The 57,671-nt window shown below is 38.3% G+C and carries 55 protein-coding genes, 5 tRNA genes and 2 pseudogenes (1 of these 62 running past the window's edge); 26 read left to right on the forward strand and 36 right to left on the reverse strand.

Annotation, left to right across the window (positions count from 1 at the left end):
* A pseudogene (locus BFP77_RS13225) lies at nucleotides 1-732 on the reverse strand (hypothetical protein); the annotation flags it as partial.
* 316 nt (nucleotides 733-1,048) lie between these two features.
* On the opposite strand from BFP77_RS13225, the gene BFP77_RS13230 reads away from it, so the two are divergent.
* Complete coding sequence (locus BFP77_RS13230) at nucleotides 1,049-2,638, forward strand: peptide chain release factor 3 (RefSeq protein ID WP_099574505.1); 1,590 nt, start codon at nucleotides 1,049-1,051, stop codon at nucleotides 2,636-2,638.
* A gap of 34 nt (nucleotides 2,639-2,672) precedes the next feature.
* Here the strand turns inward: BFP77_RS13230 and BFP77_RS13235 are convergent, their stop codons facing one another.
* The 25 genes from BFP77_RS13235 to BFP77_RS13360 all read right to left on the reverse strand — a co-directional run bounded on the left by BFP77_RS13235 (nucleotide 2,673) and on the right by BFP77_RS13360 (nucleotide 25,204).
* A complete protein-coding gene (locus BFP77_RS13235; protein WP_099574506.1) occupies nucleotides 2,673-2,981 on the reverse strand; it encodes a DUF3467 domain-containing protein in 309 nt (102 codons plus the stop codon).
* Between the two features lie 46 nt (nucleotides 2,982-3,027).
* Nucleotides 3,028-7,326, reverse strand: coding sequence for a DNA-directed RNA polymerase subunit beta' (rpoC, locus tag BFP77_RS13240; protein WP_099574507.1), 4,299 nt, complete (start codon nucleotides 7,324-7,326; stop codon nucleotides 3,028-3,030).
* 58 nt (nucleotides 7,327-7,384) lie between these two features.
* Nucleotides 7,385-11,194 carry a DNA-directed RNA polymerase subunit beta gene (gene rpoB, locus BFP77_RS13245; RefSeq protein ID WP_099574508.1) on the reverse strand — a complete coding sequence of 1,270 codons (3,810 nt, stop codon included), beginning with the start codon at nucleotides 11,192-11,194 and terminating at the stop codon, nucleotides 7,385-7,387.
* A gap of 131 nt (nucleotides 11,195-11,325) precedes the next feature.
* On the reverse strand, nucleotides 11,326-11,706 hold the full coding sequence (rplL, locus tag BFP77_RS13250; RefSeq protein ID WP_099574509.1) for a 50S ribosomal protein L7/L12: 381 nt from the start codon (nucleotides 11,704-11,706) through the stop codon (nucleotides 11,326-11,328).
* A gap of 50 nt (nucleotides 11,707-11,756) precedes the next feature.
* The gene (rplJ, locus tag BFP77_RS13255; RefSeq protein ID WP_099574510.1) at nucleotides 11,757-12,272 is read right to left on the reverse strand and encodes a 50S ribosomal protein L10; all 516 of its coding nucleotides are present in this window, start codon (nucleotides 12,270-12,272) and stop codon (nucleotides 11,757-11,759) included.
* 25 nt (nucleotides 12,273-12,297) lie between these two features.
* Complete coding sequence (rplA, locus tag BFP77_RS13260; RefSeq protein ID WP_099574511.1) at nucleotides 12,298-12,987, reverse strand: 50S ribosomal protein L1; 690 nt, start codon at nucleotides 12,985-12,987, stop codon at nucleotides 12,298-12,300.
* Between the two features lie 19 nt (nucleotides 12,988-13,006).
* A complete protein-coding gene (gene rplK / locus BFP77_RS13265; RefSeq protein WP_099574512.1) occupies nucleotides 13,007-13,444 on the reverse strand; it encodes a 50S ribosomal protein L11 in 438 nt (145 codons plus the stop codon).
* A 66-nt stretch (nucleotides 13,445-13,510) separates the two neighbouring features.
* Nucleotides 13,511-14,062 carry a transcription termination/antitermination protein NusG gene (gene nusG / locus BFP77_RS13270; RefSeq protein ID WP_099574513.1) on the reverse strand — a complete coding sequence of 184 codons (552 nt, stop codon included), beginning with the start codon at nucleotides 14,060-14,062 and terminating at the stop codon, nucleotides 13,511-13,513.
* Between the two features lie 10 nt (nucleotides 14,063-14,072).
* Nucleotides 14,073-14,261: a preprotein translocase subunit SecE gene (secE, locus tag BFP77_RS13275; protein ID WP_099574514.1), complete on the reverse strand. Its 189-nt coding sequence runs from the start codon at nucleotides 14,259-14,261 to the stop codon at nucleotides 14,073-14,075.
* Nucleotides 14,262-14,391: 130 nt separating this feature from the next.
* Nucleotides 14,392-14,464, reverse strand: a tRNA-Trp gene (locus BFP77_RS13280).
* A gap of 78 nt (nucleotides 14,465-14,542) precedes the next feature.
* The gene (gene tuf / locus BFP77_RS13285) at nucleotides 14,543-15,727 is read right to left on the reverse strand and encodes an elongation factor Tu (RefSeq protein WP_099574515.1); all 1,185 of its coding nucleotides are present in this window, start codon (nucleotides 15,725-15,727) and stop codon (nucleotides 14,543-14,545) included.
* Between the two features lie 55 nt (nucleotides 15,728-15,782).
* A tRNA-Thr gene (locus BFP77_RS13290) sits at nucleotides 15,783-15,854 on the reverse strand.
* A gap of 70 nt (nucleotides 15,855-15,924) precedes the next feature.
* Nucleotides 15,925-15,997, reverse strand: a tRNA-Gly gene (locus BFP77_RS13295).
* A gap of 131 nt (nucleotides 15,998-16,128) precedes the next feature.
* Nucleotides 16,129-16,210: transfer RNA gene (locus tag BFP77_RS13300), tRNA-Tyr, on the reverse strand.
* A 26-nt stretch (nucleotides 16,211-16,236) separates the two neighbouring features.
* A tRNA-Thr gene (locus BFP77_RS13305) sits at nucleotides 16,237-16,310 on the reverse strand.
* 101 nt (nucleotides 16,311-16,411) lie between these two features.
* Nucleotides 16,412-16,714 (reverse strand): ribosome hibernation-promoting factor, HPF/YfiA family, encoded by a 303-nt coding sequence (hpf, locus tag BFP77_RS13310; RefSeq protein WP_099574516.1) that lies wholly within the window; start codon nucleotides 16,712-16,714, stop codon nucleotides 16,412-16,414.
* Nucleotides 16,715-16,764: 50 nt separating this feature from the next.
* On the reverse strand, nucleotides 16,765-17,655 hold the full coding sequence (locus BFP77_RS13315; protein ID WP_099574517.1) for a tyrosine-type recombinase/integrase: 891 nt from the start codon (nucleotides 17,653-17,655) through the stop codon (nucleotides 16,765-16,767).
* Between the two features lie 94 nt (nucleotides 17,656-17,749).
* Nucleotides 17,750-17,944, reverse strand: a complete 195-nt coding sequence (gene rpsU, locus BFP77_RS13320; protein ID WP_047244701.1) for a 30S ribosomal protein S21 — start codon at nucleotides 17,942-17,944, stop codon at nucleotides 17,750-17,752.
* Between the two features lie 579 nt (nucleotides 17,945-18,523).
* Nucleotides 18,524-19,693 carry an acyl-CoA dehydrogenase family protein gene (locus BFP77_RS13330; RefSeq protein ID WP_099574519.1) on the reverse strand — a complete coding sequence of 390 codons (1,170 nt, stop codon included), beginning with the start codon at nucleotides 19,691-19,693 and terminating at the stop codon, nucleotides 18,524-18,526.
* Between the two features lie 4 nt (nucleotides 19,694-19,697).
* Nucleotides 19,698-20,594, reverse strand: coding sequence for a ComEA family DNA-binding protein (locus BFP77_RS13335; RefSeq protein WP_099574520.1), 897 nt, complete (start codon nucleotides 20,592-20,594; stop codon nucleotides 19,698-19,700).
* Nucleotides 20,595-20,606: 12 nt separating this feature from the next.
* Nucleotides 20,607-22,217: an alanine/glycine:cation symporter family protein gene (locus tag BFP77_RS13340; RefSeq protein WP_099574521.1), complete on the reverse strand. Its 1,611-nt coding sequence runs from the start codon at nucleotides 22,215-22,217 to the stop codon at nucleotides 20,607-20,609.
* A 90-nt stretch (nucleotides 22,218-22,307) separates the two neighbouring features.
* Entirely contained in the window at nucleotides 22,308-23,315 is a 1,008-nt protein-coding gene (locus BFP77_RS13345; protein WP_099574522.1) for a potassium channel family protein, read from the reverse strand.
* A gap of 2 nt (nucleotides 23,316-23,317) precedes the next feature.
* On the reverse strand, nucleotides 23,318-23,545 hold the full coding sequence (locus BFP77_RS17390; RefSeq protein WP_099574523.1) for a PspC domain-containing protein: 228 nt from the start codon (nucleotides 23,543-23,545) through the stop codon (nucleotides 23,318-23,320).
* 9 nt (nucleotides 23,546-23,554) lie between these two features.
* A complete protein-coding gene (locus BFP77_RS13355; protein ID WP_099574524.1) occupies nucleotides 23,555-24,835 on the reverse strand; it encodes a DUF2851 family protein in 1,281 nt (426 codons plus the stop codon).
* A gap of 57 nt (nucleotides 24,836-24,892) precedes the next feature.
* Complete coding sequence (locus BFP77_RS13360; protein ID WP_099574525.1) at nucleotides 24,893-25,204, reverse strand: rhodanese-like domain-containing protein; 312 nt, start codon at nucleotides 25,202-25,204, stop codon at nucleotides 24,893-24,895.
* 131 nt (nucleotides 25,205-25,335) lie between these two features.
* On the opposite strand from BFP77_RS13360, the gene BFP77_RS13365 reads away from it, so the two are divergent.
* The 12 genes from BFP77_RS13365 (at nucleotide 25,336) to BFP77_RS13420 (ending at nucleotide 35,115) form a co-directional block, all read left to right on the forward strand.
* Nucleotides 25,336-25,782, forward strand: a complete 447-nt coding sequence (locus BFP77_RS13365) for a MarR family winged helix-turn-helix transcriptional regulator (protein WP_099574526.1) — start codon at nucleotides 25,336-25,338, stop codon at nucleotides 25,780-25,782.
* Between the two features lies 1 nt (nucleotide 25,783).
* Entirely contained in the window at nucleotides 25,784-26,416 is a 633-nt protein-coding gene (locus BFP77_RS13370; protein WP_099574527.1) for an NAD(P)H-dependent oxidoreductase, read from the forward strand.
* 34 nt (nucleotides 26,417-26,450) lie between these two features.
* Nucleotides 26,451-27,038 (forward strand): YceI family protein, encoded by a 588-nt coding sequence (locus BFP77_RS13375; RefSeq protein ID WP_099574528.1) that lies wholly within the window; start codon nucleotides 26,451-26,453, stop codon nucleotides 27,036-27,038.
* A 249-nt stretch (nucleotides 27,039-27,287) separates the two neighbouring features.
* Nucleotides 27,288-28,685 (forward strand): anthranilate synthase component I family protein, encoded by a 1,398-nt coding sequence (locus tag BFP77_RS13380; RefSeq protein WP_099574529.1) that lies wholly within the window; start codon nucleotides 27,288-27,290, stop codon nucleotides 28,683-28,685.
* 187 nt (nucleotides 28,686-28,872) lie between these two features.
* Nucleotides 28,873-29,478 (forward strand): anthranilate synthase component II, encoded by a 606-nt coding sequence (locus tag BFP77_RS13385; RefSeq protein WP_099574573.1) that lies wholly within the window; start codon nucleotides 28,873-28,875, stop codon nucleotides 29,476-29,478.
* A 51-nt stretch (nucleotides 29,479-29,529) separates the two neighbouring features.
* Nucleotides 29,530-30,525: an anthranilate phosphoribosyltransferase gene (trpD, locus tag BFP77_RS13390; protein ID WP_099574530.1), complete on the forward strand. Its 996-nt coding sequence runs from the start codon at nucleotides 29,530-29,532 to the stop codon at nucleotides 30,523-30,525.
* Nucleotides 30,522-31,304: an indole-3-glycerol phosphate synthase TrpC gene (gene trpC, locus BFP77_RS13395; protein ID WP_099574531.1), complete on the forward strand. Its 783-nt coding sequence runs from the start codon at nucleotides 30,522-30,524 to the stop codon at nucleotides 31,302-31,304. Before trpD ends, trpC begins: the two co-directional genes overlap by 4 nt.
* Nucleotides 31,305-31,307: 3 nt before the next feature.
* Entirely contained in the window at nucleotides 31,308-31,988 is a 681-nt protein-coding gene (locus BFP77_RS13400) for a phosphoribosylanthranilate isomerase (protein ID WP_373604838.1), read from the forward strand.
* 104 nt (nucleotides 31,989-32,092) lie between these two features.
* Complete coding sequence (trpB, locus tag BFP77_RS13405; RefSeq protein WP_099574532.1) at nucleotides 32,093-33,274, forward strand: tryptophan synthase subunit beta; 1,182 nt, start codon at nucleotides 32,093-32,095, stop codon at nucleotides 33,272-33,274.
* Nucleotides 33,275-33,332: 58 nt separating this feature from the next.
* Nucleotides 33,333-33,557 carry a GIY-YIG nuclease family protein gene (locus BFP77_RS13410; RefSeq protein WP_099574533.1) on the forward strand — a complete coding sequence of 75 codons (225 nt, stop codon included), beginning with the start codon at nucleotides 33,333-33,335 and terminating at the stop codon, nucleotides 33,555-33,557.
* Nucleotides 33,558-33,697: 140 nt separating this feature from the next.
* Nucleotides 33,698-34,459 carry a tryptophan synthase subunit alpha gene (gene trpA, locus BFP77_RS13415; protein ID WP_099574534.1) on the forward strand — a complete coding sequence of 254 codons (762 nt, stop codon included), beginning with the start codon at nucleotides 33,698-33,700 and terminating at the stop codon, nucleotides 34,457-34,459.
* Nucleotides 34,456-35,115 (forward strand): DUF6563 family protein, encoded by a 660-nt coding sequence (locus tag BFP77_RS13420; protein ID WP_099574535.1) that lies wholly within the window; start codon nucleotides 34,456-34,458, stop codon nucleotides 35,113-35,115. Before trpA ends, BFP77_RS13420 begins: the two co-directional genes overlap by 4 nt.
* Before the next feature lie 182 nt (nucleotides 35,116-35,297).
* Here the strand turns inward: BFP77_RS13420 and BFP77_RS13425 are convergent, their stop codons facing one another.
* Both BFP77_RS13425 and BFP77_RS17395 read right to left on the reverse strand, forming a co-directional pair.
* On the reverse strand, nucleotides 35,298-36,317 hold the full coding sequence (locus BFP77_RS13425) for an IS3 family transposase (RefSeq protein ID WP_257212969.1): 1,020 nt from the start codon (nucleotides 36,315-36,317) through the stop codon (nucleotides 35,298-35,300).
* Nucleotides 36,284-36,436, reverse strand: a pseudogene (locus BFP77_RS17395) (transposase); the annotation flags it as partial. The pseudogene BFP77_RS17395 and the gene BFP77_RS13425, both read right to left, overlap by 34 nt.
* A 242-nt stretch (nucleotides 36,437-36,678) precedes the next feature.
* Between BFP77_RS17395 and BFP77_RS13430 the strand changes: the two are divergent.
* The 4 genes from BFP77_RS13430 to BFP77_RS13445 all read left to right on the forward strand — a co-directional run bounded on the left by BFP77_RS13430 (nucleotide 36,679) and on the right by BFP77_RS13445 (nucleotide 40,951).
* Nucleotides 36,679-37,182, forward strand: coding sequence for a hypothetical protein (locus BFP77_RS13430; RefSeq protein WP_099574536.1), 504 nt, complete (start codon nucleotides 36,679-36,681; stop codon nucleotides 37,180-37,182).
* A gap of 55 nt (nucleotides 37,183-37,237) precedes the next feature.
* Nucleotides 37,238-38,734 (forward strand): M20/M25/M40 family metallo-hydrolase, encoded by a 1,497-nt coding sequence (locus tag BFP77_RS13435; protein WP_099574537.1) that lies wholly within the window; start codon nucleotides 37,238-37,240, stop codon nucleotides 38,732-38,734.
* A gap of 150 nt (nucleotides 38,735-38,884) precedes the next feature.
* Entirely contained in the window at nucleotides 38,885-40,507 is a 1,623-nt protein-coding gene (locus BFP77_RS13440) for a hypothetical protein (protein ID WP_180272361.1), read from the forward strand.
* A 42-nt stretch (nucleotides 40,508-40,549) separates the two neighbouring features.
* Complete coding sequence (locus BFP77_RS13445; protein ID WP_099574538.1) at nucleotides 40,550-40,951, forward strand: hypothetical protein; 402 nt, start codon at nucleotides 40,550-40,552, stop codon at nucleotides 40,949-40,951.
* Nucleotides 40,952-41,036: 85 nt separating this feature from the next.
* On the opposite strand, the gene BFP77_RS13450 is transcribed toward BFP77_RS13445, so the two are convergent.
* The 3 genes from BFP77_RS13450 to BFP77_RS13460 form a co-directional block, all read right to left on the reverse strand.
* Nucleotides 41,037-43,583, reverse strand: a complete 2,547-nt coding sequence (locus tag BFP77_RS13450) for a phosphoenolpyruvate carboxylase (protein ID WP_099574539.1) — start codon at nucleotides 43,581-43,583, stop codon at nucleotides 41,037-41,039.
* A gap of 380 nt (nucleotides 43,584-43,963) precedes the next feature.
* Nucleotides 43,964-44,641 carry a class I SAM-dependent methyltransferase gene (locus BFP77_RS13455; protein ID WP_099574540.1) on the reverse strand — a complete coding sequence of 226 codons (678 nt, stop codon included), beginning with the start codon at nucleotides 44,639-44,641 and terminating at the stop codon, nucleotides 43,964-43,966.
* A 42-nt stretch (nucleotides 44,642-44,683) separates the two neighbouring features.
* A complete protein-coding gene (locus BFP77_RS13460) occupies nucleotides 44,684-45,352 on the reverse strand; it encodes a uracil-DNA glycosylase family protein (RefSeq protein WP_099574541.1) in 669 nt (222 codons plus the stop codon).
* A gap of 132 nt (nucleotides 45,353-45,484) precedes the next feature.
* On the opposite strand from BFP77_RS13460, the gene BFP77_RS13465 reads away from it, so the two are divergent.
* Complete coding sequence (locus tag BFP77_RS13465) at nucleotides 45,485-45,613, forward strand: 30S ribosomal protein THX (RefSeq protein ID WP_099574542.1); 129 nt, start codon at nucleotides 45,485-45,487, stop codon at nucleotides 45,611-45,613.
* Between the two features lies 1 nt (nucleotide 45,614).
* Here the strand turns inward: BFP77_RS13465 and BFP77_RS13470 are convergent, their stop codons facing one another.
* The 4 genes from BFP77_RS13470 to BFP77_RS13485 form a co-directional block, all read right to left on the reverse strand.
* Nucleotides 45,615-45,980, reverse strand: coding sequence for a hypothetical protein (locus BFP77_RS13470; RefSeq protein ID WP_099574543.1), 366 nt, complete (start codon nucleotides 45,978-45,980; stop codon nucleotides 45,615-45,617).
* A gap of 53 nt (nucleotides 45,981-46,033) precedes the next feature.
* Nucleotides 46,034-46,795, reverse strand: coding sequence for a peroxide stress protein YaaA (yaaA, locus tag BFP77_RS13475; protein WP_099574544.1), 762 nt, complete (start codon nucleotides 46,793-46,795; stop codon nucleotides 46,034-46,036).
* Nucleotides 46,796-46,892: 97 nt separating this feature from the next.
* Nucleotides 46,893-47,918: an RluA family pseudouridine synthase gene (locus tag BFP77_RS13480; protein WP_099574545.1), complete on the reverse strand. Its 1,026-nt coding sequence runs from the start codon at nucleotides 47,916-47,918 to the stop codon at nucleotides 46,893-46,895.
* Between the two features lie 2 nt (nucleotides 47,919-47,920).
* Nucleotides 47,921-48,508 carry a PASTA domain-containing protein gene (locus BFP77_RS13485; protein ID WP_099574546.1) on the reverse strand — a complete coding sequence of 196 codons (588 nt, stop codon included), beginning with the start codon at nucleotides 48,506-48,508 and terminating at the stop codon, nucleotides 47,921-47,923.
* 165 nt (nucleotides 48,509-48,673) lie between these two features.
* Here BFP77_RS13485 and BFP77_RS13490 point away from each other — a divergent pair, with 165 nt between their 5' ends.
* From BFP77_RS13490 to BFP77_RS13515, 6 genes are all read left to right on the forward strand, one after another.
* Complete coding sequence (locus tag BFP77_RS13490) at nucleotides 48,674-49,648, forward strand: D-alanine--D-alanine ligase (RefSeq protein WP_099574547.1); 975 nt, start codon at nucleotides 48,674-48,676, stop codon at nucleotides 49,646-49,648.
* Between the two features lie 18 nt (nucleotides 49,649-49,666).
* The gene (coaD, locus tag BFP77_RS13495; protein ID WP_099574548.1) at nucleotides 49,667-50,125 is read left to right on the forward strand and encodes a pantetheine-phosphate adenylyltransferase; all 459 of its coding nucleotides are present in this window, start codon (nucleotides 49,667-49,669) and stop codon (nucleotides 50,123-50,125) included.
* 118 nt (nucleotides 50,126-50,243) lie between these two features.
* Complete coding sequence (locus BFP77_RS13500) at nucleotides 50,244-52,082, forward strand: PAS domain S-box protein (RefSeq protein WP_099574549.1); 1,839 nt, start codon at nucleotides 50,244-50,246, stop codon at nucleotides 52,080-52,082.
* An 88-nt stretch (nucleotides 52,083-52,170) separates the two neighbouring features.
* Complete coding sequence (locus tag BFP77_RS13505; protein WP_099574550.1) at nucleotides 52,171-54,018, forward strand: PAS domain-containing sensor histidine kinase; 1,848 nt, start codon at nucleotides 52,171-52,173, stop codon at nucleotides 54,016-54,018.
* The gene (locus BFP77_RS13510) at nucleotides 54,005-54,409 is read left to right on the forward strand and encodes a response regulator (RefSeq protein ID WP_099574551.1); all 405 of its coding nucleotides are present in this window, start codon (nucleotides 54,005-54,007) and stop codon (nucleotides 54,407-54,409) included. The genes BFP77_RS13505 and BFP77_RS13510 overlap by 14 nt, the downstream gene beginning before the upstream one ends.
* A gap of 74 nt (nucleotides 54,410-54,483) precedes the next feature.
* A complete protein-coding gene (locus BFP77_RS13515) occupies nucleotides 54,484-56,232 on the forward strand; it encodes a M14 family metallopeptidase (protein ID WP_099574552.1) in 1,749 nt (582 codons plus the stop codon).
* A 15-nt stretch (nucleotides 56,233-56,247) separates the two neighbouring features.
* On the opposite strand, the gene BFP77_RS13520 is transcribed toward BFP77_RS13515, so the two are convergent.
* Entirely contained in the window at nucleotides 56,248-56,838 is a 591-nt protein-coding gene (locus tag BFP77_RS13520; protein ID WP_099574575.1) for an NUDIX hydrolase, read from the reverse strand.
* Between the two features lie 7 nt (nucleotides 56,839-56,845).
* Here BFP77_RS13520 and pyrE point away from each other — a divergent pair, with 7 nt between their 5' ends.
* Together pyrE and BFP77_RS13530 are read left to right on the forward strand one after the other, a co-directional pair.
* The gene (gene pyrE, locus BFP77_RS13525) at nucleotides 56,846-57,487 is read left to right on the forward strand and encodes an orotate phosphoribosyltransferase (RefSeq protein WP_099574553.1); all 642 of its coding nucleotides are present in this window, start codon (nucleotides 56,846-56,848) and stop codon (nucleotides 57,485-57,487) included.
* A gap of 4 nt (nucleotides 57,488-57,491) precedes the next feature.
* Nucleotides 57,492-57,671: the start of an orotate phosphoribosyltransferase gene (locus BFP77_RS13530; RefSeq protein WP_099574554.1), read on the forward strand. Its footprint extends 213 nt past the window's final position; only the first 180 of its 393 coding nucleotides appear in the window; the start codon lies at nucleotides 57,492-57,494; its stop codon lies off the right edge, out of view.

A 57,671-nucleotide genomic window follows, 5' to 3' on the forward strand; every position in this document is an offset into this window, starting at 1 on the left:
TCCGTCGAAATTGAAATCGTTACCCTCGTTGTTGTCAGGGACAAGGTCATCGTCGCTATCGTAATCCTGATAATCTGGTTTATTAGGACGTGGGGTACCATCCGTGTTCACCGGTGTAAGACCACCGATGTATGCACTGTTCACCCCATTGTTCGACGCATACGTGGCCGCATCGTCGTCGTTAGGTGCTATATAGCCAAAAGTTGTTTGTGCTTCGACATTATCAGGGATACCGTCATTATCACTGTCTATATCCAAATGGTTCGGATAAATATCAGAATCTCTAGAAAAGGGAATAATACCTTCACCGGCACCTGGATAACTTTCGTAAGAGTCGTCAAGTCCATTCCTATCACTATCAATTCCGGACTTCGGTTTGTACAAATGAAAATTGGGCGCTTCTAAATTATCAAGTATTCCGTCATTATCAGAATCTAAATCTAAAAAATCTGGCACCCCATCACTGTCTGTGTCATTTGGGTTTGTCAAATGGTCATTATCACCATCTAGATTAGCGTCTTCTACAGAATCCAATATGCCATCTCCATCGTCATCAATATCATCTGTATCCAAAATACCGTCTCCGTCCGTATCCTGAAAAGCAAACACATATGAAGGATTATGAGCATCGACCCTATTAACCGATATAATGAAACAAATTAAAAATCCGAACAGAACCTTATCGAGCGAAGAAGTTAAACTTCTACTTATTAAACAGGTACTTTTTTCCATAAATGATAGTTTTTATTGAACTATACACCATTACGTGTAGGAAAATACAGTAGTAAGACGTGGGGCTATCTATAAAATACTATGCAAGATAATTTTAAAATTGCAATACTCAAATTCTTAACTACATATTAAAGCTCGAATGCCTTTAAATTCATGATTAATCGATGAACTGCAATTGTCATGACCGTTATTTTAGCATTTTAGACACAGAAAACAACACCAAGTCATAAAACTATGATAGTTATTTTTAAGTCTAAACAGACTCTAGTTTTAGACTGAGCAAGTTATTTGACTTATTTTTGTTCAAATTTTTAGTATGAATTTTAAAGATGAAATTGAGAGACGAAGAACTTTCGGTATTATTTCTCATCCCGATGCGGGAAAGACAACACTGACAGAGAAATTGCTGTTGTTCGGAGGTGCAATTCAAGAGGCGGGGGCTGTAAAGAACAATAAGATAAAGAAAACCGCAACCAGTGACTTTATGGAGATTGAGCGGCAACGAGGAATTTCAGTAGCTACTTCTGTTTTGGCCTTTATTTATAAGGATAAAAAAATTAATATACTTGATACTCCTGGACATAAAGACTTTGCGGAAGATACTTTTAGAACTTTAACCGCGGTAGATAGTGTCATTGTAGTAATCGACGTTGCCAAGGGTGTGGAAGAGCAGACAGTAAAACTTGTTGAAGTCTGTCGTATGCGAAATATTCCAATGCTGGTTTTTATAAATAAGCTAGATCGCGAGGGTCAGGATGCCTTTGATTTGCTCGATGAACTAGAACAAAAATTAGGACTTTCCGTTACCCCTCTGAGCTTCCCTATTGGTATGGGATACGATTTCAAGGGTATATATAACATTTATGAAAAAAATATAAACCTGTTCAGTGGGGATAGCAAAAAGAATATTGAAGAAACTATTGCCTTTGACAATATAGATAGTCCTGATTTAGAAAAAACAATCGGGTCTAACGCTGCAGAAGAACTACGTGAGAATCTAGAGTTGGTTCAAGGAGTTTATCCGCAATTCGATAAAGAATTATATCTGGAGGGTAAACAACAGCCTGTTTTCTTTGGTTCTGCTCTTAATAATTTTGGAGTAAGGGAATTACTGGATTGCTTCATTGAAATAGCACCGTCGCCTAAATCCAAGAACGCGGAAGAAAGGCTTGTTAAAGCTAATGAGAAAGAGCTCACGGGATTTGTTTTTAAAATTCATGCCAATATGGACCCAAAACACAGGGACCGTTTGGCTTTTATAAAAATAGTCTCGGGCACTTTTGAGCGTAACAAACCCTATTTACATGTACGCCAAGGTAAAAAACTGAAATTTTCCAGTCCAAATGCTTTCTTTGCCGAAAAAAAAGAAATCGTGGATATCTCCTACCCCGGCGATATTGTTGGCCTACATGACACAGGTAATTTTAAAATTGGTGACACACTAACCGAAGGTGAGTCTTTACACTACAAAGGCATACCAAGCTTTTCCCCCGAACATTTTAGGTACATCAACAATGCGGACCCTATGAAGTCCAAGCAATTGTACAAAGGAATAGACCAGTTAATGGATGAAGGTGTAGCACAGCTATTCACGCTAGAATTAAATGGGCGGAAAATCATCGGTACCGTTGGCGCCTTGCAGTTTGAGGTCATTCAATATAGGTTAGAACATGAATATGGGGCTAAATGTAGTTACGAGAATTTCCCTGTTTACAAGGCTTGCTGGATAGGCAACGAAAATAGAAAGACTGATGAATTCAAGGATTTCGTGAGAATCAAGCAAAAATTTCTGGCCAAGGACAAAAAAGGTCAGCTGGTGTTCTTGGCAGATTCTCAGTTTTCGCTACAAATGACACAAGCAAAATATCCTAAAGTAAAGCTTCACTTTGTATCGGAGTTTGAATAAAAAAAGCCCAGCTAATTATTTAGCTGGGCTTTTTTTACGCTTCTCCTGTTGGTCCAAAATTTAATGGAATTGGAGGCTGTTCATAATCCTTTATGGTTCCATGGGCTTTTTCAAAGCGTTGAACGTTATCATTTAAGGCCTTTAAAAATTTCTTGGCATGTTGTGGTGTCAAGACAATTCTGCTCTTGACTTTGGCCTTAGGCGCACCGGGCATCATACTAATAAAGTCAACCACAAACTCTGAAACCGAATGATTGATAATGGCTAGATTGGAATAAATTCCCTCTGCCGTCTTTTCATCAAGCTCGATATTAATCTGTTTTTGCTTTTTGTTGTCACTCATTGAACTAAAATTATAAAAAAACCCCCAATGAATGGGGGTTTCTAAATTAAAATCTCAAGACCTCTTTTCTGGCCATAATCTCATCATATTCTTCTTTGGACCCTACAATTATGTTTTCATAATCACGCATACCAGTACCAGCCGGAATTTTATGACCTACGATAACATTCTCTTTAAGTCCTTCTAAAGTATCTACCTTACCACTTACAGCGGCCTCGTTCAACACTTTAGTTGTCTCTTGGAAAGAAGCAGCGGAGATAAACGACTTCGTTTGAAGCGAAGCTCTTGTAATACCTTGAAGTATAGGAGTTGCAGTTGCAGCAACTGCATCCCTGGCCTCTACTATATTTTTATCATTACGCTTAAGAAGTGAATTCTCGTCTCTAAGTTCTCGTGGTGTTACTATTTGACCTGCTTTCAGGTTTTCGGATTCACCAGCTTCCATGACAACCTTCTTACCGTAGATTTCATCATTCTCTCTAATAAAATCATCTTTATGTATTAATTGGTTCTCCAAGAAGATAGTATCTCCTGGATCTACAATCCTTACTTTACGCATCATTTGCCTAACTACCACTTCAAAGTGCTTATCATTAATCTTCACACCTTGTAGACGATATACTTCTTGAACTTCGTTCACCAAATATTGCTGTACGGCAGATGGGCCTTTTATCTTTAGAATATCTTCTGGAGTTATGGATCCATCGGATAAAGGCATACCGGCTCTAACATAATCGTTTTCTTGAACAAGAATCTGATTGGATAGTTTTACCAAATATTTCTTTATCTCACCTAGTTTAGATTCGATAATAATCTCACGATTACCTCTTTTGATTTTACCGAAGGAAACTACACCATCAATCTCAGAAACTACAGCTGGGTTCGATGGATTACGAGCTTCGAATAATTCCGTTACTCTCGGAAGACCACCGGTAATATCGCCCGCTTTTGCAGATTTACGAGGTATCTTTACCAAGATTTTACCTTCTTTTATCTTATCACCATCATCTACCATAATGTGAGAACCTACAGGTAAGTTGTAGGAACGTAATGTCTCGCCCTTGGCATCTTGTATAAGAAGTGTTGGTATCAACTTCTTATTTCTAGATTCAGAAATCACCTTTTCTTGGAAACCGGTTTGCTCATCAATCTCTACTTGATAAGTTACCCCTTGTTCGATATTCTCATAAGCGATTTTTCCAGGGAATTCTGAAACTATAACACCGTTATAGGGATCCCATGAACAAATCACATCTCCCTTAGATACCTTAGCGCCATCTTTAATGAACAATTGAGACCCATAAGGAATGTTATTGGTACTCAAGGTAATTCCGGTCTTAGCATCTACAATTTTTATCTCTGATGTTCTGGATATAACAATATCAGCTGGCTTCCCTTCGGAATCCTCGCTTTTCACCGTTCTCATATCCTCGATTTCAGCAATACCCGCAAATTTAGCCTCTAACTTGTTCTCTTCCGAAATGTTACCTGCAATACCACCCACGTGGAATGTACGCAAGGTCAACTGAGTTCCTGGCTCCCCAATAGACTGTGCAGCAACTACACCTACAGCCTCTCCTCGTTGCACCATTTTGTTGGTAGATAAATTTCTACCATAACATTTGGCGCAAATACCTTTTTGAGCTTCACAGGTCAGCGCTGAGCGTACTTCAATACTCTCTACAGGTGACGCTTCTACCCTCTTTACATCAGACTCCATTACTTCCTGACCAGCAGATAGTATTAATTCCTGTGTTAAAGGGTTATAAACATCGTGTAGGGAAACACGTCCTAAAATACGTTCCCCTAATGTCTCAACTATTTCTTCATTTTTCTTAAGGGCTTGTACTTCTACTCCCCTTAAAGTCTCACAGTCCTCAATATTGATAATTACGTCTTGGGAAACATCCACAAGACGTCTAGTTAAATAACCAGCATCCGCAGTTTTCAAAGCAGTATCCGCCAAACCTTTACGAGCACCGTGTGTTGAGATAAAATACTCAAGAATTGACAATCCTTCCTTAAAGTTGGATAGAATTGGGTTCTCAATAATCTCACCGCCACCGGCAGTAGATTTTTTAGGTTTCGCCATTAATCCACGCATACCTGTCAATTGGCGAATTTGCTCTTTTGAACCCCTTGCACCAGAATCTAGCATCATGTATACCGAGTTGAATCCTTGTTGATCCTCACGGATACGTTTCATGGCCAGTTCCGTTAACTGTGCATTGGTTGAAGTCCATACATCAATAACTTGATTATAACGCTCGTTATTGGTAATAAGACCCATATTATAATTGGCCATAATACCGTCTACCTGACCGTTAGCATCAGCTATCATTTCATGTTTCTCCTTAGGAATAATAATATCACCTAAGCTAAAGGATAGTCCACCTTTAAAAGCGAATTCATACCCCATTGTTTTTATCTTATCCAAGAAATCGGCTGTGGTAGGTACATCTGTTACGGCCAATATACCTCCGATAATGTCTCTTAAGGATTTCTTGTTCAATACATCATTTATGTAACCTGCAGCTTCTGGAACTTCCATGTTGAACAGAACCCTTCCTACCGTAGTTGGAATAATCTTATTGACCAATTCTCCTTCTTCGTTGAAATCCTTTGCCCTAACTTTTATACCTGCATTCAGATTGACCATTTCCTCGTTAAAGGCAATTTCAACTTCTTCGTACGAATAAAATGTAAGTCCTTCTCCTTTAATTGGAACTTCAGGAGTTGACTTGCGCTCTTTAGTCATATAATAAAGACCAAGGACCATATCCTGAGAAGGTACCGTTATCGGAGAACCGTTAGCAGGATTCAAAATATTGTGAGAGGCCAGCATCAATAACTGAGCTTCTAAAATAGCTTCTGGTCCCAATGGCAAATGAACCGCCATTTGGTCACCATCAAAATCCGCATTAAATGCAGTACAGACCAATGGGTGAAGGCGAATAGCCTTACCTTCGATTAGTTTTGGCTGAAAAGCCTGAATACCTAAACGGTGAAGGGTAGGAGCCCTATTCAAAAGAACCGGATGTCCTTTCAATACATTTTCAAGAATATCCCAAACTACAGGTTCTTTCTTATCTATTATTTTCTTAGCGGATTTGACCGTTTTTACAATACCTCTTTCGATTAGTTTTCTAATTACAAAAGGCTTGTATAGTTCAGCGGCCATATCTTTTGGAAGTCCACATTCGAACAACTTCATCTCTGGACCAACCACGATAACTGAACGCGCAGAATAATCCACACGCTTACCCAATAAGTTTTGACGGAAACGCCCTTGCTTACCCTTGAGTGAATCCGATAAAGATTTTAATGGTCTATTAGATTCCGTTTTAACAGCAGACGCTTTTCGCGTATTATCAAAAAGAGAATCTACCGCTTCTTGAAGCATACGTTTCTCATTTCGCAAAATTACTTCTGGTGCCTTTATCTCTACCAATCTTTTAAGACGGTTGTTACGGATAATAACCCTTCTGTACAAGTCATTCAAATCCGAAGTAGCGAAACGACCACCATCCAAAGGAACTAAAGGACGTAATTCTGGCGGTATTACCGGAATCACCTTCATAATCATCCACTCAGGATTGTTCTCTCGGTTATCTTGAGATTCCCTTAGGGCCTCAACAACCTGAAGTCTCTTTAAAGCTTCGGTTTTACGCTGCTTGGATGTTTCTGTATTCGCTTTATGTCTTAAATCATAAGACAACTGTTGTAAATCTATACGTCCCAGTAAATCAATTAAACATTCAGCTCCCATTTTAGCGATAAACTTATTTGGATCTGAATCTTCTAGGTATTGATTTTCTTGTGGAATTTCTTCTAGTATATTAAGGTACTCCTCTTCGGTCAAGAAATCCATTTTTTGAATCTCTGCTCCTTCAGGACCTTTAGCAATACCTGGCTGAATAACCACGTAACGCTCGTAATAGATTATCATATCTAACTTCTTGGAAGGTAGTCCAAGCAAGTATCCGATCTTATTGGGTAAAGAACGGAAGTACCAGATATGCGCAACGGGTACCACTAAATTAATATGACCTACCCTATCTCTACGTACTTTTTTCTCCGTAACCTCTACACCACAACGGTCGCATACGATACCACGGTAACGTATACGCTTATATTTACCACAAGCACACTCATAATCCTTCACAGGACCAAAAATACGCTCACAGAAAAGACCGTCACGTTCTGGTTTGTGCGTTCTGTAGTTTATTGTTTCCGGCTTTAAAACCTCACCTCGGGATTCTGCCAAAATTGCTTCTGGAGACGCTAATCCTATTGAAATTTTATCAAACCTTTTTATTGGGTTATTATCTTTTATTCTTGCCATAATAGCGTGCTGATAATGATTTTAATTCGTTTCTAAATAGCTTTTTACAACTATAAAATTATTCTTCCAGTCTAATATCCAAACCTAATCCCTTAAGCTCGTGCATTAATACATTAAAAGATTCTGGTAATCCAGGTTCTGGCATTGTCTCACCTTTTACGATGGACTCATACGTTTTAGCTCTACCGATAACATCATCCGACTTGACAGTCAATATTTCCCGTAACGTAGCTGAAGCTCCATAGGCCTCTAGTGCCCAAACTTCCATTTCTCCAAAACGTTGCCCTCCAAATTGTGCCTTACCACCTAATGGCTGCTGCGTAATTAGAGAGTATGGCCCAATAGATCGAGCGTGCATTTTGTCATCTACCATATGCCCTAATTTCAGCATATAAATAACGCCTACGGTTGCAGGTTGATCAAAACGTTGCCCTGTTCCACCATCATAAAGGTAGGTATGTCCAAATCTAGGTATTCCCGCCTCGTCCGTATATTCATTTATTTGATCTAGCGTGGCTCCATCGAAAATAGGCGTAGCATACTTTCTACCCAATTTAAGACCTGCCCAACCTAATACAGTTTCATAAATCTGCCCAATGTTCATACGAGATGGTACACCTAACGGATTTAATACTATATCCACAGGAGTTCCATCTTCCAAGAAAGGCATGTCCTCCTGACGTACTATTCTTGAAACGATACCCTTGTTACCATGACGACCCGCCATTTTATCACCTACTTTTAGCTTACGTTTTTTGGCAATATAAACTTTAGCCAGCTTCATAATTCCCGCAGGTAACTCATCACCTACAGAAATAGTAAACTTATCTCTCCTCAAGTTTCCTTGAAGATCGTTGAGTTTTATCTTATAATTATGAAGTAAGTCTGCAACTGAAGCGTTGGTGTCCTTATCAGTGGTCCAACTTCCGCCCACAAGGTGTGCAAAGTCGTCAACTGAATTTAACATCTTCATCGTGTATTTCTTGCCCTTAGGTAAAACTTCCTCACCCAAATCGTTGATTACACCTTGAGAAGTCTTTCCATTCACTAAAGTGAATAATTTCTCGACCAACACATCTTTTAGCTCTTGGAACTTTACTTCATATTCCAATTCCAATTTAGAGAGTTCTTCTTTATCTTCTGAACGCTTGCGCTTATCCTTTACCGATCTAGAGAACAATTTCTTCTCGATAACTACACCTCTTAATGATGGTGAAGCTTTTAGTGAAGCATCCTTAACATCTCCTGCTTTGTCACCGAAAATGGCACGAAGTAATTTTTCTTCCGGGGTTGGATCAGACTCTCCTTTTGGTGTAATCTTACCAATAAGAATATCTCCTGGCTTTACTTCGGCACCGATACGGATCATACCGTTTTCATCCAAGTCCTTAGTCGCCTCTTCCGAAACATTAGGAATATCATGTGTAAGCTCTTCTGCTCCTAGTTTTGTATCTCTTACTTCTAAAGAGTATTCATCCACATGGATTGAAGTGAAGATATCCTCACGAACAACTTTTTCAGAAATTACGATAGCATCTTCAAAGTTATAACCCTTCCAAGGCATAAATGCTACAGTAAGGTTTCTACCTAATGCCAATTCTCCCTTTTCCGTGGCATAACCTTCACAAAGAACTTGACCTTTTTTAACCTTATCGCCTTTCTTAACGATTGGCTTTAGATTAATACTAGTTCCTTGGTTTGTTTTTCTAAATTTAACAAGTTGATACGTTTTAAAATCCTCTTCAAAACTGATCAGTCTTTCCGCATCAGACCTGTTATACTTTATGGTAATCTTCTCAGCATCTACATACTCGATTACACCATCGCCCTCTGCATTAATCAATACACGAGAGTCAGAAGCTACCTGTCTTTCTAAACCTGTACCTACGATAGGGGATTGTGGTTTTAATAATGGCACTGCTTGGCGCATCATGTTAGAGCCCATCAACGCTCGGTTTGCATCATCATGCTCCAAGAAAGGAATTAGAGATGCAGATATTGAAGCTATTTGATTAGGAGCAACATCCGTGTAATTTATTTCAGATGGGTCTACGACAGGAAAATCTCCTTCTTCTCTAGCAATGACCTTTTCTGTATCTATTTGTCCATTATCCTTTAGAGGAATATTCGCCTGTGCAATTTTCATTCCTTCTTCTTCCTCAGCACTTAAATACACATAATTATCGATGTCTACTTTTGCTTTTTCTACCTTTCTGTAAGGCGTCTCCAGGAAACCCATTGGGTTCACTTTAGCAAAAACAGAAAGAGAGGAAATCAAACCAATGTTTGGTCCTTCCGGTGTTTCAATAGGACACAGACGACCGTAGTGTGTATAATGCACATCTCGCACCTCGAAACCAGCTCTTTCTCTTGAAAGTCCTCCAGGTCCTAATGCAGACAATCTTCTTTTGTGCGTAATCTCTGCCAATGGATTCGTCTGATCCATAAACTGAGACAACTGATTGGTCCCAAAGAATGAATTAATTACAGAAGACAATGTCTTTGCGTTAATTAAATCTATTGGGGTAAACACTTCATTATCACGAACGTTCATACGCTCACGAATGGTACGTGCCATACGTGCCAAACCAACACCGAACTGAGAAGATAATTGCTCTCCAACCGTTCTTACACGTCTATTAGAAAGGTGATCAATATCATCAATCTCAGCTTTAGAGTTAATCAACTCGATCAAATACTTAATTATGGTTATGATATCTTCTTTGGTCAAGACCTGCTTGTCCATTCCAATATCCAATTGTAATTTTTTATTCATTCTATAACGACCTACCTCACCCAAATTGTAACGTTGGTCAGAAAAGAATAATTTATCTATAATACCACGTGCCGTTTCCTCATCTGGTGGTTCAGCATTACGCAATTGTCTATAGATATGCTCAACAGCTTCTTTTTCCGAATTCGTTGGATCTTTCTGAAGCGTATTGTGAATAATAGCATAGTCAGATTGTGCATTGTTCTCTTTATGCAAAAGAACTGTCTTTACATCTGCGTCTATAATCTCCTGAATGTGGTCTTTTTCCAAAATTGTATCACGATCCAATACAATTTCGTTTCGTTCTATAGAAACCACTTCTCCCGTATCCTCGTCCACAAAATCCTCGTGCCAAGTATTCAATACCCTTGCAGCGAGTTTACGACCCAATACTTTTTTAAGACCGGCATTTGAAACCTTTACTTCTTCTGAAAGGTCAAATATTTCTAGTATATCCTTATCGCGTTCAAAACCTATAGCCCTGAACAAGGTAGTTACCGGTAATTTTTTCTTTCTATCGATATAAGCATACATGACGCCATTAATATCGGTAGCAAATTCTATCCAAGAACCTTTAAAAGGTATTACCCTAGCAGAATATAATTTTGTTCCGTTAGCATGAAAAGACTGTCCAAAGAATACACCAGGAGAACGGTGTAACTGTGAAACAACAACACGCTCAGCACCATTGATAACAAATGTACCACTAGGAGTCATGTAAGGAATAGTACCAAGGTAGACATCCTGAACTATCGTTTCAAAATCCTCGTGCTCTGGATCCGTACAATAGAGTTTAAGCCTAGCTTTTAATGGAACGCTATAAGTAAGTCCACGCTCTATACATTCTTGAATTGAATATCTCGGTGGATCGATGAAATAGTCTAAAAATTCCAATACGAACTGATTTCTTGTATCAGTTATCGGGAAATTTTCCATGAAGGTATTATACAAACCTTCATCCCCTCTTTGGTCGGATTTCGTTTCAAGTTGAAAAAAATCTTGAAATGATTTAATCTGAATGTCTAAGAAATCCGGGTAGTCTGGAGTTTTCTTAGCTGAGGCAAAATTAATTCTTTCAGTCTGATTTGTGAACATCTACGGACAGTGTTTTGATCGTGAGTACTAATGGGTGGTATATCTCTTCATATACCTAATTCTATAAAAAGGCTTAGGTCTAGCCGCAAAAAGCGAAAAGACCTAAACCAAAAGTGCTATGGTTGTTGCTACTATTTAAGCTCAACTTCTGCTCCTGCTTCTTCCAATGATTTTTTGATACCTTCTGCTTCGTCTTTAGAAACACCTTCTTTCACTGCTTTCGGGGCGCTATCAACGATATCTTTTGCATCTTTCAATCCAAGACCAGTTAATTCCTTAACCAATTTAACCACTGCTAGTTTAGAACCACCAGCTGCTTTTAGGATTACATCAAATTCTGACTTTTCTTCAGCGGCTTCACCGCCTTCAGCGGCACCACCTCCGGCGGCAACCGCTACAGCTGCTGCTGCAGGTTCGATACCATACTCATCTTTTAATATATCAGCTAACTCATTTACCTCTTTTACAGTAAGGTTAACCAATTGTTCTGCGAAATCTTTTAAATCTGCCATTTTCTATCGTTTAATAAAATTTTAAAATATACTTAGTTTATAGTGCGTACTTATCTTTCAGATAATGTTTTTAGGATTCCGGCAAGCTTACCACCACCAGATTTAAGTCCAGAAATAACATTCTTGGCAGGAGATTGTAATAATCCTATTATCTCACCAATCATTTCTTCTTTAGACTTAATGCTAACTAATGCATCCAAATTTTCATCACCTATATAAATTGCTTCTTCTACGAATGCCCCTTTTAAAAGAGGTTTATCAGATTTCTTTCTGAAATTCTTGATAAGTTTTGCAGGAGCGTTACCAACCTCGGAGAACATTAAGGAAGTATTCCCCTTTAATGTTTCTGGAAGTTCGCCAAACTCTTTTTCAGAAGCCTCCATTGCCTTTGAAAGCAATGTATTCTTAACTACAGCTAATCGTATGTTTGATTTGAAACAAGCTCTTCTTAAATCAGAAGTTGTCACTGCGTCCAATCCCGAGATATCCGCTAAATAAATAGTAGAACTCTCTTCCAACTGCGTCGTTAAATCCTGTATAACCGTTGCTTTTTCTTCTCTTGTCATAATTGAAATTTTTAACTAGCAGCGTTTAAACTGACTTAGGGTCTAATTGAACACTTGGACTCATGGTGCTAGACATGAAAATACTTTTCATGTAAACACCTTTTGATGCTGTAGGTTTCATCTTATTTAAAGTCTCCAATAACTCCTTGGCGTTTCCTGCGATTTTATCCGCTGAAAAAGAAACCTTTCCAATGGCCGCATGAACAATACCTGTTTTATCAACTTTAAAATCGATTTTACCAGCTTTTACTTCTGTAACCGCTTTGGCCACATCCATAGTTACTGTACCTGTTTTTGGATTGGGCATTAAACCTCTTGGCCCTAAAACGCGACCTAAGGGACCTAATTTACCCATAACGCTTGGCATGGTGATAATAACATCAACATCGGTCCAACCGCCTTTTATTTTATCCAAATACTCATCTAAACCAACATAATCCGCACCCGCCTCTTGAGCTTCTGCTTCTTTATCCGGTGTCACTAAAGCCAAAACCTTAACATCTTTACCTGTTCCATGAGGAAGGGTAACCACCCCACGAACCATTTGATTTGCCTTTCTTGGGTCAACCCCTAAACGAACTGCTAAATCTACAGATGCATCAAATTTTGTATTAGTTATTTCTTTAATTAAAGCGGAAGCATCATCAACAGAATAAAGTTTGTCTTTTTCTATTTTAGCGTGCGCTTCTTTTTGCTTCTTTGTTAACTTTGCCATTTAATTGATCTTTAAGATTTTAAAAAGGTCTTTTACCTGCTACTTTCATACCCATAGAACGTGCAGTCCCCGCAATCATACTCATTGCAGATTCTACCGTAAAGGCATTAAGGTCAACCATCTTATCTTCGGCGATTGCCTTGATTTGATCCCAGGTTACACTCCCTAATTTTACTCTGTTAGGTTCGCCAGATCCTTTTTTAATCTTAGCTGCTTCCAATAGCTGAACTGCCGCTGGTGGTGTTTTAACGACAAAGTCGAAAGACTTGTCCTTATATACGGTGATAACAACTGGTAATACTTTACCCGGTTTATCCTGTGTACGAGCGTTGAACTGCTTACAGAATTCCATAATGTTAACACCGGCAGCACCTAAGGCGGGTCCAACCGGTGGCGATGGATTCGCTGCACCTCCCCTAACTTGTAGTTTAACTACTTTACCTACTTCTTTTGCCATTGTTTAAAATTAAATTGAAAGTGTGTCAATGGAAGCAACACAACTTTTAAATATGTAACAATTATCTTAAATCTTTTCTACTTGCATATAACTTAACTCTAATGGCGTTTTTCTACCGAAAATCTTCACCATTACCTCAAGTTTACGCTTCTCTTCGTTAATCTTTTCAACCGTACCGTTAAAACCATTAAACGGTCCGTCTATAACCTTTACCGTTTCTCCGAAAACAAATGGTATGGCAACGCTATCTGTATTAACGGCCAACTCATCTACTTTACCTAACATTCTATTTACTTCTGATTTTCTAAGCGGCACCGGGTCACCCCCTTTGGTCTCGCCTAAGAAACCTATCACATTCGTTATAGAACGTATGATGTGAACCATCTCCCCTCCTAAATTGGCTTTCACCATTATATATCCAGGAAAATAGACTCTTTCTTTATTTATTTTCTTCCCGTTACGTATCTGGATTACTTTTTCCGTAGGGACCAACACATCTTCTAAATAATCCGCAAACCCGTGTCTTTCAACCTCACTCTCTATGTAACCTTTGATTTTATTCTCTTGACCACTTACAGCTCTCACCACATACCACTTTTTTTCTAATACTTCTGACATAGGGCGATTATTAATTAAGAACGTTATTGAAATATAGTTTGATGATCTTACTAAATACAGTGTCCACACCCCAAGTTGCTAAAGCGAATAAAATTGAGAAGACCGCTACGATAACCATAAGGTTAGAGGATTCCGCTCTAGTAGGAAGTGTTATGTTATTCCTTAACTCCTCAACAGATTCTTTGATATATGTAAACATTCCTAATTATTTTTCAAGTTCAACAACTAAAGAGGATTTTTTAAACCCTGCCTTTGGTTCGGTAAGAGAGACTTCCTTGGGCTTCGCCTAGAATATACTTCTGGTCTCACTCACATTGTTCCAAATGTCGCACGGGAGGAGAGACTCGAACTCCCGACACCTGGTTTTGGAGACCAGTGCTCTACCAACTGAGCTACACCCGTTTATATTTACATCGAAAGGTATCCGCCAATGGCGGACACCCTTTTGATGAAACACTATTTTAAACTATTCTTAAAAGACTATAAAATCTTTGTAACCTGACCAGCACCAACGGTTCTACCACCTTCACGGATCGCAAAACGTAAACCTTCGCTGAGTGCGATTGGCTGAATCAATTCTACAGTAATAGTTAAGTTATCTCCAGGCATAACCATTTCAACTCCACTAGGAAGAGAAATGTTTCCTGTTACATCCGTTGTTCTTACGTAGAACTGTGGACGATAATTATTATGGAATGGTGTGTGACGACCACCTTCTTCTTTTTTCAAGATATAAACCTCAGCTTCAAATTTATCATGTGGCTTAACGGAACCTGGCTTACAGATAACCATACCACGGCTAATTTGAGACTTTTCAATACCTCTTAACAAGATACCTACGTTATCTCCTGCCTCACCTCTATCCAATATCTTACGGAACATTTCAACACCAGTAATGGTAGAAGCTAATTTCTCAGCACCCATACCAATGATATCAACAGCATCACCAGTATTTGCGATACCAGTCTCAATACGACCAGTTGCAACCGTACCACGACCCGTAATGGTAAATACGTCCTCAACAGGCATTAAGAAATCTTTATCAACATCTCTTTTTGGAAGTTCGATCCATTCATCAACAGCCGTCATAAGCTCCATAACGGTATCAACCCATTTTTGCTCACCGTTCAAGGCACCTAATGCAGAACCAGCTATAACAGGCCCATTATCACCATCATACTCATAGAAAGAAAGCAATTCTCTAACTTCCATTTCCACTAGCTCAATAAGCTCCTCATCATCTACCATATCCACTTTGTTCATGAATACAACAATTCTAGGGATACCAACCTGGCGTCCTAAAAGGATGTGCTCACGTGTTTGTGGCATAGGACCGTCCGTTGCTGCAACAACCAAGATAGCACCGTCCATCTGAGCGGCACCAGTAACCATGTTCTTTACGTAATCCGCGTGACCAGGACAATCAACGTGTGCATAATGACGATTAGCCGTAGAATACTCAACGTGAGAAGTATTAATTGTTATACCTCTTTCTTTTTCCTCAGGTGCGTTATCGATAGAATCGAAACTTCTAAGTTCTGATAATCCTGCGTTAGCCAATACTGTAGTAATAGCTGCAGTCAATGTAGTTTTACCGTGATCTACGTGTCCAATGGTACCAATATTTAAGTGCGGTTTGGAACGATCGAAAGTTTCCTTTGCCATGTTTATTAAATTTTAATCTTAGTTTATATTAGTGTACAAATTTATACCTTAATTGAGCCAATGACGAGATTTGAACTCGTGACCTCTTCCTTACCAAGGAAACGCTCTACCCCTGAGCTACACCGGCGTAAAGTGTTGAACCTACTTTTCATAGTAGATTCCTGCCTTCGCAGGAATGACTTTCGTCAAAAATATAGAGCGGGAGACCGGGTTCGAACCGGCGACATTCAGCTTGGAAGGCTGACGCTCTACCAACTGAGCTACTCCCGCTTATAATTTCAATATCTGAATACTATTTTTAAGTTAAAGTGGGGAGAGCAGTCCCGACGCTTTGGGAGAACCTTAAAAAGATTCTATTTCCGAACGGGAACAATCACCACCTTTTTCCTTTTGAGAAAAAGTGGGGAGAGCAGGATTCGAACCTGCGAAGACGTAGTCAGCAGATTTACAGTCTGCCCTCGTTGGCCGCTTGAGTATCTCCCCTTTAACCAGTATTTTAAGAACGTATGAGCCGATGGAGGGACTCGAACCCACGACCTGCTGATTACAAATCAGCTGCTCTAGCCAGCTGAGCTACATCGGCAATTTTATACCTTTTAAAGCATAAAAAAGTCCGCTATTTCTAACGGACTGCAAATGTATTGATTTATTTGATTATTCAAAATAAAATATCAAAAATTTTCTTCATGTTTGTAAACGTAATTTTTGTTTTCGTTTTATCAACTTTCTTTCTAACGAGTTACAGGCAGAATCCACAGCTTCTTCAAAGGACTTGCATTGTTTTTTTACCATGTATTTATCCCGAGGTATGTTAAGTTTGATCTCAACTACCTTATTCTCCTTTGCACTTGTATTCTCTACCTTTAGATAAACGTCCGAGCTAATTACTTTGTCATAAAAAGTCTCTAGCTTGTCAAGACGATTTTGCAAGAAGTTTATCAGTTTTACGTCTGCATTAAAATTTACCGATTGTGTGTTTACTTTCATAAGCTGAAAATTTAAACCCTTAAGATACCGGGCACGTTAAACGAATACTATTATTTGCCTCCCCGAGGATGAGCCATAGCATGTACTTTTTTTAACTCTGCTATACTGTTGTGCGTATAAACCTGTGTTGATGCCAAACTTGAGTGACCCAATAATTCTTTGACAGCGTTTAAATCCGCCCCCTTGTTCAACAAGTGGGTCGCAAAGGTATGCCTAAGAATATGTGGACTCTGCTTTACCTTAGAGGAAACCTCTCTAAAATACTTATTTATTATCCTATAAACAAGGGTCTCATATATTTTATTTCCAGATTTGGACAAGAAAATAAATTGGGGGTCATTGATTTCTGCCAACTTAGACCGCTCGGCCTCATAGGACAAAAAATAGTCTCTTGTTTCGGTAAGCATAGGAATGATTCGTTCCTTGTTTCTTTTCCCAAGAACCTTAATCGTCTTACGTTCCAGATCAATGTCCGTCAATTTTAGATTGATAAGCTCCGCCCTTCTCATACCCGTTGTATAGAGTATATTAATAATAAGATTATCCCTTTTTCCTTCAAAAGTCTCAGGATATACAATCTTGGACAAGACCGATTCCATTTCTGTTTCCGAAAAAGGTATCTCGATTTTTTTCGAAGTTTTAAGCGCTTTATGTTTCGCCAACGGACTTGAAGCAATCTCCCCTATCTTCTGTAGAAACTTATAATAAGCTTTGAGTGATGCCAATTTTCTATTAATGGACCGGTTAGACAGACCGGCTTCAGATAACGCAACTACCCAACTCCTGATTATTGAATAGGGTATTTCTTCAATTTGCACTATTTCAAACTCAGATTCACAAAAGGAAGTGAACGTTTCAATATCGGATCGATATGCATTCGCTGTATGTGAAGAGTAGTTCTTTTCTAGAGTGATATAGGAAATAAATTTGTCCAGAGCCATACCCAAAGTTACCAAAGTCTTTGATTGACCAACCTACTAAAAACAAAAAATCCCGTTCTACAACGGGATTATAGTATTTCAAATAGATAAAAGCCTAAATTTCTTCTTGATCTCTGAGACCTTGAATGTACTGTGCTTTTTGTATCTGCGCTCTGCGCTCTACAGAAGGTTTCGTGAACTGCTGCCTTTTACGCAACTGTCTCATTGTACCTGTCTTATCGAACTTTCGTTTAAAGCGCTTTAAAGCTCTATCTATGTTTTCTCCTTCTTTTACTGGTATTATTAACATGGGCTACAACCTCCTTTCTTTAATGATTAAGGGCGCAAATATATAAACTTATTTAGAATTAACAACCTCATTTCAGAAATAACTATAACTTATTTAAGAGCTTACTGATTACAAGTATCAATCTATTGCTCAAGGCTTGTTCAAAGACCCTCTTACAATTAGTCAGCAGAAGCCAAGCTACTTCGTATATGGCTAGTTTTTCAAATATCGGGGTTCCATTTTCGCCAAACCGCAATTGAATTCAGTTCGTAGCAGGTTTGTAGTCTTTTTTGTCAATTACCATTTTGGCGAATCGGGGTTCGATTTTCGCCAAACCGTAATTGAATTCAGTTCGTAGCAGGTTTTTAGCCCTTTTGTCTATTACCATTTTGGCGAATCGAGGTTCCATTTTCGCCAAACCGTAATTGAATTCAGTTCGTAGTAGGTTTTTAGCCCTTTTGTCTATTACCATTTTGGCGAATCGGGGTTCGATTTGCGCCAAAACATAATTTAATTCAGTTCGTAGCAGGTTTGTAGTCTTTTTTGTCAATTACCATTTTGGCGAATCGGGGTTCGATTTGCGCCAAAACATAATTTAATTCAGTTCGTAGCAGGTTTGTAGTCTTTTTTGTCAATTACCATTTTGGCGATAATTTCCCTTAAAATTTCAGAAGTGCCACCACCAATAGGCCCAAGTCTACTATCTCTAAATAATCTAGCCATAGGATAATCCTCTACGTAGCCGTAACCCCCTAAGAACTGTAAACACTCATAGGCGACCTCATCCGCAATTTTAGTCGATTTCAATTTAGAAATAGTCGCTTCCTTTACTACATATTCACCTTTGTCCAGCCTGTAGGCCACGGAGTAGTTGTACTCTTTACACATATCAATATCCGCATAAAGATCCGCGATACGATGGCGCAACGCTTGAAAAGTATTTATCCGTTTTCCAAAAGCTTCTCTTTCTGACATGTATTGCAATGCATATTCCAGCGCAAATTCTGATCTTGCTTGTGCATTAATCCCCATAATTAAACGCTCCAGAGCAAAATGCTCCATAATATAGGAGAAACCCTTGTTCTCTTCTCCCATTAGATTTGAAGCGGGCACTATAACATTGTCAAAAGCAAGCTCTGCGGTATCCGATGCTCGCCAACCTAATTTATTCAGTTTATTGGCAGTAACACCTTTACTCTGTCTATCCACAACAAAAATACTGATACCCTTATTCCCCAAAGTCGGGTCTGTTTTTGCCGCTACGATCATGTAATCTGCATAGACACCGTTTGTGATAAAAGTCTTTGAGCCATTGAGGACATAAGAATCGCCCTTTTTAACCGCCGTGCTACGCATACCTGCCACGTCACTGCCTCCAAATGGCTCTGTAACGCATAAACAGCCCACCATTTTACCTGCTACACTTGGTTCTAGATATTTTTTCTTAATAGTGTCATCTGCCTCTTTATTGAGATGGGTCATTGCCAAATAGGCATGTGCCCAAATAGCTGCCGCAAAACCACCCGAGTTTATTTTTTGAAGCTCTTCCAATAAAATTACGGTATAGAACAAGTCTACATCTAAACCCCCATCTTTCTCCGGAGTAGCCAGACCAAAATAGCCCATCTCTCCAAACTTCTCCCAAATGAACTTATCTATGGTACCGGTTTCTTCCCATTTATCTATGTGGGGAACTACTTCTTTTTGCAAAAAATCTTTGAGACTTTGTCGAAATAATTGATGTTCTTCAGTGAAGTACATACTTTGCATAGCATTATTTTTTGAGGGACAAATATAGGGCAATTCTCTTAACTTTATTAGCCGGAAAATCCTCGATTCTTGATAATTCGTCAAAGGAATTGATACTTCCGTTGATATCCCTATAGTCTACTATACGTTGCGCAACACTCCGCGATATATAGACCAGTTTGGAGAGTTCTTCAGCGGATGCCGAATTAACGGGGATTTTATCGATATCCGGTGGATTTTGAACTTCAAAAACCTCAAATGCCCTGTCCACCACATCTGGCTCAAGACCATAAACATCGTATAATTGCTCCTTTACTAAAAAACCTCCTAGCCTGTCTCTGAATTTAATAATCCTTGCGGAGAGTTTTTCACCAATACCATTAACTTTTCTAAGCTCCAGTGCCGTTGCGCTGTTCAAATCCTTTTTAATAATTTTTTGTACCGGTGCGACTGGATTACTTGATTTATTTTGAAACGATTTCTTATTGTTCTGATATGATTTCCCTTGAGTTACCCAATCAGGGAATTTGAAATAAGGAGAAATTTGGTGTAATAACGAGTCCGATACCAATGTTACTTTTTGAAACTCTTCTTTAGTGTTTATAAATTTTTTGGTTGCCCTAAATTGATGCAAACGATCAATTTCTTCCAAGGACATCCCCAAAGTGTATCCCTTGTAATCTGTAATAAAATTTGGGTTAAAGGGATACAAGGTTATCGAATCTTTTTCAAGTTGATTCTTTTTAAGTTCGTCTATCTCCACTTGCGTTTCAGCATCATGAACTAACAAAGAATCCCCGTTAGCATTAGATTTATCGATAAAGAAACGAATTACTTGAACAGCTACTAAAATTAACAGCAAAAAGAAAATCCCACTTCGTTCCTGTTTACTGAACTTAAAGAGGGATTTAAAATTTTTCAATTTATCGGTTAATTAGTACACCTTTTTAATGGCATCAACATACCTACTAAGACTCTTCTTCACCTTAGGGAAAAGGATAAGTAAGCCTATCATATTAGGAAAAACCAAGGCAAGAATCATTGCATCAGAAAACTTGATGACCGCGTCTAACGTTGCGGCAGCTCCAATCACAACAAATAATAAGAACATTACTTTATAAACGATATCAGCTGTTTTACCTCTACCAAAAAGATATTTCCAGGATTGAAGTCCGTAATAAGACCATGATATCATCGTAGAAAAAGCAAACAATATAATCGCAATCGTCAAGACATATCTAAACCCGGGAATAACGGAGTCATAGGCCATTGAGGTTAGATCTACACCACCAACGTAAGCTCCGGTATCATTAAGCAATACCGTACTACCTACACCGTTACCGTAATCAAAAGCACCGGCATCCATATTAAAGAATATGATCACTAAGGCGGTCATGGTACATATAACAACGGTATCTATAAAAGGCTCTAATAAAGCAACGATTCCTTCACTTGCTGGGTATCTTGTTTTAACGGCAGAATGCGCAATAGCGGCAGAACCCGCTCCTGCTTCATTGGAAAAGGCAGCTCTTTGAAAACCGACAATAATTACACCTACAATACCACCAATTGCAGCGTCTGGAGCGAAAGCGCCGGCGAAAATCATACCAAAAGCATCTCCTATATATTTGATATTCGCAAAGATGATAACCAAGGAAGCCAATACATAAATACCGGCCATAAATGGCACTATTTTCTCGGTTACACTGGCAATTTTCTTAATTCCACCAATGATAACGATACCCACTAGAATAGCAAGAATTACACCGATGATAACTCCCGTGGCACCTCCTTCTAAGTTTAACATGGTGGTAAGTTGTACTGCCGCTTGGTTGGATTGAAATGCATTACCACCACCAAAAGAAGCACCTACACATAGGATTGCAAAAATGGCCGCCAGAACTTTTCCTAAAATCTTGAAATTATTCTCACTTAAACCTTTGGACAAGTAATACATAGGACCTCCGTATACGGTTCCGTCCGGACCAACATCGCGGTATTTAACTCCAAGCGTACATTCCACGAACTTGGTAGACATGCCGATCAAACCACAGACTATCATCCAAAAGGTTGCTCCCGGTCCGCCTAATGCGATGGCTACCGCGACACCTGCAATATTACCTAGACCAACTGTTCCAGAAACAGCCGTGGCCAATGCTTGGAAATGACTCACTTCACCCTCTTCACTCTCATCCCTGATAGTATCGGGGATATCGCCATCCTCCGTCATGTGCATTTCTACCTTCTCGAGACCATATTTTTCAATCTCTTCATATTTACCTCTAACGACATTAATGGCTAAAGGAAATTTGGTAATCCCGGGAAATTTAAAATAGATGGTAAAAAAGGTAGCACCCAAAATAAGAAGTATCAATACAATAGGAATATCATATCCTGCAATAGGGATAGATGTTAAAACCGTGTTTTCCCACCATGTCGCAAAAGGCATAAAGGCATCGTTCACTATTTCATCCAACCCCTTCTCTTGTGAAAAAGTGATAAATGGAACTAACAGGGTAAGAAAAGTTAGAAGTCTATACTTCATAATTTTTGGTTTTTTTAGTAATTAATTAGTTTGTAAGTCTGGCAATATCTTAAAAATAATGTATGGAATCAAATATATCTTCAAAAGATACTAGGCTATATGAAACATCTCGTTCAATCTTTTAATCTGTTCGGGCCTACCTAGAACAATTACTTTACTTTTTGGTTGCAATTTTAAATCTGCCTCAGGGTTAATGATATACTCACCATCCGGAGCAATATAACCTATAATGGTACAACCCGTCTTCTTACGCAAATCCAAATCCCTTAACGAATTACAATCTACCTGATCTGCGAAATCCTCTATGGCCACTTCCTCCAAATTAGTGGTGTCCCCACCTTCCATAGAAAGTTTGTCCATGAAGGTTATTAAATCTGGCATTACGACCAAAGAGGCCATATGGTCTCCACCTATCTTATCTGGCATAATTACTTTATTCGCTCCGGCCAAGACCAATTTTTTCTGAGAATTCACTAAGGATGCCCGGCTTATAATGAACAACTTTTCATTGAGCTGTCTGGCAGATAATACGACAAACAAGTTGGTGGCATCGTCTGGTAAGGCGGTGATTAAAAATCGTGCCCTGGTTATTCCTGCCTCCAGCAGAACCTCATCATCATTTGCATCGCCCTCTATGAAAAGAATTTCGGCATCATGCTTATCTATGAGTTCCCTGTCTTTTTCTATAACGACAAATGGTGTTTTGTAAGCTTTTAAACGTTCTGCGGACTGCATTCCGTTACGACCAAACCCACATACCACAACGTGGTCAGATAGTTTTTCAATGGTATTTTTCACTCTTTTCTTTTTTAAAAGTTCTAAGGAATTTCTACTTAAAATATACTCCGTGATAACCGATATTGCAAAACCTACTATAAATACACTGGTGATAATAAGTAAAACGGTAAATATCTTGCCCTCTGGCCCCATGGGGCGTACCTCAGAAAAACCTACTGTGGTTACCGTAATTATGGTCATGTAAAAAGCGTCTATCCAAGAATAATCAGAAATAAAGCGGTATCCCAGTACCCCAAAAAAGAGTACCAGCAGCATTAGAACCAACGCTATATATATTTTTGAACGGAATAATTTAATCATAATTACAAATCAAAAACAGAGGTCCTCTTTGTATACACCAAATCCTTTATCTTTAGCCAAAAGGCCAAAAAAAGATAAAGCGCAAAACCAAATCCTAGGGTTACGAACGTAAGGTAAATAAATGAAGTACGAACAACACGGGCGCGAATGCCTAAACGTTCTGCAATTCTCCTACAAACCTCAAAACCTCTCTTTTGAAGGTAATGCAACAAATTATATAAGGCATTCATTAGTTAAATTTAATGCTTTAAAGTTAATAACTCCGTGCCAACGGCACATTGTAAACAATTGTTTTTTTCGCAATAATTATTGTGCAGCTCAAGCAGCGCCTGTGTATCTTTTGCACTTTTTACAGTAACCCCTAAATCTAAAAAAATTTGCACGATTGAGTTACCTTCTTTGTCTATGCGTTCTATGCTCTTTGTAAAGGAATCCGACAAGGGAATTCCATTATGCTTTTGATAGCAGAATTTTAAAGGCATTACCGTATTGATTATTAAAAGATCAATAAACTTTTTTGAAATTTTCTTTACCCGATTATTCGAAGTTTTTCCAAACGTATAATGTGTATCCCAATAACTACTTGCCTCAGCATTGAACAGCTCATAGATCTCCCTTCCCTCCAATTGCATCAAATCTTGAAATAGTTGATTGTTCGAAGCATACAAAGCTGCAAACTGGGAGATTCTTATTGTAGGGAAATTGAGCGGTCTTAATTTGAAGAATTCTGCTTTTTTTGATATTTCTGCTGATAGTTCGTATTTATGGACTAAAAAGTCAAAGGACTGCTTAAGTTCCTTTTGATAAGGCTCCATTTCGTTTTCATTGGTAAGCAATCCCGCTAGTCCAAAAAGTAAACTTTCTAACTCAAAGGGCTTGTTGTAAAGTTTGCGAACTATTGAAAAATCTAAGTTCTCAGCTATTTCAAAGAAATGAGTCCCATTTATTTTAGACCCGAAATTCTTAAATAGAAGTATAAAAAGTACTTTTTCCCAATCGTTCTTTGAATCCTCTAAAAGTTTAGAGATTACCAGGGACTTTTTTTCCAACCTTTCAAAATATAATCTTTCCAACCAATTATGAATAGTAAAATCAGAAACGGCATTTATACCATATTGGCAGTTAATTGTTCTATTCCTGGTTCCTTCTAATAACCTCTTATAGTTGACCAATAACTCGTTCGTAATATAATTACGAAGCTCAAGGGTGGGTATTTCAGATCCATCTGCCCTAAATACCGCAATATCATCTTCCCAGACCACATGGAGAATAACAGTATTATAATTAGTGTCTTTTTCATGGTTATGGGCGTACCAATCTGAAGATTTTATATGAATTTCTACATTACCGGCCCAAAGTTGCCCATCAATTTCCACACTGGCATTGAAGAAGTCCGGACCGCTTAACTTATTATGTACGCCAGGGGATTTAATTAAAACAGTGTTCCCAGATGTTGTCCTTAGCCCGGCATTTGGATATTTTTTATACTTCCATATAAAGTGAAGAAGGTCTTCTTTCATTGGTTAAAATTAAAAAACCTGCTTTAAGGCAGGTTCTATAATTTGATTAATTTTTAGCTATTCCTGAATATCACCTTCCCAGTTCATAAAACCACCTTCAAGATTATACGTGTTTTCAAAACCAATACTGTTCATGATAGCGCAGGCCTGTCCGCTCCGGTTTCCTGATCTGCAATACACATAATAATTTTTTGACTTGTCCAGTTTTTCCAATTGGTTCATAAACTCTTGCCCCAAATAGATATCAATGTTTTCAGCTTTAGGAATTATTCCATCCTCTAACTCCTCTTCGGTCCTAACGTCCAAGATAAAGGCATTAGGATCCTTCTCCAATTTGGATGCCCACTCTTCTTGTGATAAATCTGCCATAATTGTTTTTTTCAAAAATAAACGATTTTGATGAAAATCCCTTCCTTAATTTTTTAACAAAAATTTAATTTATCCAACGTTTAAACACGGAATATTACATCTACATTTGTATATACAACTATTGTAAGTACATGAATGTAGAGGAGGTCATAAAAACGAAAACAGAGATTCCGTTAAAAAAGCGGACGCTTATTCATCTTTCCTTGGTTCAGAACAAAGTGAACGACCAAATTTCCTGCTTTCTTAAACCTTTTGAAATCTCTTTACAACAGTTCAACGTACTAAGAATATTAAGAGGTCAGAAAGGGAAACCAGCTAACCTATCCACCATAAACGAGCGTATGGTAACCAAAATGAGTAATACTACACGCTTAGTAGATAAACTTATTTTAAAGGGATATGTAATTAGAAGCGTTTGCCAACACAATCGTAGAAAAGTTGAAATAAAGATAACTACTGAAGGTCTAAATTTCCTTAATGAAATTGATGGCATGTTATTTGAAAAGGAAGAACAAATTCTAAATAACTTTTCTGAATCAGAACTAGAACAATTAAATAGATTATTAGATAAATTTTAAAATGAACAACACCTTAGAAAATAGAAAATGGCGTTATGCCACCAAAAAATTTGATAGCTCAAAAAAGATTTCAGATGAAAATCTAGAAATACTACTAGAAGCCACACAACTTAGCGCTTCTTCCTATGGCCTGCAACCCTATCATGTTTTCGTTATTACAGATGCAGCTATAAGAGAACAATTAAAACCTGTTTCCTGGGGGCAATCTCAAATTACGGATGCCTCTCACCTACTTGTATTTGCAAATCAATCCGATTTTGGTGGAGAATTGGTCGATGATTACTTAAAAAATGTATCGGAAACCCGAAATATCCCAAGCGAGGAGCTGAAAGCCTACGGTGAATTCGCCAAATCCAAATTATTGGATCTGCCTTCATCTTCTAAAGAAACTTGGACTGCAAAACAGGCTTACATTGCTTTGGGCAATGTAATGCAAGCGGCGGCCGAATTAAAAATCGATACCTGCCCTATGGAAGGTTTCGATGCCGAGGCTTACAATAAAATTCTAGATCTTAACGGTAAAAACCTGAACACGGCTGTTGTGCTGCCTATAGGATACCGATCAGCAGAAGACGAAACCCAGCATTACGAAAAGGTCCGCAAATCAAAACAAACTTTATTTACACATATATAATTCAAACAGACACAATAACATTAAAACTAAAAAGATGAAAAAAACAGTATTTAGCTTAGCATTAGCCCTAGTTTTCGGATTTTCCGCTAGTGCGACAACACCAGTGGATGGCGAAAAGAAAGAAGTAAACGTCTCACAAAGTACGGTGACTTGGAAAGGGTATAAAGTTACTGGTTCACACGAAGGTAAAATCAATCTTAAGTCAGGCTTTTTGATGATGGAGAGTGGAAAGCTTACCGGAGGCGAATTTGTTGTGGACATGACAAGCATTACCAACACGGATATGACAGCAGGTAACGGAAAAGAGAAGCTAGAAGGCCATTTGAAGTCTGATGATTTCTTCGGGGTAGCAAATCACCCGACCGCAAAATTGGTTTTTACTTCCGTAAAGCCTTTTGATAAAAATTCAAAGTCCTATAGCGTCTCTGGAGACCTGACCATAAAAGGAATTACGAAGCCCGTGACCTTAGTGGTATCCATGTTCGAAAACAAAGCTACGGCAACAATTAAGGTAGACCGTTCTAAATTTGACGTGAGATATGGTTCTGGTAGTTTTTTTGATGATTTAGGAGATAAAGCTATTTATGACGAGTTCGATTTAGTGGTAGACCTAGCGCTATAAATACTAAGAGTATTTAAAAATTTAGAGAATCCTACAAAAATCCCGTTGAAAGAAACTTCAATGGGATTTTTATTTTTAAGTAAAGAAAATTGGTGACTTTAAAATTCCTTTTTATATTTGAACCAATGAAAACAATGAATAACACTTGGTGGTGGAATAATTTGCGACAACATTCGTGAACTAGTCCCTATTGAAAATATATAAAGGCTTGTCATCACGACAAGCCTTTTTTAATTTATAACTTTTATTATGTCATTTCAACTTCAAACGTATTCTAAAAAAATCCTGGCAGATACCATTACTCCCGTAAGTGTTTATCTTAAAATCAGGGATAAGTTCCCAAACAGTATTTTACTGGAAAGTAGTGACTACCATGCTAATGACAATAGTTTTTCCTATATCTGCTGTAATCCAATGGCTTCCATAAAAGTACAGAACGAAGTCATCACCAAAGAATTTCCTGATGGTACCAAAGAAGAAATTCATATCACCAAGGAAACAGAGGTCACTAAGGAAATAGACAGTTTTGGCAAACAATTTAAAATAGAGAAGCAAGACTTTAAGTTTATCACAAACGGCCTTTTCGGATTTATGGCCTATGACGCCGTTCGTTATTTTGAATCTATTGAAATTACTAAGAAGGATAATTCGGTTGCAATACCTGACATCTATTATGCCGTCTATCAAAACGTAATTGCAATTAATCACTTCAAAAACGAAGCCTATCTATTTGCGCATTGTTTTGAATCTGAAAATAACATTCCGCAATTAGAACAGGTTTTAAAGGTGAGGAATTTTGCCTCCTATAATTTCTCCAAGGAAGGAGCTGTTAGAACAAACTTAGAAGACAACGCCTTCAAAGAACACGTTGCGCTCGCAAAAAAACATTGCCAACGAGGAGATGTTTTTCAATTGGTATTATCCAGAAGATTCTCACAGAGTTTTAAAGGCGATGAATTTAATGTTTATAGGGCGTTGCGCTCCATTAACCCCTCCCCTTATCTCTTCTTTTTTGATTATGGCGATTTTAAAATTTTCGGTAGTTCGCCAGAGGCACAAATCATTGTAAAGGACGGTAAGGCGGAAATTCACCCAATTGCAGGCACCTACAAACGAACGGGAAATGATGAAAAAGACGCTGAACTTGCAAAGCAACTTGCAAAGGACGATAAGGAAAATAGTGAACATGTAATGCTAGTGGATTTAGCCCGGAACGACTTAAGTCGTAATGGAAATCTCGTGAACGTAGAAACCTATCGTGAGGTGCAATATTTCTCCCATGTGATACATCTCGTATCCAAGGTTACAGGGATGAAAAAAGCCGATATATCTACCTTGAAAATTGTAGCGGACACTTTTCCTGCTGGAACGTTAAGTGGAGCCCCAAAACATATGGCCATGCAGCTTATTGAAAAATATGAAAAAACAAACAGGGGATATTATGGTGGAGCGATAGGCTTTATGGATTTCAATGGAAATTTTAACCACGCGATTATGATTAGGACTTTTTTAAGCAAAAACCATGAGTTACACTTCCAAGCAGGTGCAGGATTAGTGGCTGCCTCAGATGCGGAAGACGAATTGCAAGAGACCTATAACAAACTTGGAGCGTTGAACAAGGCGCTAGAAATTGCTGAAACTATCTAAAAGCCTCCCCTAACCCCTCCCAAGGAGGGGAACAAAAACTAAAAAATGAGCAATATTATCACGAGGAAAATTAAGTCCTATTATGAAACACAAAAAACAATTGTACATATAATCTTCTCCCTTGGAAAAATTCTAAAAAAAATTCAAAATGGGCAATAATAATAACAAGTGTAAAGGTGCTCCCCTTATGGGGGAGTCAGAGGGGGCTTCTATTTTAATGATTGACAATTACGATAGTTTTACCTATAATTTGGTGCACTATCTTGAGGATTTAGACTGTGAAGTTGTGGTAAAACGTAATGACCAACTAACCTTGGAAGATGTAGACAATTTTGAACATATTGTACTTTCTCCAGGTCCGGGAATTCCCGATGAAGCAGGTTTACTCAAATCCATTATTAAAAGGTATGCCAAGACCAAACGTATTTTTGGGGTATGCCTTGGGCAACAAGCGATTGCTGAAGTTTTCGGAGGAAGTTTAGTAAACCTGGATCAAGTGTATCATGGGGTTGCATCTGAAATAGAAATTGTACAGGACGACTATATTTTTGAGGGATTACCGCGGCAAATAGCGGTAGGCAGATACCATTCTTGGGTGGTTAATAACAATATTCCAGATTCTTTAGTGGCTACCTCCTTTGACACCAACGGGCAGATAATGTCCCTAAAACACAGAGATTTGGATATCCGAGCCGTACAATTTCATCCAGAGTCTGTATTGACTCCAAATGGAAAACAAATATTAAAAAATTGGGTCGAAGGTAAAAGCCCTGATAGCCGAGCGCAGTATTGAGCCCCAATAATCATTAATAAGCTCAATACTAACCTCCAAATAACATCAATAATGAAAGAAACTTTAAATAGACTTATAAATCACGAAATCCTTCATAAAGAAGAAGCCAAACAAATATTGGTGAACATGGCCAAGGGAGACTATAATATGAGTCAAATTGCCGCTTTCCTTACTGTTTATATGATGAGAAGCGTCACTATTGAGGAATTAGAAGGTTTTCGAGATGCCTTATTAGAACTCTGCTTAGCGGTAGATTTATCCCACTATAACCCAATTGACTTATGTGGTACGGGAGGCGACGGCAAAGATACTTTTAATATCTCTACCCTATCTTCCTTTGTTACGGCCGGAGCCGGTATTAAAGTAACGAAGCACGGTAATTATGGTGTTTCATCTAAATGTGGTAGTAGCAACGTGATGGAATTTTTAGGTATTAAATTTAGTAATGAGGCAGATTTCCTGAAGAAATCCATTGACGAAGCAGGGATATGTGTTTTACATGCACCTTTGTTTCATCCTGCTATGAAAAACGTAGCTCCAATTAGGAAAGAACTCGGCGTTAAAACATTTTTTAATATGTTAGGACCAATGGTGAATCCGGCATTTCCAAAAAACCAAATGGTGGGTGTTTTTAATCTGGAGCTAGCAAGAATGTATGGTTATCTCTATCAAAATACAGATAAGAATTTTACGGTATTGCATGCTTTGGACGGGTATGATGAAATAAGTTTAACAGGAGATACCAAAACGATATCCAACGGCTCCGAAACTATTTTGAAACCCTCGGACTTTGGCGTAACGGAAATTGATGCAGACGCTATTGTTGGGGGCGATGACATTCCTACTTCCGCGCAAATATTTATGAATGTCCTCAATGGTAAAGGAACCGAAGCGCAAAATAACGTTGTCTGTGCCAATGCCGGTGTGGCCATTGCTACGGTGGAGCATATCTCACCAAAAGAAGGTTTTGAAAAAGCCAAGGAATCATTGTTGAGTGGTAAGGGATTGGCAGCATTAAAAAAATTACAGGAAATCAGTGCAGCATGAATATTCTAGACAAAATAATAGCGGATAAACGCAAGGAAGTAGATTTAAAGAAATCCATTATTCCCAAATCCCAATTAGAACAATCCGTTCTTTTTGACCGGACCGGTAATTCTTTGGCAGAAGCATTACGGAATAGTACTACAGGAATCATTGCGGAGCACAAGAGGCGTTCCCCCTCAAAAGACACCATAAACCAAAACACCAATGTAGGTCTTGTGGCCAGAGATTACCAAAACGCAGGTGTAAGCGGAATGAGTGTCTTAACGGACATCAAGTACTTTGGCGGTTCTTTAGAGGATTTACTTCTTGCAAGAGCCTCCGTGATGATGCCATTATTACGAAAGGAATTTATTGTAAGCGAATATCAAATTTTGGAAGCGAAGGCTTTTGGCGCTGATGCCATTCTCCTGATTGCCGCTGTACTGACCAAAGCTGAAATAAAGGCCTTTTCCGAGTTCGCAAAAAGTTTAGGCTTAGATGTCTTACTCGAGGTACATAACCAAGAAGAATTACGAAAATCCGTTATGCCCAGTTTAGACATGTTAGGGGTAAACAATAGAAATTTAAAAACCTTCGAGGTAAGTCTGGAAACCAGTAAATCCCTATCGATTCAAATTCCCGATGATTTTGTAAAGGTTTCTGAAAGCGGAATCAGTTCAATTGAAGCGATTAGAGATTTAAAGCAGTACGGATACCAAGGTTTTTTAATTGGTGAGAATTTTATGAAAACCGATAATCCTGGAAAAAGTGCCTTAGAATTCATTAAAAAGTTAAATTAACAAGTGGACTATTATTACTCCAATAGCGATAAGGACAAAGGTCAAGACGGTAACCATCCATTTAGGCTGAAGGTTTGCGGCATGAATAAAAATACTACCGAGGTTGCCGCTTTGAAACCAGATTATCTAGGCTTTATTTTTTGGAAGCCTTCCAAACGCCATTTTAATACAGCTATGCCACATCTACCCCATAGCGTTAAAAAAATAGGTGTATTTGTAAATGCCGACATAGATGAAATTAAAAATTCAGTTAAAGAGTATAGGCTCTTAATGGTCCAATTACATGGCAAAGAGAATCCCGCTTTCTGTAAAGCGTTAAAGAAAGAAGTTCCCCAACTTAAAATCATAAAGGTTTTTTCTATAAAGGACGATTTCGATTTCAATGAATTACTACCGTTTGAATCCGTTTGCGATTTCTATTTATTCGATACTAAAGGAAAACTTCCCGGCGGCAATGGTTATACTTTCAATTGGAATCTACTAGAGAATTACCCTTCTACAAAACCATACTTTTTAAGTGGTGGAATAGGGTTAAACGAACTAGAAACCATCAAGGAATTTACAAAAAGGCCCGAATCTAAATATTGTCATGCCATTGATGTGAACAGTAAATTTGAAATAGAACCGGGTTTAAAGGATATAGAAAAATTAAAAGCGTTTAAAAAAGAAATTAGTAGTTCGTAGGCAAATTATACAAACTACCAACTAGTAAGGTATAAGATAATACGTCAAAAATAACAAGTGAGTCTTAACCAAAACCAGGCAAAAAAATCGATAAACAAATAACTATGAAATATCACGCAGACGAAAAAGGATATTACGGAGAATTTGGAGGAGCTTTTATTCCTGAAATGCTGTACCCAAATGTAGAGGAGTTACGTCGTAACTATCTAAATATAATGTACGAGGATTCTTTTCAAAAAGAATTTCATCAATTATTGAAAGACTATGTAGGAAGACCGTCACCACTCTATTTTGCAAAACGCCTGTCTGAAAAACACGGGGCCAAAATATACCTTAAACGAGAAGATTTAAACCATACGGGCGCACACAAGGTTAATAATACCATAGGCCAAATATTAATGGCCAAGCGACTAGGAAAAACACGAATTATTGCCGAAACGGGTGCCGGCCAACACGGTGTAGCAACCGCTACGGTCTGCGCCCTTATGGGCATGGAATGTATCGTTTACATGGGTGAAATCGATATAGCGCGGCAAGCACCCAATGTAGCACGGATGAAAATGCTGGGTGGGGAGGTAAGACCGGCACTTTCTGGAAGCCGTACACTTAAGGACGCTACTAATGAAGCTATTCGGGATTGGATCAATAATCCTGTAGACACCCACTACATTATAGGTTCTGCCATTGGACCCCATCCCTACCCGGACATGGTCACTAGATTTCAATCAGTTATATCAGAAGAAATCAAATGGCAATTAAAGGAAAAAGAAGGACGTGAAAATCCGGATTATGTCGTTGCCTGTATTGGCGGTGGCAGTAACGCCGCAGGTACCTACCATCATTTTTTAGATGAACCTGAAGTAGGTATTATTGCCGTTGAAGCTGCTGGTAAAGGTGTAAATACCGGAGAAAGTGCTGCTACCTCCGCATTAGGTAAAATGGGTATTATCCACGGCTGTAAAACTATGTTGATGCAAACAACGGACGGACAGATAACGGAGCCCTATTCTATCTCGGCAGGGTTGGATTATCCCGGAGTTGGGCCTATGCATTCCCATTTACATAAATCAGGTAGAGCAGAATTTTATAGCGCCACGGATGATGAGGCGATGACCGCAGGCCTAGAACTATCGCAATTGGAAGGCATAATTCCTGCCATTGAAACGGGACATGCTTTCGCCATTTTTGAACATAAAAAGTTTCAACCAGACGATGTGGTGGTGATAAGCTTATCCGGTCGGGGCGATAAGGATTTACAGATGTATATTGACTATTTTAAACTATAAACTTGTTGGTCATTTTCGCGAAGGCGGAAATCCGCCCAAAATGATTTAAATCAATTAAATGCACCGCTATTATGTCTACATACTTGCCAACAAGAATCACTCCGTTCTTTATGTAGGGTTTACCAATAATTTAAAAAGGGGGTTAAAGGAACATCGATCAAAAAGTAATAGTGGCTTTACAGGCAGATACAATGTTCATAAACTGATTTGGTTTGAAACTTCGTCCTACGTAATTAACTCGATTAAGAGGGAGAAACAGCTAAAAAAATGGAATCGAAAATGAAAAGAAAATCTTGTAAACGATATGAATCCAGACTGGAAAGACCTTACTTGGATGCTCGCAGATTGAACCATAAATGATAAAAACACGTTGAAAAATTAAACTGATTCCCGCCTTTGCGGGAATAAAAATGACCGCTTAACATGAACAGAATAAATCACAAGATGCAGGAGAATAAAAAGCTCCTATCCATATATTTTACAGCAGGATATCCTGCCTTGGAAGATACCGTACAGATTATTGAGGACCTGGAAAAAAATGGTATAGATATGATTGAAATTGGCCTTCCTTTTAGTGACCCCTTGGCAGACGGGCCAACCATACAGGAGAGTTCTACGATAGCCTTAAAAAATGGAATGACAACGGCAATACTATTTGAACAATTGAAGAACATCCGGAAGACCGTCTCCATCCCCTTAATAGTCATGGGCTATTTCAACCCTATGCTACAATATGGCGTGGAAGCTTTTTGTGAAAAATGTCAGGAAATTGGTATCGATGGGCTGATCATGCCAGATTTGCCCTTGGATGTTTACGAGGCTGACTATAAAGTGATTTTTAAAAAATATGGTCTTATCAACATATTTTTAATTACACCACAAACAAGCGATGAACGTATTCGCCAAATCGATGAAGCCTCAGACGGATTTATATATATGGTAAGTTCCGCTAGCGTCACAGGTTCAAAATCCGGCTTTGGAAATGAACAAGAAACATATTTTGAGCGTATTGCCAACATGAACTTAAAAAATCCACAGATAGTTGGTTTTGGTATCAAGGATGCGGAAACATTTGATCAGGCCACAAAAACTTCAAAAGGTGCCATCATTGGTTCTGCTTTTATTAAATATTTGACTGCCAATGGTGTAAATGAAGTAAATTCATTTATAAAATTAATTCGATGAAGATTAAACTACTTGCACTAATTCTTTTTTTAGTAAACATCTTAGCTTTGAATGCTCAAGATTTTCCCAAAGGAATTTATATGAGTATAGATGAAGTCCAAAATAAAGAACCTTCTCTGGCTTACACTCTATTATCAGAAAGAAGAACTATAGGCGAAATAAAGATGTCTGGCGGAAATGACTATCGAATATCCTCTACTACAAAACTTATCTCAAAAAAGGATATCAAGAAAAATATAGCAGCTTATTCAAATGGAGATACACTATTTTTAAACTGTTTCAAATATAATATCCAGCTTCACTATACGCCAATTTTAAAACATGGTCGGTATTTATTTTTTGTGGCTGGCATTTCCCAAGACGAAAACATGTACAATTATCAAATTCAAGAAAGCGAAACTTCTACTTTCTGGAGCAAAGTGAGTGGAGGTATCGGCGGAGCTATTTATGGTGCCAAAGTTGCACAATTACGTTTTCCTTATTTAGTGGACTTAGAATCCAATGAACTAACCTATTTAAATGATTTTGGTTTAGAAGAATTACTTGCTAAGAATAGCTTAGCTCTTCTAAAACGATATAGAGAAGAAAAAAACAGCAATGACATACCTAAAAGTCAGTTAGTATTAAAGTATATAGACAAGTTAAATGAACTCTAATCAACTCAAAAGAAACGTTTAACGTTTAGGTCATTCTACCGTTTATCCTCATATAAAATACTTTTAAATCGTATTTAAAAAATAAAATGATTGGAATAACCCTACAAGACCTTATCTATCATTGTACTTAATTTTTAATTTTGTGCAGTATTCGACTGCAACAGAATGTAGCCTTACCCGTTTTAGGACAACGCTAAATTCATAAAAATATCTTTATCGTTGACCGTTTCGGGGAAGAATTCTTCCCCGAAACGGTCTTTATACTCTCTCGGTGGCATATCTCCCAATGATGAATGTGGGTGCTGCGTATTGTAATCCTTTTTCCATTTATCGGTCAATGTCCTGATCTGGTGCAGGTCGTTGAACCAGTAGGCATCAAGTACGTCCTCCCTGTAAAACCTGTTGAGCCTTTCCATGTAACCGTTCTGCATCGGCTTGCCCGGTTGTACGAACCTTAGTTCCACTCTTTTTCCCTTGCACCACGCCGCCAAGGTCTTCGAGATGAACTCGGGACCGTTGTCACAGCGTATCGTCTTTGGAAGCCCTACTTCCTCTTCCAGATACTCCAAGGTCTCCACGACCTTTCTTGCCGGATAGTTCAGACCTATATCCATGGCCAGTGCCTCACGGTTATAATCGTCCATGACGTTGAACACCCTTACTTTCCTTCCATCGGAGAGAACGTCCGACATGAAGTCCATACTCCATACCTCGTTGAGCGCCGTAGGGGCCTCCAATGGGTTCTTTACCCTTGCGGGCAGTCTTTTCTTATGTTTTCTGCGCAGCTTTAGGTTCATCTTCCTGTAAACCCGAAGTACACGTTTCCTGTTCCATTTATGGCCTTCGCGACGAAGCCGTTTATAGTACACCTCGAAACCCCTTGTCGGCAGTTCTTCCGCCAACCTCGATAGTGCCTCGACAACTTCCGTATCGTCCTTTTTGGTATGGTGGTACCACATCGAACGGGCAAGCCCGATCACTTGGCAGGAACGCGATACACGGACCGAATAGGCATCCTGAAGGTACTTGGCACGGTGCTTCTTGTCGGAAGGCCCTAGAACTTTTTTGACAGTACGTCCTTGAGCATGCGCACGTCCAGGCTTACGTCGGCGTACATCTGTTTGAGCTTGCGGTTCTCCTCCTCGAGCTCTTTGAGACGTTTCATGTGCGTGACCTCCATTCCGCCATATTTCTTGCGCCAATAATAAAAGGTGCTCTTGTCGATGCCCAGTTCGCGGGATACATCCCCGACACTACGGCCCTGTTCGTTCTCTTTCAAGGCCTTGATGATCTGGCTCTCGGTAAACTTGCTTTTTTTCATGTGACAGTTAAAATTTAAAGTTAGAAAATTCTAATTTTAAGCTGTCCTATTTTTAGGGAAGGCTACAAGAAAGTATCATATTATGTTTCTCTTTTATTAAACAATTGACTGCCAATGGCATAGAAAGAATTTCCAATTTTATAAAAAAATCAGACAATAATATTCCAATTAATAGGAAGGGTTTCGACGTTTTGAATTGTTTATAGTGTTATAATTAAACTAATCTTTAGAATAAATACACTATGAAAAAATTGCTTTCAATACTGCTTGTCACTTTTTTAACGATAAATTCCTATTCACAAGAAAATTCCTCCATTGAACCCGCAAAAAATATTATACACGGCTCTTTAGGAACCTTCATCCTATTCTACCAGGCACAACTTTCCTATGACAGGCTCTTAATCTCATCGCAAAAAGGTTTTTTTAAATCCTATTATCTTACAGTCAAGGGTGGTGCGCATGCCTACTTAGATTTTAGTGGAAGTAGGAGTGGGTCGGGGTATTTGTCCAGTCTAGGCGTAACGGCGCTTACGGGAAAAGGCAAAAACCATTTTGAAGTAGGGCTTGGACTAGGCTATTTTTCAGAATCAAATGATGGGAATATGAACGAAGATTTTGTGGATGATAGTCAATTCTATCCGCAGATTTCCATAGGCTATAGAAAACAAAGTTCCAATGGTTTTATGTTTAGGACCGGTGTCGGTATTGCAGAATGGGCCTATGTTGGATTTGGCCATAGTTTTTAGGGAGAGTTTTATAAACAAATAACTATCTTTCGTTTACCAAAAACAAGGATAGAAGATGAAGCACTTTATAATATTACTAAACATTTTATTCGTTAACATTAGTATTGCTCAAGATTCAACTGCAATCAAATCCCAAGTAAAGCATAGTATTGATGAACTAGTAGATTTTGTAAAAATCCCTAATGACGCCCTTAATGCAGATGACATAGACTCCAACCTTATCTGGTTGCGTAACAAGTTTAATAATAGAGGCTTCAATACGAGTATCTTAGAAACGGAAAACCTACCCTTGTTCTTTGCTGCCTTACCCATGGACGATAGTAAACCTACGATACTATTCTATATGCATTTGGACGGGCAATCTGTTGATGCCGCCAAATGGGACCAACCCAACCCTTATGAGACCGTTTTAAAATCTAAAGACGGTGACGTATGGAGGACGGAAGCCTTTGAGGACTTGAACGACGATATTAATTATGACTGGCGCCTTTTCGGTAGGTCAACTTCAGATGACAAAGGACCTATCGTCATGTTCTTGAACGCCATTGATCTCTTAAAGAAAAATAATGTAGCCATACCCTTTAATGTTAAGGTAATTCTGGACAGTGAGGAAGAAAAAAGTAGTAAACCCTTACCCGAAGCTGTAAAACAGTACAGGGAACTTTTAAAGGCAGATTTTCTGGTCATTAACGATGGTCCTGTACATGCTTCTGGTAAACCTACTGTAATCTATGGCTGTCGAGGAATAACAACGTTATCATTGACTACATTTGGCCCCATACAACCTCAACATAGTGGTCACTATGGAAATTACGCCCCTAACCCTGGCTTTCAGCTAACACAGTTATTAGCTAACATGAAAGATAAAGAAGGGCGCGTGCTCATTCCTGGGTATTATGAGGGAATTACTCTAGATGATGCTACAAAGACCGTTTTAAAAAGTGTCCCGGACAGCGACGATTTGATTTCTGAGAAACTTCAATTTAAAACAGCGGAGAAAGTAGGTGCGTTCTATCAAGAAGCATTACAGTATCCTAGCCTAAACATCAGAGGCCTGGGCTCTGGTTGGATTGGAGAAAGAGCAAGAACCATTGTTCCTGCTACGGCAACCGCCGAACTAGATTTAAGACTGGTTCCAGAATCCGACGGAACACGTCTTAAAAATCTGGTCAAGAAATATATTGCCAATGAAGGTTTCTATATTACAGATACCATGCCCACTGAACAGGAACGTATGAATCATGATAAAATAGCCATGATTAAGGAAGGTTCCGTAACCGATGCCTTTAGAACCGACCTTAACCATAGTAACGGTGATTTTATCGTTAAGGTTTTACAAGACAAGTTTCAGGAAGATGTGGTGCAAATTCGGATTATGGGTGGAACCGTTCCTATTTCTCCTTTTATCAATGAATTGAAAATTCCTGCTTTTATTGTGCCGATGGTAAATCCCGATAACAATCAACATAGCCCTAATGAGAATCTGAAGATTGGCCAAATAGCCTATGGCATTCAAACGTTCTACGCCATTTTGAGTACTCCTTTACCGTAAATATTCGTCTAATTACTACTAACCCAGTAGTCTATTCCAAATTATCATGAAAGTATCACAGAAAGAACATCTTTCTGTGACCGCTTTGTTACATCCTATCTTTTCATTTGTTGTAAACTTAAAAAATAGAACAATGAAAAAACTAATCTTTTGACCATTTTTGTCTTCTTGCTACTATTGGCGAGCTGTTCTGAAGAGAACGAACAAGATCAACAACCAATTACCCCCGTTTCGGGTGCGTTAGCTGGCGGACCGTTTACCTTCTGTGTAGATGGTGAAGCCGATATGGTTTCCGGCATTACCCTTAACAGTGATGCTAGCATGGGCACCAACAGTACTTTCATCGTTACTGATGATAAAAATGTTATCCTTGGACTACCTCCCAATATGGAAGCCTTAGAGGGCGTTAATTTTGATGAGGCCGGCGCGGGTGTTTGTCTTATTTGGTACCTGAGGTACGAAGACGGACTTGCAGGACTGGAAGTAGGTATGAACACAGATGATTTAACCGGTACATTTGACCTTTCCAATACTATCGAGGTAGTACGAAACGAAATAGCCGCAGGTGAAATTTCTGGTGGACCTTACGAGTTTACCGTAGACGGTACTCCCGATTTTGTTACGGAACTTACGCTTAACGCGGAAAATGCAAAAGGAACGAACAGCACTTGGATAATTACGGATGATAAATTGAACATCCTAGGCCTACCCCCAACCTTAGACGCGGTAAAAGAAGTAGATTTTGACCAAGCCAGTGCTGGTGTTTGTTTGATCTGGTACCTCCGTTTTGAAGATGGTCTGGTTGGCGCGGAAGCCGGTTTAAACGCGGCTGACCTTTCTGGTTGTTTTAGCCTTTCCAACTCTATTGAGGTAAACAGATTACAAGCCGCACAAGCTGGTGTAATTTCCGGAGGACCTTATAGTTTTTGTGTTGATGGCACGGCCGATTTCGTGACCGATATTAATTTAGATGCCAGTGAAGCTTCTGGAAGCTTAAGCAGCTGGATCATTACGGATGACTTAGGAAACATCCTAGGGCTACCGCCAACTTTAGACGCCGTAAAAGGGGTTGACTTTGACGAGGCAAGAGCTGGAACCTGTCTTATCTGGTATTTACGATACGAAGAAGGTCTAACAGGGCTTGAACCAGGCATGAACGCTAATGACCTTAAAGGTAATTTTGGATTATCAAATGCCTTGGAAGTAGTTAGAAGCAAACCAAATGCCGGAAGCTTGACCAGTGGACCGTACACGTTCTATGTGGATGGAGAAGAAGATTTTGTTAGCGGTATTCATTTGGATAATTCCGAAGCTAGTGGTTCTCTAAGTACTTGGGTTATCACAGATGATTTAGGGAATATCCTAGGATTACCTCCAACTTTGGATGTCGTAGAAGGTGTTAATTTTGATGGTGCAGGACCTGGAGCCTGCCTTATCTGGTACCTACGTTATGAAGAAGGACTACAAGGTGCTGAAATGGGAATAAACGCAAACGATCTTGAGGGATGTTTTGACCTTTCCAACCCCATAGAGGTAAATAGACTGAAAGGTGCTGAAGCGGGCACCATCTCTGGCGTCCCATATAGCTTTTGCGTAGACGGCGTGGCCGATAATGTTAGCGGAATAGCTTTGGACAGCAGTAATGCCTTTGGTAGTAACAGTACATGGGTAATTACGGATGATAAAGGAAATATTCTTGGTTTACCACCAACGCTTGATGCGGTAGAAGGTGTTGATTTTGACCGAGCAGACGCTGGAACTTGCCTTATCTAGTACTTACGCTACGAGGGGAAAATTAAAGGTCTTGCGCCAGAAATGAACGCAGCCCATCTAGAAGGAAACTTCGACCTTTCCAACCCAATAGAAGTGGTACGTAACAAGCCAAATGCAGGAACTATTTCTGGAGGTGCGTATGAATTTATAATTGATGGCACCCCTGATTATGTTACTGGCATCACGTTGGATAATACTGAAGCTGCGGGAGCCAATAGTTCATGGATAATTACCGACGCCAGCGGTAGAATCCTAGGTCTTCCCCCAACACTAGAAGCTGTAGAAGGAGTTGATTTCGACGCCGCAGGGGAAGGTACTTGCTTCATCTACTACATTAGATACGAAGATGGTTTAAAAGGTCTAAAAGCGGGATGGACTTTTGACGAATTTGAAGGCTGCTTTGATATTTCTAACTCCATAGAAGTACTAAGAAAAGTTCATTAGTAGTGTATTTAGTTGATTGTTAATAAAAATGGCAAGGATAACTATCCTTGCCATTTTTTAGTAATGCACATTTTTTTTAATTAATCTAAGCTGAGTTTCTACTAGCATTAATATTACCGTAAAGGGAACGGGTTACAATTTTCTCGTAGAGTGCTTTATGGGCATTACCCTCTCCTATTTTTTGTAAAGCATACTGCTGTATTACCAATAACGGTAGTACTATATTTTCCCTAATCTTAATAGATTCTCTTGAGATGGTTTCCTTCTCCATTAAGATTTCCATACCGGAAAGCTCTAAAAGCATTTTTTTAGAAAGCTCGTACTCATCGTGCAATATCTGCCAAAAGTCGCCATACTCTTCATTCTCCCTCATGTAACTTGTCAATTCAAAATAGCATTTAGATAAGCTCATCATACTATTCATCATCAAAGCTTGGAAAAAAGGAACTTCATTGTATAGTGTCTTTGCCTCATCGAACCTACCGTCGTCCGCCAAATACTTCAAAGCCGTACCTATTCCAAAATAACCAGGAACGTTTTGCTTTAACTGACTCCAGGAACCTACGAAAGAAATCGCTCTTAGATCGGATAACTCCAGTTTTGCCTTATTCCCGCGTTTACCGGGCCTACTGCCAATATTAGCTTTCGTATAGTACTTTAGGGTACTCATGTTTTCCAAATAAGGCATGAAGTTCTCATGATGTTTCAAGGCGTCATATTTCTCAAAACTTAATTCTGAAAGTTCTTCAATCAAGGCACGTGAATCTTCTGAAATGGTAATTTCCTTCCCCAATATCGTATTGGACAATCCTGCTGTTAATAGTTGTTCGCTGTTATAAATAAACTGCTCCTTTGTACCGTAGGTACTTGTAATGGTTTGTCCTTGAATGGTCAATTGAATCTCGTTATTGGCCACCTTATTGGTCTGTGCCGCATAGAAACGGTGTGTTTTACCTCCACCTCTTGCCGGCGGACCTCCTCTTCCATCAAAGAAAACTGCTGCAATTTCGTTAGCATCACATACTGCCGATAGTTCTTCCTTTGTCTTAAGAATGGACCAATTGGCCTTTAAGTAACCCCCATCCTTGGTACCATCGGAAAAACCGAGCATTATGGTCTGTTTATCTCCCCTATTGGCCAGATGAGTTCTATACGCTTTTAAATTAAACAGTTGTTGCATGGTAGCTTCCGCATTATCCATACCCTTCATGGTCTCAAAAAGTGGAACAATATCAAAGGTTATCTTTTTATCTGCCCAACCACACCATCGGAACAAAGCATAAACAAAGAGAATACTGAATACATCTTCTGAATTACTTATGATGTACCTGTTACATCCTTCTTCGCCATTCTTTGCTTGAATGGTTACTAGTTGTGACACGTTCTTAATCGTGTCATTTACAATATCCTCCTTATAATCATCCGGTACTAAGGACAACTTCTCATTTAAAAGGATATCAATCAATTTTGATTCGGATAGCTCGTTCAAATCCTCTTTTATAAACCCATTCTTGACCAATACCGCATTCATCACTTTGGTGTGCATACTGTGATCCTGCCTTATATCTATAGTGGCAAAATGCGTTTTGAAGATTTTAACTTTGTCTATGAACAAGTCCAAATCCTTCAAATATAAGTCATGATACTTATCTATCAATGCGGCTCGTATCTGCTGTAAGGGTCCTATAATGTCCTCGTAGCCAACATCCTTGGTAGGGTCGAACATGGCCTTGTATAAATTAGCCCGCAATTTGTTCAGAGGATCCTGCACTTCTCTAAAAGTTAGTTTGTGCTGTAAGCGCTTTAAATCGTTATAATAACATTTCATGAGGGTAATACGCAACTCATCCATTACATCTTTGGTAATATCTGCGGTTACAAAGGGATTACCATCTCTATCACCTCCCGGCCAAAAACCTAATTTTACAATATCATGATTTTCAAAACCTCTACTACCCGCGCTTCTCTTTATATATGCGTACATATCTCCTATAGCATCATAATAAACATTTCTAAGGGTATATATGATATTCTTGGCCTCGTCCAAGGGTGTAGGTTTCTTGGCATTTACCAAGGAGGTTAATCCTAACTGCTGTAGGGCTACATCTATTTCATCTATCTTATCCTCTAAAATAAGCGTCCTTAAATTGGTGATAATATCTAATACCGCGGGTGTATAGAACTGCGTAGGGTGTGCCGTGAGTACTATTCTTGCGCTAAAATTGTCCAGTTTATCGGCAATGGAATCCCAAGCGTTGTTCTTCTCGACCAACTGAAAATAGTCTTTTAAAGACAATGAACTACTGTGCTTATGTATTTTTGGAAAAGCGGCATCCTCCACACTATCATATAACACCACCTGACGCTCTACATACTGAATAATTCGGAACATGAAGTCTATACGCTCTTCCTCCGTATCGAGATTGGCAAATCTTTCAAAGAAATCCTCTATGATTTCCTTAGGATTCAAGCCCGATTGTAGACCTTTCTGGGATTGGTCCATTAACAGGGGAATAAGCATTCCCACGTTTTCTATATTCCGATACGGTAAATTTAAGAACAGGCTGTTATATACATTGAACTTGTTCTGTACCGATTTTTTAAATTCCTCTAATCTTTCTTGCTGCTGCATACCTCAATTTCGTTATCAATTCTTATTTGAAAATTGCTGGTATAACATACCGAATTTTCCGATATAAATATCGCTATTCTAAGAGAATCTTGAATTTAAATTTTAGTAAATAACAAAATTCATAGGCGACACCACAAAAACAACAGCTTTGACAACAATAAGTCTAGATTACGAGATGTAGCTTATATATTTACAATGTATTTAAGTAAATAATTTTTTTCATTTTCATATAGTGTTCTCGTAAAAGAGTCTGATCTTAAAAGATTGGACTCTTTTTAGTTGGTAGCCATTCTATATTTTGTGACAGAGAAATTAATGGAATCCAAGATTAATTTCTGAGGCGTTCAAAACTTGGGTCATTACGTTTCTCAATTATCCATTTACCAAAGCTGATATAAGGAAGTTTCAATTACACCTTTACCTTCACCTAAATCAATAGCAGATAAAAGCTTTTCCTCGGTAACTTTTAGATTAAACGGTGCAGACAATACCTTGACACCACTTTGCTTTTTAAGCCGAATTCCCTGACCTGAAATAATATCTCTGTTGGGCTCGTACTCACCTGCGGGAACATGCTCTGTAATTATTACATACTTAAAATCACTAAGCTTGTTAATTATACGGAGTATTTCTTTATTCGAAAGGTGTTGTAAAACCTGCCTTAATAGTGCACAGTCTGCAGCAGGTAAAACATCATTTGCAATATCCAGGCAATGAAATTCTAGGTTTTTTAGGTCAAATATTTCCTTATTACGCTTTATCAGTTCTGGTACAATATCTACGGCATGGTAAAACTGGGTGTACTCCACTAATTTGCTTCCAATATTAAAATCTCCACAGCCTAAATCACAGACCGTAAGAGGATGTTCAAAAGCACTTAAGAAAGCAATCAAGTCTTGAAGATAGGGCGTTATGATTTGAGGATGATGTGAACCAACTCCTGAATAGAAATCTGTTTGATTCCCTCCCCAGAGTTTCTTTTCGTATACCTGTATCATGGCCCTTTTCGTAGGCCATGGTTTATTTGCCAATTTAGATTTATTTCTGCTAGCTTCCATTTAAAATGATGGTCTATAAATCATACCTTTAGAAATAATTCTTCATGATTTTAAAAAAAATTCCCTGTATTGCATCACCCTAAAATCCAAGGTATTGAAATCAGGATTTTTGGTCTTTATTTTTTTATATAAATCCAAACTACCAACTGCTCTGTTGGCCGCTCCAGAAGGGGCCGTTAACGAAACCGTTTTCAGATGTTTCTGTGTCTTTGGATGCGTAAATGTATGAATCCTTGGCACTACGTTCGAGACTACCTGCAGCGCAAGACCATTTTCTTTGAGATGTCTTCTAAAGAAATATTCTGGACCATTTTTACTATTTCCTCCAGTAAAGAGCAGTGTATCCACTGCGGGATACCGTTCCAAATACCCAAGAATATTTCTCAAAGTAGTGTTTTGCATCCCTAAGTCCGAAGCATCCACTTTATCGCGCTCCGCACTCGCCACAATATCACAAACTCCTATTTTATGCTTCACTAAAAATGCTTTTCGCTGCTGAGCTGCAAATTCCGTAGTTTCATACTTCAACCCCAAGTCAAAAATTATATCCAAAATTGGCCAAAGCTGTCCGTTTTTACTCCCGTAACAAAAATCTACATCTTCTGGTTTTAAATCGCCAGTAGTAAAGCGCGGTGGAGGTAAGGTGCCTACAATGAGTTTGGTAGCCTCAGGAAATAAAAACGGTTCATAAGGATGTATATGTTGAAACACGGTTAAAATTTATTAATTGAAAGATGAGAACAGAATTTTCAACAAAATTCAACTCGAATTTACTAACTTTAATACAATAGTAACGTGAAAGGTTTTTTGCCTTCCGCTTTATGCAACTTAAAATAAAAAGGAATGGGGAAGGGAGATAAAAAATCAAGGAAAGGAAAAATAGCCAATAACTCTTATGGTGCAAGAAGGCCAAGAAAAATTAAGAGAAGACCTACGGTAGAGGAAAAGATAAAAACCGTTAAAAAGAAGTGATTTAGTATTCTATTCTAAAAGTAAGTTCTATTTGCTGTGCCTCGTCAAAACTGAGTTCATAGGTATAGAAACCTATAGGTAGTGAATCTGTAAAAACTTCTAAAGGGGTATAAGTTAAGGTGGTTGAGTCTGTTTTTACAGTTAATTCCGTAGCCTCGAACGCTCGTTGGAACTCTATGTACTCAGAAAATTCCCCAGCGGGAATGTTTTCGTATACTGTGTCATTTTCCACAATCAACACTTCATTGAACAAGGACTCTGTATTATTCTTAACGCGAATATTAACCGCATTTACGTCGTCATCCCTATCGGTACAAGCAAAAAACAAACCAACAACAACTAATAACGACAATATCAACTTTCTCATAGCAAAACTACTCTTTGGGTATACTACGATAACGGTATTCGCAAAAGTTTATTTTATCGTACAAAAACAGGTTCGTTTTCTTTTAAGGTGTGCGCTTTGCTAAACTGGTATTCGTCCCTATCAAAACCTTGTATATCCCCTAAGGTTTTTGCATCGGTATCCAAAATGTACCGGACCATAGAACCTCTTGCTTTTTTGGCATAAAAGCTAATTACTTTTAACTTATCGTTCTTCCAATCTTTAAAAATAGGGGTAATCACCGGTACTTTTAATGCTTTTGCATCAACAGCTCCAAAATATTCGTTACTAGCAAGATTTACAAACAATTCGTCCGCTACCAATTCATCGTTTAAGTGTTCTGTTATGGTTTTTTTCCAGAATTCGTATAGATTTTTATTTCTTCCGACCTTCAAAGAGGTTCCCATTTCCAATCTATATGGTTGCATTAAATCCAGCGGTCTTAGAACCCCATATAACCCGGATAAGATACGTAATGTGTCCTGTAATTTATCTAGTTTTTCTTCTGGAATGGAATAAGCGTCCAGACCGTTATAGACATCTCCGTTAAATGCAAAGACCGCAGGCCTGGCATTATTGGGTGTAAATGGCCTCGTAAATTTCTGATTGCGCTCCCAGTTCAATTGTGCTAAATTGTCAGATATGGACATTAGTTCGGATAATGCCTTCGGTTTCTTCTTTATCAAAACCTTGTTCAATTTCTCTGACTCTACAAGAAAATTGGGCTGCGTAAATTTAGTTGTGGGCAACTCGCTTTCAAAATCCAACGATTTTGCCGGGGATATTACAATCTTCATAAGACACTTAAATTTAAGTATAAAAATAAAATAGATTTAGGATACTACCTATTGGTATCTAAAAAGAGTTTCAATGACCCTATTGGAGAAAACTATGTTACATACTATTTTGTGCGTAGCTACGCCATTTTTCAATGCATTGGGCCATATCTTGCGGTAATTCAGAATCAAATTGCATGTGTTTTCCGGTAAGAGGATGCACGAAGCCCAGTGTTTTTGCGTGAAGTGCCTGTCTTGGTAATATTTTAAAAGCGTTCTCCACAAACTGTTTATACTTGGTAAATGTAGTCCCCTTTAATATTTTATCCCCTCCGTAACGCTCATCGTTAAACAAGGTATGCCCAATATATTTCATATGAACCCTTATTTGATGGGTTCTACCAGTTTCCAACCTACAAGATACAAGTGTAACGTAACCTAACCGCTCTCTCACCTTAAAATGGGTAACCGCTTCCTTACCTTCTTCTCCTTCGGGAAAAACATGCATTTGCAGTCTATTTTTAGGACTGCGGCCTATATGCCCCTCAATAACCCCTTCTTCTTCGTTAACATTACCCCAAACCAAAGCAACATACTCGCGTTCTGAAGTCTTATTGAAAAATTGTTTGGACAAGTGGGTCATTGCTGCCTCTGTTTTTGCAATGACCAGTAACCCGGAGGTATCCTTATCAATTCTATGAACTAAACCAGGACGTTCACTGCTATTGGCGGGTAAATTATCTACGTGATGAATCAATGCATTGATTAAAGTACCTGAGTAATTTCCATGACCAGGGTGTACCACCATGCCTGCCGGTTTGTTCACCACCAAAAGCACATCATCCTCATAAACAATGTCTAAAGGAATATCCTCGGCCACCAACAAAAACTCATGTGGAGGATGTTCAAAAAGCACTTTTACCTCATCACCGGCCTTTACCTTGTAATTAGACTTTACCATGGCACCGTTGACCCAAACATGGCCATCTTTAGCCGCCTTCTGGATTTTATTTCTGGTGGCGTTTTCAATGAAGTTCATAAGGAACTTGTCTACGCGCAAAGGCTCCTGACCTTTAGAAGCTAAGACCCTATGATGCTCGTATAGCTCATCATCATCTAATTCATGGATTGAAGCGGATGCCATAGCTATTCTGAATTTGCCTTTATAATGGCACTGTTAGGAATGGTACCGTTACCACATACCAATTCTATTTTGGAGGTTTTTGGAAGTTTATCTCCAGGTTTAATATCCTTACCCTTAAATTTAATATAGTACACCATATCCTTACCCAATTGGTCTATGTAAGTAACACGTTGCACGTCTAAACCGACGGCTTTGAGCATTGAAGATGCATTTCTTTTGGTAACCTGTATAATTTTAGGAACCGTAACTTTCTTATAACCCGACGGATTAACAGTAAAATAAATTTTTCGGTTCGCTTTTACCTTTGTTCCCGCTGCGGGATTCTGCTCTATAATAGAAAATCGAGGATAATCCGGATTATAGTTTGCGGAATCTAAAACTTCATAGCGCAATCCAACATCCTCAACCGATTTGCGCATCTCCATGACGGAGAGTTTAGCAAAATCGGGAACTTCCACAAATTCCCCATGATTAGTGGTACTGCCTAACCAACGCAGCACCAGAAAAACCAAAATTACGAGCACTACTATAGACAGCCCTAACTGAATCAAAAAAGTCTTGCTCTTTAAAAAATTTAGAAAATTCTTCATGAAATCCTTTTATTGCCACAAATATAACAAATGCCCTTTTATCATTAGAATTCTATTTTAATAGTTACTACACAAACACGTTTATTGATATAGGTCCTCTGGCAGTACTTTTTTCTTTAATCGGAAAAGCACATCTTTGTTAAATTAATAGCTTACATCTTTATCATGAAAAAGACTATAGGTATCATCATGGGCGGCTACTCTAGCGAGTTTAAAATTTCATTAATAAGCGGAAATGTTGTTTACGATTATTTGGACAAAACAAAATTTAGTCCTTACCGCATACATATCTTAAAGGAAAAATGGGTTCATGTAGATGACGATGACAACGAACACCCTGTGAACAAACATGATTTCTCCTTAACGATTAACGACGCAAGGGTTACTTTTGATTGTATCTTCAACGCCATCCATGGCACTCCTGGAGAAGACGGTCTTATGCAGGCCTATTTTGAACTTCTGGGCATACCGCAAACTTCTTGTGGTTTTTACCAAGCTGCACTAACCTTTAACAAAAGAGATTTACTAGGTGTCCTAAAACCATATGGGATTAAGTGCGCGCCATCTTATTACCTTAACAAGGGAGATGAAATCAACGAAGATGCCATTATTGAAAAGGTGAAACTACCATGTTTTGTTAAGGCGAATAAATCCGGGAGCAGTTATGGTATTTCTAAGGTATACAAGAAGGAAGAACTAGCAAAGGCAATAAGTATTGCGTATAAGGAAGATGACGAAATTATTATAGAAGGCTTTTTGTCGGGAACGGAAGTGTCTGTCGGAGTCATAAAATATGAAGGGGAAACTAAAGTTTTACCAATTACCGAGATTGTTACTGAAAATGATTTTTTTGACTACGAAGCAAAGTACGAAGGAAAGTCTACGGAAATTACTCCAGCAAGAATTTCAAAGGAGCAGGAAGAAAATGTAAGACAGAGCGCACAGACCATTTACGATGTCTTAAAAATGACAGGTTTTTCGCGAAGTGAATTTATTTTTATAGGCAACGAACCTTTTCTGCTAGAAATGAACACTACTCCGGGGCTGACCACCGAAAGCATATTACCGCAACAGGCAAAAGAAGCGGGAATACATCTTGCCGAACTTTTTGAAAATGCTATAAACGAAGTTTTGCCCTAAAATAACTACCTTTAAATCATGAGACGCGCAATTTTTCCAGGTTCCTTTGACCCATTAACCTTGGGACATCATGATATTATTATGAGAGGTATACCTTTGTTTGACGAACTCATTATCGCTATTGGGAAAAACGCGGATAAAAAGTATATGTTCTCTCTAGAAGAGCGCATGCATTTTATAGTGGAAGCATTCAAAGACCAACCCAATGTAAAAGTGTTAACTTATGAAGGGCTTACGGTAGATTTCTGTCAAAAAGTTAATGCAAATTATATTCTTAGAGGATTACGTAATCCAGGAGATTTTGAATTTGAAAAAGCTATTGCCCATACCAACAGAAAATTGTCCGAGATAGAAACCGTATTCTTATTAACCTCTTCCGGAAAATCTTATATCAGCTCTTCTATTGTAAGGGATGTTATAAGAAATAATGGAGATTACACTGGTTTAGTCCCTAATTCCGTAAGGACAGAGCAGTAGTTTTAATCACTTCACCACACATAATTACTTATCAACAACAATTTATTGATAATTTACAACAATTCTGATACCATAAAAGGAATAATCCTATAATTTAGTAGGAAAATTCTTCGTTATTATGATTAGTGCCAAAACCAACCTTTCTTTTTCCTCTGACTGGATTCAACAAATCCCTACCGCCATTGCCCTTGTCGATACCAATTATAATTTGGTCAGTGCATCACCAAATTGGTTAAAAAAATTCGACTTTTCTCAGAGTGATGCCATCGGTCTTAATCTGTATGACCTGTTCCCTAGATTTTCAAAAGATTGGGACACGAAATTAAAATATTGCGTTGATGGTTTAAAGGATATCAAAATAATCGATAATCAGACTAACGATAAGAATCCAGAAAATAATCTTGTTTGGGACCTGAACCCGTGGAAAGACGGTTATGGTAATATCATCGGTGTTATTCTTAAAGTAGATGACATATCGAAAAGCAGAAAGTTAGAGCTAGAGTTAAACCGGACAAAACTTATATTAAACCAGAAAGGTAATATAGCTAAAATAGGTAGTTGGGAATATTTAATTAACGAAGAGCAATTGCAATGGTCTCCAATAGTACATACCATCTATGGCGTAAGTAAAGATTTTGAACCCACCTTAAATAGTGCATTAGCCTACTACGTGCAAGGGACCTCAAGAGATACAATTAAGGAAAGGGTACAGGATGCCATAACCAAGGGTAAGCCCTGGAACGAAAATCTACGATTAAAACGTGGAGACGGGAAAACCATTTGGGTAAACTCTATAGGAAGACCAAAGTATAAAGATGGTGTTTGCATACGTGTTATTGGTACTGTACAAGATATTACCGCTACGTATGAGCAATCGTTGAACAAATTAGAAAGGAATCAAAACACCTTTTTTGACCAAGTTACTTTTGGATTAATCCTTAGTGATTTTAAGACAGGTAGTATTATTGCGGCTAATGATGCCTTTGCAAAATTAGCCGGATACGAGACTAGCCACTTTAAGGGAAAGACGTTCAAAGCTTTTATAAGTGATTCCTTAAAAAAACGCAGCATCAACTTGGCAAAACAGCTTAAGAATAAAGGAGCGTTCAAGGCTATAGAAACGGTGTTCTATAATAAAGATGGGAAAAAATTAACCTTACGACTATCCGGTAAAAGAATCGAAACTTATTCTGGAGGTTTTAATGTGCTTACTACAATTGAAAATATTACGCCCGTAATAGAAAAAGAAAAGAGAATTAAAGGGCTTCTTGAAGATGCTACCGAAAAGAATGAGCGCCTACTGAATTTTGCTCATATGGTATCTCATAATTTAAAAGCACATGCTACTAATTTTTCTCTTCTTCTAAACTTTTTAGATAAGGAGGTTGGCGAAAGCGAGCGCAAGAAATTAATGGAAATGCTTTTCAATGCATCGGATAACTTATCTGAAACGATTAAAGGGCTAAGGGAAGTTGTTGCTATAAAGACCAACGCGAACCAGGAGAAAAAAGAAATTTCTCTAAACGAACACATCTTCCATGTAGAGCAGAATCTTATGGGACTTTTAAAACAAAATAACGGTAAGATTATAAATGAGATTCCCGATAGTATCAAGGTAAAAGCTTTACCTGCATACTTAGATAGTATTCTTACGAATTGTTTGACCAATGCCATTAAGTACAAAAAGAAAGATAAAGCACCGATCATTATCTTAAGTGTTCAAAAAACAAAGGCATATACTACCTTAAGCATAGAGGATAACGGTCTTGGGCTGGATATGGAAAAATTTGGAGATAAACTCTTTGGACTATACCAGACATTCCATAAGGAAAACAATGGTAATGGTATTGGACTTTATATTACCAAGCAACAGATTGAATCCATGAACGGCAAAATCAGTGCTACAAGTACTTTGGGACAAGGGACAATTTTTAAAATATCGTTCAGCAATTCATAACCACCCTTTACAACAACAATAATACGTTTCGCAACAAATTCTATAGGAGGTAGTACTATTAATGTATAATTGTAAGAAAATACAACCAATGAAAAGGGGTTCCCCAACTTTATCCACTTCTTATCTAGTTAAGCAGTTGCCAAGTGCAACGGTCTTTATAGATAGGACCTTTAGTATTGCCCATGCCTCTGATAGGTGGGTCAATACCTTTGGTAAAGAAGAGGTCGATATTTATGGGAAAAACCTTTTTGAACTGCTACCAGAACTAAGCACCAAGTGGAAAAACGTTCTGGAAAATTGTTTTCAAGGTAAGCCAGGCCCCATGGGGGTGGAAAAAGTCCTTGAAGATGGGTGCGAAAAATGGTATGAATGGTCTACCTCATCTTGGTACGATGATAAGGAGAATATAGTTGGCGCCATCATCCAGTCCAATGATATCACAGAAATGATTGTTAGTGAACTTAAACGTGATAGAGCGGAATCACTCCTAAAACATCAATCAGAAATATCTCAAATTGGTAGTTGGGAATATAATGTCATTGAAAATACCGTTCAATGGTGTAGTATGACAAAAGCTATTCACGAAGTAGAACCAAGTTATGAGCCTAACATTGAGACAAGTATAAATTTTTACAAAGAGGGTCATAGTAGAAATGCTATTTCCATGGCCGTTTTTGAGGCGATGGAAAAAGGAACGCCTTGGAACCTAAAGCTGCAGATTATAACTGCAAATGGCTCTGAGAAATGGGTAAGATCTGCAGGAAAAGCAATTTACAGAAGTAGAAAGCTAGTTAGTTTAATGGGAACTTTTCAGGACATTGACGAACAAGTACTTTCCATTTTAGAAACCAAAAACAACGAAAAGCTTCTAAAAACTTTAATAGACAACCTGCCGTTGAATGTATACATAAAGGATACGGAATCCAGAAAGATTCTCGTAAATAAGGCGGAATGTGACTATCTCGGAATAGAGGACCCAAAAGAAATTTTAGGTAAAAGCGATTTTGACCTGTATCCTGAAAAGAGCGCTATCTTATCCAGGGAAGAAGATTTAAGGGTTTTGCAGACCTTAAAACCAATAATTAGTAAGGAGACGGTAAATATTAGAAAAGACGGTTCCGAAACAGCATTCTTAAGCTCAAAAATACCGCTAGTAGACCATTTAGGAAATTCGTACGGACTCGTAGGCATTAGTTTGGATATCACAAATATAAAACAGAAAGAAAAAGAACTTAGAAACCTGATTAACGTAATATCACAACAGAATAAAAAATTAATAAACTTTGCTCACATTGTATCACACAACTTAAGATCTCATTCGGCCAATTTTTCAATGCTTTTGAACTTTTTAATCGAAGAAACCAATGAAAAAGAAAAAGAGGGTATCCTTAAAATGCTCATGAGTGCGTCAGGAAATCTGTTGGAAACCTTAGATAATCTAAATGAAGTAGTAGCTATAAGTTCTAACGTAAATATTCAAAAAGAACCTACGAAGGTATTACAGACGGTAACTAAGGTAAAACAAAACTTATCTGGATTCCTATTGAACAATAAAGCACAGATCATTACCAACATTCCAAAAAATCTTAAGGTAAATGTGGTGCCATCCTATTTAGAAAGCATCATCATTAACTTTATAACTAACGGTATAAAGTACAAGCATCCAGAACGTGATCCCAAACTAACATTGAGTGTAAGTAAACTTGATAAACAAACTTTATTAAGCATTGAGGATAATGGACTAGGCATAGATTTGAAAAAATACGGAAACAAACTATTTGGCATGTACAAAACCTTTCATAGTCATGAGAATGCCAGAGGCATAGGCCTTTATATTACAAAGAACCAGATTGAGGCGATGGGCGGTAGAATTACGGTAGAAAGTAAAGTCGGTCAGGGTACAAAATTCAATATATTTTTTAATGACAAAAATTAAATACATTGGCATAGTGGACGATGACCCTATAACGGTCTTCGGAATAAGAAAAATGTTGAATTCCACAGTGGAATGCGAACAAATAGATACTTACAAGAACGGTAAAATTGCATTTGATGATATTTGTGAAAAATTAAAACACAACCAAACCTTACCCGAAATAATTTTTTTAGACATTAATATGCCCATAATGGACGGATGGCAGTTTCTAGAAGCGTTTCTAAATTTGCCTATTGAACATAAAGTGCGTATCAATATTGTAACCTCTTCTATAGATCCCTATGATGTTGAGAAGTGGAATTCTTACAAGAATAGGACCCATCATCTTATTACCTTCAATAACAAACCGATACGACCTCAAGAAATTGCCCAAATAACTAAGGTGGCCTAACCATATCTGTCTGTAATTTTAATTATTTTTACGCTTCATAATTTTGAGATTCACTCGAAACTAAGTCGTAAATAATGAGGCAGGCAACACTTCTTTTAGCTATAATATCGATTTTCTATTCCTGCGAAAAAAAACCAGAAGAGATAGCACGCGATTTTCCTACTACCTTCGAAATTTCTAACGGCACTGAAACAGCAACCTACGCGGAAGTCTTGGAATTTTACATGGCTTTAGCGAAAGAATTTCCAGAAATCAATATCCAGACCATTGGCGAAACCGATAGTGGTGAACCTTTGCATGTGGTGACCTATAACGAAGGCGGTACTTTTAATTTCAATAAAATCGGAGAAGAAAATACCGTCATTCTAATCAATAACGGAATTCATCCCGGAGAAAGCGATGGTATAGATGCCACAATGATGTTGTTCAGGGATTTAGCCAGTGGCAAAATTAGTCCCCTTGAAAAAACGGTAGTCGCAAGCATCCCAATTTATAATATAGGCGGTGCGCTTAACAGAAATTCGCACAGTAGGGCAAATCAAAATGGTCCTAAATTCTACGGGTTCAGAGGTAATGCCAGAAATTTTGATCTAAACAGGGACTTTGTTAAGGGCGATACAAAGAATGCAAGAACCTTTGCCGAGATTTTTCATATGGTAAAGCCAGATGTGTTTATAGATAACCACGTAAGTAATGGTGCGGATTACCAATATATACTTACCCATCTTTTTACGCAGCACAACAAATTAGGTGGCGAACTTGGTGCTTATTTAAACGATTCTTTAATGCCAGCACTGCAGGATTCTCTGGCCCTTTCTGGTTGGGACATTACCCCATACGTTAATGTATTCAATAAACCACCAGAAATCGGATTTCAACAGTTTATGGACCACCCAAGATATTCCACAGGGTATACGACATTATGGAATACCCTAGGAATGATGGTGGAAACCCATATGCTAAAACCTTATAAACAAAGGGTAGACGGCACATATATGCTTATGAAAAAAATGATAGCCATCGCCGAAATCGATGGGGAAAGAATTAAGCGATTAAGGGATGAAGCTGGCAGAAGACATTTAGAGTGGGAATATTATCCTGTACAATGGCAAGTAGACACGACTCAAAACTCGGTCTTGAATTTTAAAGGTTTTAAGGCGGATACGATTCTAAGCGAGGTAACGGGATTTCCTAGATTAAAATTCAACAGGGATGCTCCCTTTACAAAAAATGTTACTTATCAGAATTATTTTATGCCGTCGGATTCCGTAAAAATACCCGAAGCCTACATTATCCCGAAGCAATGGAACAAGGTCATAGAATTACTAGACCTGAACCATATTGAATATACCGCTGTTGAAAACGATACGCTATTAAATGTAGATTTCTACCGCATACAAGATTATGAGACCGTAGAAAATCCGTATGAAGGCCACTACCTGCACTTTAATACAAAAGTCAGTTCAACAATGCGTGAAGTTCAATTAAAAAAAGATGATATCTGGGTTCCTACGAATCAGCCAGGCTTTAGATATATCCTGGAAACTTTAGAACCAACCGCGCCAGATTCATTTTTTAACTGGAACTTTTTTGATACTATACTTCAACAAAAAGAAGGTTTCTCCCCTTACGTATTTGAAGATAGCGCATTGAAAATGCTACAAAACGACAGTATTTTAAACCGCGAATTTCAACTGAAAAAGGAACAGGAATTATCATTTTCAGAAAATTGGTATGCACAATTAGAATGGCTCTTTGAAAAATCCAAGAATTATGAAAAAGCACATATGCAATATCCTGTATATCGATTTATGAAGAATTAACGCCCTTTGGCAGCTTTAATCCCCTTCAAATAAGATTTTGATATTGTTGTAGGAATTCTGTAATGCCTTTTGAATTTTATTGGGACCCTTCCATTTTACTTTTACTATTCCCTCCTTTTTTTCCGGTTTAAGTTTACCGTCATAGTCTGTCTTCATGGCGTACCAATGCACTTGTTTCAAAGTGGGTTTTCCTGAATTATTAAAGACGTGATAGGTAGTGCGCAAAAAATTCTCTATTCGAAGCCCTTCAACACCCGTTTCTTCCATTACTTCCCTAACGGCACAAGCTTCAATAGACTCCCCCTTGTCCAATTTACCTTTAGGCAAATCCCACTTATCGTTCCTGTAAATAAAAAGTACCTTTCCCTTCTGGTTGGTTACTACACCCCCAGCTGCCACGATCATAGGTATTTCTTGAGTAAATTTCTTTAGAATTTCCTCATGGTTAGGGTGATAGATGTAAGCAATGGAGAGCTTTTTCTTTTTCAACGCTTTAATTGCCTCCAGGATAGATTCTTGATTTAGTAGAAAATACTCGCCGTCGGATGTTTCAGAGAGTTTATTTGTCAATATCAAGGGTAATTCATTAACAAAAACTTTATACATTTGCGTCATGGTTTTAGACAAGAACACGGCTAAAAAAACAGCGGAACTTTTGCTGCAAATTAATGCAATAAAATTGAATCCTGAAAATCCTTTTACTTGGGCATCAGGCTGGAAATCTCCTATATATTGCGATAATAGAATTTTACTCTCGTATCCTACTATTAGAAAGTATATCAGTGAGGAAATTGCAAAACAAGTAGAAACACTTTATGGTAAGCCAGATGTTATTGCGGGTGTTGCCACAGGCGCCATTGGTATGGGGGTTTTGGTAGCGGACGTCTTGGGTCTACCCTTTATATATGTAAGACCAGAACCTAAATCCCATGGGAGAAAGAATCAGATAGAAGGCCAGTTAGAGGCAAACCAAACCGTTGTAGTCGTCGAAGATTTGATAAGCACCGGAAAGAGTAGTTTAAATGCGGTAGCCGCCTTAAAAGAGCAAAATGCCAAGGTAAAGGGTATGCTCGCTATTTTCACCTATGGCTTTGATGTTGCGGTAAAGAATTTTAGTGAAAAGGATATTGAACTTCACACTTTGAGCAGCTATGAATATCTAATAGAGCAGGCCTCGGAAACGGGTTACATAAAAGAAGAACAACTACATACATTAATGGATTGGCGTGTGGCGCCATCAGAATGGTTACAATAAAAATATGTTTATAGAAACACCTAAAGCAGCAGTAAGTAAAAGTCAAACGGAAACCTTTGAATTTTTAAGTGATTTGGCAAATTTTGAACAATTAATGCCAGAGAACATAGATAAATTTGAAGTTCTGAATGAAAATAGGTTTCTTTTCGCACTGAAAGGTATGCCAGAAATTGTACTGGAGCGA

Source organism: Maribacter sp. 4U21 (assembly GCF_002742365.1).
In the GTDB taxonomy this organism is placed as follows: domain Bacteria; phylum Bacteroidota; class Bacteroidia; order Flavobacteriales; family Flavobacteriaceae; genus Maribacter.

Bases quoted from the DNA above. Each gene is read 5' to 3' on its own strand.
- BFP77_RS13230 (WP_099574505.1), top strand. From the start codon at position 1,049: ATGAATTTTAAAGATGAAATTGAGAGACGAAGAACTTTCGGTATTATT.
- BFP77_RS13235 (WP_099574506.1), bottom strand. From the start codon at position 2,981: ATGAGTGACAACAAAAAGCAAAAACAGATTAATATCGAGCTTGATGAA.
- rpoC (WP_099574507.1), bottom strand. From the start codon at position 7,326: ATGGCAAGAATAAAAGATAATAACCCAATAAAAAGGTTTGATAAAATT.
- rpoB (WP_099574508.1), bottom strand. From the start codon at position 11,194: ATGTTCACAAATCAGACTGAAAGAATTAATTTTGCCTCAGCTAAGAAA.
- rplL (WP_099574509.1), bottom strand. From the start codon at position 11,706: ATGGCAGATTTAAAAGATTTCGCAGAACAATTGGTTAACCTTACTGTA.
- rplJ (WP_099574510.1), bottom strand. From the start codon at position 12,272: ATGACAAGAGAAGAAAAAGCAACGGTTATACAGGATTTAACGACGCAG.
- rplA (WP_099574511.1), bottom strand. From the start codon at position 12,987: ATGGCAAAGTTAACAAAGAAGCAAAAAGAAGCGCACGCTAAAATAGAA.
- rplK (WP_099574512.1), bottom strand. From the start codon at position 13,444: ATGGCAAAAGAAGTAGGTAAAGTAGTTAAACTACAAGTTAGGGGAGGT.
- nusG (WP_099574513.1), bottom strand. From the start codon at position 14,062: ATGTCAGAAGTATTAGAAAAAAAGTGGTATGTGGTGAGAGCTGTAAGT.
- secE (WP_099574514.1), bottom strand. From the start codon at position 14,261: ATGTTTACATATATCAAAGAATCTGTTGAGGAGTTAAGGAATAACATA.
- tuf (WP_099574515.1), bottom strand. From the start codon at position 15,727: ATGGCAAAGGAAACTTTCGATCGTTCCAAACCGCACTTAAATATTGGT.
- hpf (WP_099574516.1), bottom strand. From the start codon at position 16,714: ATGAAAGTAAACACACAATCGGTAAATTTTAATGCAGACGTAAAACTG.
- BFP77_RS13315 (WP_099574517.1), bottom strand. From the start codon at position 17,655: ATGGCTCTGGACAAATTTATTTCCTATATCACTCTAGAAAAGAACTAC.
- rpsU (WP_047244701.1), bottom strand. From the start codon at position 17,944: ATGTTAATAATACCAGTAAAAGAAGGAGAAAACATAGATAGAGCTTTA.
- BFP77_RS13330 (WP_099574519.1), bottom strand. From the start codon at position 19,693: ATGCAAAGTATGTACTTCACTGAAGAACATCAATTATTTCGACAAAGT.
- BFP77_RS13340 (WP_099574521.1), bottom strand. From the start codon at position 22,217: ATGAAGTATAGACTTCTAACTTTTCTTACCCTGTTAGTTCCATTTATC.
- BFP77_RS13345 (WP_099574522.1), bottom strand. From the start codon at position 23,315: ATGATTAAATTATTCCGTTCAAAAATATATATAGCGTTGGTTCTAATG.
- BFP77_RS17390 (WP_099574523.1), bottom strand. From the start codon at position 23,545: ATGAATGCCTTATATAATTTGTTGCATTACCTTCAAAAGAGAGGTTTT.
- BFP77_RS13355 (WP_099574524.1), bottom strand. From the start codon at position 24,835: ATGAAAGAAGACCTTCTTCACTTTATATGGAAGTATAAAAAATATCCA.
- BFP77_RS13360 (WP_099574525.1), bottom strand. From the start codon at position 25,204: ATGGCAGATTTATCACAAGAAGAGTGGGCATCCAAATTGGAGAAGGAT.
- BFP77_RS13365 (WP_099574526.1), top strand. From the start codon at position 25,336: ATGAATGTAGAGGAGGTCATAAAAACGAAAACAGAGATTCCGTTAAAA.
- BFP77_RS13370 (WP_099574527.1), top strand. From the start codon at position 25,784: ATGAACAACACCTTAGAAAATAGAAAATGGCGTTATGCCACCAAAAAA.
- BFP77_RS13375 (WP_099574528.1), top strand. From the start codon at position 26,451: ATGAAAAAAACAGTATTTAGCTTAGCATTAGCCCTAGTTTTCGGATTT.
- BFP77_RS13380 (WP_099574529.1), top strand. From the start codon at position 27,288: ATGTCATTTCAACTTCAAACGTATTCTAAAAAAATCCTGGCAGATACC.
- BFP77_RS13385 (WP_099574573.1), top strand. From the start codon at position 28,873: ATGGGGGAGTCAGAGGGGGCTTCTATTTTAATGATTGACAATTACGAT.
- trpD (WP_099574530.1), top strand. From the start codon at position 29,530: ATGAAAGAAACTTTAAATAGACTTATAAATCACGAAATCCTTCATAAA.
- trpC (WP_099574531.1), top strand. From the start codon at position 30,522: ATGAATATTCTAGACAAAATAATAGCGGATAAACGCAAGGAAGTAGAT.
- trpB (WP_099574532.1), top strand. From the start codon at position 32,093: ATGAAATATCACGCAGACGAAAAAGGATATTACGGAGAATTTGGAGGA.
- BFP77_RS13410 (WP_099574533.1), top strand. From the start codon at position 33,333: ATGCACCGCTATTATGTCTACATACTTGCCAACAAGAATCACTCCGTT.
- trpA (WP_099574534.1), top strand. From the start codon at position 33,698: ATGAACAGAATAAATCACAAGATGCAGGAGAATAAAAAGCTCCTATCC.
- BFP77_RS13420 (WP_099574535.1), top strand. From the start codon at position 34,456: ATGAAGATTAAACTACTTGCACTAATTCTTTTTTTAGTAAACATCTTA.
- BFP77_RS13430 (WP_099574536.1), top strand. From the start codon at position 36,679: ATGAAAAAATTGCTTTCAATACTGCTTGTCACTTTTTTAACGATAAAT.
- BFP77_RS13435 (WP_099574537.1), top strand. From the start codon at position 37,238: ATGAAGCACTTTATAATATTACTAAACATTTTATTCGTTAACATTAGT.
- BFP77_RS13445 (WP_099574538.1), top strand. From the start codon at position 40,550: ATGAACGCAGCCCATCTAGAAGGAAACTTCGACCTTTCCAACCCAATA.
- BFP77_RS13450 (WP_099574539.1), bottom strand. From the start codon at position 43,583: ATGCAGCAGCAAGAAAGATTAGAGGAATTTAAAAAATCGGTACAGAAC.
- BFP77_RS13455 (WP_099574540.1), bottom strand. From the start codon at position 44,641: ATGGAAGCTAGCAGAAATAAATCTAAATTGGCAAATAAACCATGGCCT.
- BFP77_RS13465 (WP_099574542.1), top strand. From the start codon at position 45,485: ATGGGGAAGGGAGATAAAAAATCAAGGAAAGGAAAAATAGCCAATAAC.
- BFP77_RS13470 (WP_099574543.1), bottom strand. From the start codon at position 45,980: ATGAGAAAGTTGATATTGTCGTTATTAGTTGTTGTTGGTTTGTTTTTT.
- yaaA (WP_099574544.1), bottom strand. From the start codon at position 46,795: ATGAAGATTGTAATATCCCCGGCAAAATCGTTGGATTTTGAAAGCGAG.
- BFP77_RS13480 (WP_099574545.1), bottom strand. From the start codon at position 47,918: ATGGCATCCGCTTCAATCCATGAATTAGATGATGATGAGCTATACGAG.
- BFP77_RS13485 (WP_099574546.1), bottom strand. From the start codon at position 48,508: ATGAAGAATTTTCTAAATTTTTTAAAGAGCAAGACTTTTTTGATTCAG.
- BFP77_RS13490 (WP_099574547.1), top strand. From the start codon at position 48,674: ATGAAAAAGACTATAGGTATCATCATGGGCGGCTACTCTAGCGAGTTT.
- coaD (WP_099574548.1), top strand. From the start codon at position 49,667: ATGAGACGCGCAATTTTTCCAGGTTCCTTTGACCCATTAACCTTGGGA.
- BFP77_RS13500 (WP_099574549.1), top strand. From the start codon at position 50,244: ATGATTAGTGCCAAAACCAACCTTTCTTTTTCCTCTGACTGGATTCAA.
- BFP77_RS13505 (WP_099574550.1), top strand. From the start codon at position 52,171: ATGAAAAGGGGTTCCCCAACTTTATCCACTTCTTATCTAGTTAAGCAG.
- BFP77_RS13510 (WP_099574551.1), top strand. From the start codon at position 54,005: ATGACAAAAATTAAATACATTGGCATAGTGGACGATGACCCTATAACG.
- BFP77_RS13515 (WP_099574552.1), top strand. From the start codon at position 54,484: ATGAGGCAGGCAACACTTCTTTTAGCTATAATATCGATTTTCTATTCC.
- BFP77_RS13520 (WP_099574575.1), bottom strand. From the start codon at position 56,838: ATGTATAAAGTTTTTGTTAATGAATTACCCTTGATATTGACAAATAAA.
- pyrE (WP_099574553.1), top strand. From the start codon at position 56,846: ATGGTTTTAGACAAGAACACGGCTAAAAAAACAGCGGAACTTTTGCTG.